This window comes from Allobosea sp. GW822-FHT05A11, from assembly GCF_058800455.1.
Genome location: NZ_JBXAMI010000007.1, coordinates 112930 through 168707, shown reverse-complemented (window position 1 = coordinate 168707; position 55778 = coordinate 112930). Strand labels below are relative to the sequence as shown.

At 66.0% G+C, this 55778-nt stretch carries 53 protein-coding genes and 1 riboswitch (2 of these 54 only partly in view); of the genes, 23 read left to right on the top strand and 30 right to left on the bottom strand.

Going from position 1 to position 55778, the window contains the following annotated elements; translation table 11 throughout:
- Positions 1-577, top strand: the final stretch of a protein-coding gene (locus AC1RLU_RS22800; protein WP_492798404.1) for a serine hydrolase domain-containing protein. It extends 929 nt beyond the left edge of the window; 577 of the gene's 1506 nt are visible here — the last part of the coding sequence; its start codon lies beyond the left edge, outside the window; its stop codon occupies positions 575-577.
- Positions 578-648: 71 nt separating this feature from the next.
- Positions 649-2238: an ABC transporter substrate-binding protein gene (locus AC1RLU_RS22795; protein ID WP_492798403.1), complete on the top strand. Its 1590-nt coding sequence runs from the start codon at positions 649-651 to the stop codon at positions 2236-2238.
- Between the two features lie 4 nt (positions 2239-2242).
- On the opposite strand, the gene AC1RLU_RS22790 is transcribed toward AC1RLU_RS22795, so the two are convergent.
- Positions 2243-3118 carry an aldose 1-epimerase family protein gene (locus AC1RLU_RS22790; protein ID WP_492798402.1) on the bottom strand — a complete coding sequence of 292 codons (876 nt, stop codon included), beginning with the start codon at positions 3116-3118 and terminating at the stop codon, positions 2243-2245.
- Positions 3119-3236: 118 nt separating this feature from the next.
- Here AC1RLU_RS22790 and AC1RLU_RS22785 point away from each other — a divergent pair, with 118 nt between their 5' ends.
- From AC1RLU_RS22785 to dapD, 6 genes are all read left to right on the top strand, one after another.
- A complete protein-coding gene (locus AC1RLU_RS22785; RefSeq protein WP_492798401.1) occupies positions 3237-4223 on the top strand; it encodes a TRAP transporter substrate-binding protein in 987 nt (328 codons plus the stop codon).
- Between the two features lie 23 nt (positions 4224-4246).
- Positions 4247-5026, top strand: coding sequence for a VOC family protein (locus tag AC1RLU_RS22780; RefSeq protein WP_492798400.1), 780 nt, complete (start codon positions 4247-4249; stop codon positions 5024-5026).
- A 158-nt stretch (positions 5027-5184) separates the two neighbouring features.
- The gene (locus tag AC1RLU_RS22775) at positions 5185-5487 is read left to right on the top strand and encodes a hypothetical protein (protein WP_492798399.1); all 303 of its coding nucleotides are present in this window, start codon (positions 5185-5187) and stop codon (positions 5485-5487) included.
- Positions 5477-5794: a hypothetical protein gene (locus AC1RLU_RS22770; RefSeq protein WP_492798398.1), complete on the top strand. Its 318-nt coding sequence runs from the start codon at positions 5477-5479 to the stop codon at positions 5792-5794. Before AC1RLU_RS22775 ends, AC1RLU_RS22770 begins: the two co-directional genes overlap by 11 nt.
- A gap of 52 nt (positions 5795-5846) precedes the next feature.
- Complete coding sequence (gene cobF / locus AC1RLU_RS22765; RefSeq protein ID WP_492798397.1) at positions 5847-6605, top strand: precorrin-6A synthase (deacetylating); 759 nt, start codon at positions 5847-5849, stop codon at positions 6603-6605.
- Positions 6606-6666: 61 nt separating this feature from the next.
- Complete coding sequence (dapD, locus tag AC1RLU_RS22760; protein ID WP_061968887.1) at positions 6667-7509, top strand: 2,3,4,5-tetrahydropyridine-2,6-dicarboxylate N-succinyltransferase; 843 nt, start codon at positions 6667-6669, stop codon at positions 7507-7509.
- Between the two features lie 64 nt (positions 7510-7573).
- Here the strand turns inward: dapD and AC1RLU_RS22755 are convergent, their stop codons facing one another.
- Positions 7574-9067, bottom strand: a complete 1494-nt coding sequence (locus AC1RLU_RS22755; RefSeq protein WP_492798396.1) for an MDR family MFS transporter — start codon at positions 9065-9067, stop codon at positions 7574-7576.
- A 117-nt stretch (positions 9068-9184) separates the two neighbouring features.
- Positions 9185-9631, bottom strand: a complete 447-nt coding sequence (locus tag AC1RLU_RS22750; RefSeq protein WP_492798394.1) for a MarR family winged helix-turn-helix transcriptional regulator — start codon at positions 9629-9631, stop codon at positions 9185-9187.
- A 133-nt stretch (positions 9632-9764) separates the two neighbouring features.
- Here AC1RLU_RS22750 and AC1RLU_RS22745 point away from each other — a divergent pair, with 133 nt between their 5' ends.
- The gene (locus AC1RLU_RS22745; RefSeq protein WP_492798392.1) at positions 9765-10295 is read left to right on the top strand and encodes an isochorismatase family protein; all 531 of its coding nucleotides are present in this window, start codon (positions 9765-9767) and stop codon (positions 10293-10295) included.
- A 9-nt stretch (positions 10296-10304) separates the two neighbouring features.
- Here AC1RLU_RS22745 and AC1RLU_RS22740 read toward each other — a convergent pair whose 3' ends face one another.
- The 5 genes from AC1RLU_RS22740 to AC1RLU_RS22720 all read right to left on the bottom strand — a co-directional run bounded on the left by AC1RLU_RS22740 (position 10305) and on the right by AC1RLU_RS22720 (position 15150).
- The gene (locus AC1RLU_RS22740) at positions 10305-11291 is read right to left on the bottom strand and encodes a branched-chain amino acid ABC transporter permease (RefSeq protein ID WP_091858548.1); all 987 of its coding nucleotides are present in this window, start codon (positions 11289-11291) and stop codon (positions 10305-10307) included.
- Positions 11292-11311: 20 nt separating this feature from the next.
- Positions 11312-12199 carry a branched-chain amino acid ABC transporter permease gene (locus tag AC1RLU_RS22735; protein ID WP_492798391.1) on the bottom strand — a complete coding sequence of 296 codons (888 nt, stop codon included), beginning with the start codon at positions 12197-12199 and terminating at the stop codon, positions 11312-11314.
- Between the two features lie 171 nt (positions 12200-12370).
- Complete coding sequence (locus AC1RLU_RS22730; protein ID WP_492798389.1) at positions 12371-13576, bottom strand: ABC transporter substrate-binding protein; 1206 nt, start codon at positions 13574-13576, stop codon at positions 12371-12373.
- Positions 13577-13652: 76 nt separating this feature from the next.
- The gene (locus AC1RLU_RS22725; RefSeq protein WP_061968873.1) at positions 13653-14393 is read right to left on the bottom strand and encodes an ABC transporter ATP-binding protein; all 741 of its coding nucleotides are present in this window, start codon (positions 14391-14393) and stop codon (positions 13653-13655) included.
- Positions 14380-15150 carry an ABC transporter ATP-binding protein gene (locus tag AC1RLU_RS22720; protein WP_061968871.1) on the bottom strand — a complete coding sequence of 257 codons (771 nt, stop codon included), beginning with the start codon at positions 15148-15150 and terminating at the stop codon, positions 14380-14382. The genes AC1RLU_RS22725 and AC1RLU_RS22720 overlap by 14 nt, the downstream gene beginning before the upstream one ends.
- Positions 15151-15547: 397 nt before the next feature.
- Between AC1RLU_RS22720 and AC1RLU_RS22715 the strand changes: the two genes are divergently transcribed.
- A complete protein-coding gene (locus AC1RLU_RS22715; protein ID WP_492798388.1) occupies positions 15548-17194 on the top strand; it encodes a caspase family protein in 1647 nt (548 codons plus the stop codon).
- Positions 17195-17275: 81 nt separating this feature from the next.
- Here the strand turns inward: AC1RLU_RS22715 and bluB are convergent, their stop codons facing one another.
- From bluB to cbiE, 5 genes are read right to left on the bottom strand one after another with little or no spacing between them, the layout of a single operon-like run.
- Positions 17276-17887 carry a 5,6-dimethylbenzimidazole synthase gene (gene bluB / locus AC1RLU_RS22710; RefSeq protein ID WP_492798387.1) on the bottom strand — a complete coding sequence of 204 codons (612 nt, stop codon included), beginning with the start codon at positions 17885-17887 and terminating at the stop codon, positions 17276-17278.
- Positions 17884-19212, bottom strand: coding sequence for a cobyrinic acid a,c-diamide synthase CobB (locus AC1RLU_RS22705; protein WP_492798386.1), 1329 nt, complete (start codon positions 19210-19212; stop codon positions 17884-17886). The genes bluB and AC1RLU_RS22705 overlap by 4 nt, the downstream gene beginning before the upstream one ends.
- Entirely contained in the window at positions 19209-19973 is a 765-nt protein-coding gene (cobM, locus tag AC1RLU_RS22700) for a precorrin-4 C(11)-methyltransferase (protein ID WP_492798385.1), read from the bottom strand. Before cobM ends, AC1RLU_RS22705 begins: the two co-directional genes overlap by 4 nt.
- The gene (locus tag AC1RLU_RS22695) at positions 19970-20362 is read right to left on the bottom strand and encodes a cobalamin biosynthesis protein (protein WP_492798383.1); all 393 of its coding nucleotides are present in this window, start codon (positions 20360-20362) and stop codon (positions 19970-19972) included. The genes cobM and AC1RLU_RS22695 overlap by 4 nt, the downstream gene beginning before the upstream one ends.
- Positions 20359-21609, bottom strand: coding sequence for a precorrin-6y C5,15-methyltransferase (decarboxylating) subunit CbiE (gene cbiE, locus AC1RLU_RS22690; protein ID WP_492798381.1), 1251 nt, complete (start codon positions 21607-21609; stop codon positions 20359-20361). Before cbiE ends, AC1RLU_RS22695 begins: the two co-directional genes overlap by 4 nt.
- Here cbiE and AC1RLU_RS22685 point away from each other — a divergent pair.
- Positions 21608-22372, top strand: coding sequence for a cobalt-precorrin-6A reductase (locus tag AC1RLU_RS22685; protein ID WP_061968860.1), 765 nt, complete (start codon positions 21608-21610; stop codon positions 22370-22372). The genes cbiE and AC1RLU_RS22685 overlap by 2 nt on opposite strands.
- On the opposite strand, the gene cobJ is transcribed toward AC1RLU_RS22685, so the two are convergent.
- Genes cobJ through AC1RLU_RS22640 form a run of 9 tightly spaced genes read right to left on the bottom strand, consistent with a single transcriptional unit; the run spans position 22315 to position 31595 of the window.
- Positions 22315-23106 (bottom strand): precorrin-3B C(17)-methyltransferase, encoded by a 792-nt coding sequence (cobJ, locus tag AC1RLU_RS22680; RefSeq protein WP_492798379.1) that lies wholly within the window; start codon positions 23104-23106, stop codon positions 22315-22317. The genes AC1RLU_RS22685 and cobJ overlap by 58 nt on opposite strands.
- Positions 23103-23843 (bottom strand): precorrin-2 C(20)-methyltransferase, encoded by a 741-nt coding sequence (locus AC1RLU_RS22675; protein ID WP_492798378.1) that lies wholly within the window; start codon positions 23841-23843, stop codon positions 23103-23105. Before AC1RLU_RS22675 ends, cobJ begins: the two co-directional genes overlap by 4 nt.
- A gap of 3 nt (positions 23844-23846) precedes the next feature.
- Positions 23847-24479: a precorrin-8X methylmutase gene (locus AC1RLU_RS22670; RefSeq protein ID WP_492798376.1), complete on the bottom strand. Its 633-nt coding sequence runs from the start codon at positions 24477-24479 to the stop codon at positions 23847-23849.
- Positions 24476-25762: a precorrin-3B synthase gene (gene cobG / locus AC1RLU_RS22665; RefSeq protein ID WP_492798374.1), complete on the bottom strand. Its 1287-nt coding sequence runs from the start codon at positions 25760-25762 to the stop codon at positions 24476-24478. Before cobG ends, AC1RLU_RS22670 begins: the two co-directional genes overlap by 4 nt.
- On the bottom strand, positions 25759-29196 hold the full coding sequence (gene cobN, locus AC1RLU_RS22660) for a cobaltochelatase subunit CobN (protein WP_492798372.1): 3438 nt from the start codon (positions 29194-29196) through the stop codon (positions 25759-25761). Before cobN ends, cobG begins: the two co-directional genes overlap by 4 nt.
- A gap of 9 nt (positions 29197-29205) precedes the next feature.
- A complete protein-coding gene (gene cobW, locus AC1RLU_RS22655; protein ID WP_492798371.1) occupies positions 29206-30261 on the bottom strand; it encodes a cobalamin biosynthesis protein CobW in 1056 nt (351 codons plus the stop codon).
- A 4-nt stretch (positions 30262-30265) separates the two neighbouring features.
- Positions 30266-30655 (bottom strand): DUF1636 family protein, encoded by a 390-nt coding sequence (locus AC1RLU_RS22650; protein ID WP_061968848.1) that lies wholly within the window; start codon positions 30653-30655, stop codon positions 30266-30268.
- 10 nt (positions 30656-30665) lie between these two features.
- Positions 30666-31406: a CbtA family protein gene (locus AC1RLU_RS22645; protein WP_492798369.1), complete on the bottom strand. Its 741-nt coding sequence runs from the start codon at positions 31404-31406 to the stop codon at positions 30666-30668.
- 12 nt (positions 31407-31418) lie between these two features.
- Positions 31419-31595, bottom strand: coding sequence for a CbtB domain-containing protein (locus AC1RLU_RS22640; RefSeq protein WP_061968845.1), 177 nt, complete (start codon positions 31593-31595; stop codon positions 31419-31421).
- Between the two features lie 37 nt (positions 31596-31632).
- A riboswitch (cobalamin riboswitch) is annotated at positions 31633-31817 on the bottom strand.
- 55 nt (positions 31818-31872) lie between these two features.
- On the opposite strand from AC1RLU_RS22640, the gene cobU reads away from it, so the two are divergent.
- From cobU to AC1RLU_RS22620, 4 genes are all read left to right on the top strand, one after another.
- Positions 31873-32391, top strand: a complete 519-nt coding sequence (cobU, locus tag AC1RLU_RS22635) for a bifunctional adenosylcobinamide kinase/adenosylcobinamide-phosphate guanylyltransferase (protein ID WP_492798595.1) — start codon at positions 31873-31875, stop codon at positions 32389-32391.
- Positions 32391-32999 (top strand): cob(I)yrinic acid a,c-diamide adenosyltransferase, encoded by a 609-nt coding sequence (gene cobO / locus AC1RLU_RS22630; RefSeq protein WP_492798367.1) that lies wholly within the window; start codon positions 32391-32393, stop codon positions 32997-32999. Before cobU ends, cobO begins: the two co-directional genes overlap by 1 nt.
- Positions 33000-33262: 263 nt before the next feature.
- On the top strand, positions 33263-33883 hold the full coding sequence (locus AC1RLU_RS22625) for a TetR/AcrR family transcriptional regulator (protein ID WP_492798365.1): 621 nt from the start codon (positions 33263-33265) through the stop codon (positions 33881-33883).
- Positions 33880-35535: an acyl-CoA dehydrogenase family protein gene (locus tag AC1RLU_RS22620; RefSeq protein WP_492798363.1), complete on the top strand. Its 1656-nt coding sequence runs from the start codon at positions 33880-33882 to the stop codon at positions 35533-35535. The genes AC1RLU_RS22625 and AC1RLU_RS22620 overlap by 4 nt, the downstream gene beginning before the upstream one ends.
- Before the next feature lie 3 nt (positions 35536-35538).
- On the opposite strand, the gene cbiB is transcribed toward AC1RLU_RS22620, so the two are convergent.
- Positions 35539-36516, bottom strand: coding sequence for an adenosylcobinamide-phosphate synthase CbiB (gene cbiB / locus AC1RLU_RS22615; protein ID WP_492798361.1), 978 nt, complete (start codon positions 36514-36516; stop codon positions 35539-35541).
- 17 nt (positions 36517-36533) lie between these two features.
- On the opposite strand from cbiB, the gene cobD reads away from it, so the two are divergent.
- The 3 genes from cobD (at position 36534) to AC1RLU_RS22600 (ending at position 39833) form a co-directional block, all read left to right on the top strand.
- Complete coding sequence (cobD, locus tag AC1RLU_RS22610; protein ID WP_492798594.1) at positions 36534-37529, top strand: threonine-phosphate decarboxylase CobD; 996 nt, start codon at positions 36534-36536, stop codon at positions 37527-37529.
- Positions 37530-37628: 99 nt separating this feature from the next.
- Entirely contained in the window at positions 37629-38600 is a 972-nt protein-coding gene (locus tag AC1RLU_RS22605) for a D-2-hydroxyacid dehydrogenase (protein WP_492798359.1), read from the top strand.
- A gap of 18 nt (positions 38601-38618) precedes the next feature.
- On the top strand, positions 38619-39833 hold the full coding sequence (locus tag AC1RLU_RS22600; protein ID WP_492798357.1) for an MFS transporter: 1215 nt from the start codon (positions 38619-38621) through the stop codon (positions 39831-39833).
- 57 nt (positions 39834-39890) lie between these two features.
- Here AC1RLU_RS22600 and AC1RLU_RS22595 read toward each other — a convergent pair whose 3' ends face one another.
- Together AC1RLU_RS22595 and AC1RLU_RS22590 are read right to left on the bottom strand one after the other, a co-directional pair.
- Positions 39891-40418, bottom strand: coding sequence for a hypothetical protein (locus AC1RLU_RS22595; protein ID WP_492798355.1), 528 nt, complete (start codon positions 40416-40418; stop codon positions 39891-39893).
- 59 nt (positions 40419-40477) lie between these two features.
- Positions 40478-42142, bottom strand: a complete 1665-nt coding sequence (locus AC1RLU_RS22590; RefSeq protein WP_492798354.1) for a GMC family oxidoreductase — start codon at positions 42140-42142, stop codon at positions 40478-40480.
- Positions 42143-42381: 239 nt separating this feature from the next.
- Here AC1RLU_RS22590 and asnB point away from each other — a divergent pair, with 239 nt between their 5' ends.
- The 5 genes from asnB to AC1RLU_RS22565 all read left to right on the top strand — a co-directional run bounded on the left by asnB (position 42382) and on the right by AC1RLU_RS22565 (position 49348).
- Positions 42382-44280: an asparagine synthase (glutamine-hydrolyzing) gene (asnB, locus tag AC1RLU_RS22585; RefSeq protein ID WP_492798352.1), complete on the top strand. Its 1899-nt coding sequence runs from the start codon at positions 42382-42384 to the stop codon at positions 44278-44280.
- Positions 44281-44626: 346 nt separating this feature from the next.
- A complete protein-coding gene (locus AC1RLU_RS22580) occupies positions 44627-45445 on the top strand; it encodes an ABC transporter permease (RefSeq protein ID WP_492798350.1) in 819 nt (272 codons plus the stop codon).
- Entirely contained in the window at positions 45432-46970 is a 1539-nt protein-coding gene (locus AC1RLU_RS22575) for an ABC transporter ATP-binding protein (RefSeq protein WP_492798348.1), read from the top strand. Before AC1RLU_RS22580 ends, AC1RLU_RS22575 begins: the two co-directional genes overlap by 14 nt.
- A gap of 4 nt (positions 46971-46974) precedes the next feature.
- A complete protein-coding gene (locus tag AC1RLU_RS22570; protein WP_492798346.1) occupies positions 46975-47931 on the top strand; it encodes a sulfotransferase domain-containing protein in 957 nt (318 codons plus the stop codon).
- Between the two features lie 142 nt (positions 47932-48073).
- Entirely contained in the window at positions 48074-49348 is a 1275-nt protein-coding gene (locus AC1RLU_RS22565) for a glycosyltransferase (RefSeq protein WP_492798344.1), read from the top strand.
- 95 nt (positions 49349-49443) lie between these two features.
- Here AC1RLU_RS22565 and AC1RLU_RS22560 read toward each other — a convergent pair whose 3' ends face one another.
- From AC1RLU_RS22560 to cysN, 5 genes are all read right to left on the bottom strand, one after another.
- The gene (locus tag AC1RLU_RS22560; protein ID WP_492798342.1) at positions 49444-50622 is read right to left on the bottom strand and encodes an N-acetyl sugar amidotransferase; all 1179 of its coding nucleotides are present in this window, start codon (positions 50620-50622) and stop codon (positions 49444-49446) included.
- A gap of 44 nt (positions 50623-50666) precedes the next feature.
- On the bottom strand, positions 50667-51425 hold the full coding sequence (locus AC1RLU_RS22555; protein WP_492798340.1) for an AglZ/HisF2 family acetamidino modification protein: 759 nt from the start codon (positions 51423-51425) through the stop codon (positions 50667-50669).
- 45 nt (positions 51426-51470) lie between these two features.
- Positions 51471-52079 carry an imidazole glycerol phosphate synthase subunit HisH gene (gene hisH / locus AC1RLU_RS22550; RefSeq protein WP_492798339.1) on the bottom strand — a complete coding sequence of 203 codons (609 nt, stop codon included), beginning with the start codon at positions 52077-52079 and terminating at the stop codon, positions 51471-51473.
- A 68-nt stretch (positions 52080-52147) separates the two neighbouring features.
- A complete protein-coding gene (locus tag AC1RLU_RS22545; protein ID WP_492798338.1) occupies positions 52148-54220 on the bottom strand; it encodes a glycosyltransferase in 2073 nt (690 codons plus the stop codon).
- 147 nt (positions 54221-54367) lie between these two features.
- Positions 54368-55778, bottom strand: the 3' portion of a protein-coding gene (gene cysN, locus AC1RLU_RS22540; protein ID WP_492798336.1) for a sulfate adenylyltransferase subunit CysN. Its footprint extends 458 nt past the window's final position; the window shows 1411 of its 1869 coding nt (coding positions 459-1869); its start codon lies beyond the right edge, outside the window; its stop codon occupies positions 54368-54370.

The following is a 55778-nucleotide window of genomic DNA, read 5'->3' as shown; positions in this document are numbered from 1 at the left end:
GTTGTCGAATCGCGAGGAAGAGGCGCTCTGGCCCGCCCTGACGGTGCTGGCGGCCCTGCTCGAACAGGACGTGCCGACGATCGCAAACGCGCCGGTCGGCCTGTTCGCCAGCGACGAGGGGCCGTTCTGGGCCGAGCTTGCCGCCGATTCGATCAGCTACATGGGTGGTTTCGAGCGTCTGATCACCGATGGCAACGGCGGCCTGCGCAGCCTGCCCGCTTATCTCGACATCCGCCTGAAACAGGACGGCGAGGATCGCCTCACCGGTCTGATCGGCGGCGTGCAGCGTTCGCTCCGGCGCGTGCCGGCTGACATGACGCTCGATGCGCGATTGATCGGACGCTGGCGCGATCCGAATTTCGGCACCGAAATCGAGATCAGGACGGATGGCACGGCCCTGATGCCGTGGCCTTCCGGCGGGACGGTGTCGCGCCTGACGCCGCTGCCGAACGGCCGCGCGCTCGCCGATCTTCTGCACGGACCCTGGCGGTCGCGGCCCTGTCTCTGGCTCGATGCGGAGGGTGACTTGTGGGTCGCCAGCCATCGGGCAAGGATCTTGCAGATGAAACGAGTCTGAAACGCGCCGGCTGAGGCGGCTCCGCTGAGGGGCGGGGCCGTTGGGCCGATGACGAAGGAGGAGAATACCCGATGCAACTGTCCCGTTTCACCGCCGCGCTGCTGCTGTCGGCGGCCGCGCTCCTGCCGCTTCCGGCGGCGGCACAGTCGCAGCCGGCCTCGAACCGCGTTCTGCGTGTCGCGCCCCATGCGGATCTCAAGACGCTCGATCCGGTCGCGGCCTCGATCGTCATCACCCGCATGCATGGGTTGATGATCTACGAAACGCTTTTTGCCTGGGATTCGAACCTTCAGCCGAAGCCGCAGATGGTCGAGAGCTTCGAGACCTCGCCGGACAAGCTGACCTGGACCTTCAAGCTCCGTCCCGGCCTGAAATTCCACGACGGCCAGCCGGTCACGACCAAGGACGTCATCGCCTCGCTCGCCCGCTGGATGAAGCGCGATACCATCGGCGGCAAGCTCGCCGAGTATACTGATGGCATGGAGGCGGTGGATGATGCCACCTTCCGCCTCAAGCTGAAGCGCCCGCTGGCGCTGGTGCCCTTCGCGCTCGGCTCGGCGGTCGGCCAGATTCCGGTGATCATGCGCGAGTCCGACGCCAAGTCCGATCCGATGAAGCCGGTTACCGAGACGATCGGCTCCGGTCCGTTCAAGTTCAACCGCGAGGAATGGCGCAGCGGCTCGAAGGTCGTCTATGACCGCAATCCCGATTACGTGCCGCGCTCCGAGCCGGCCGATGGCCTCGCCGGCGGACGCGTCGTCAAGGTCGACCGCGTCGAATGGCAGATCATGCCGGATGCGGCGACAGCCGCTGCCGCACTCCAGACCGGCGAGATCGATATCTGGGAACAGCCGAGCCAGGACCTGATCCCGGTCATCGCGACCAGCAGTCAGGTCAAGGTCGACCGCTATGCCAACCTCTCCAACCAGGCGATGCTCCGGCCGAACCATCTCCACCCGCCCTTCGACAACCCGAAGGCGCGGCTCGCTTTGGCATATGCCACAGACCAGGCCGATTTCCTCTCGGCCGGCTTCGGCGACGAGGAATGGTGGAAGCGCTGCGCCTCCTATTTCATCTGCGGCGGCCCCAACGGCACGGAAGCGGGCACGGAAGGCTATGCCAAGCCCGATCTCGACAAGGCGCGGGCGCTGCTGAAGGAGAGCGGCTACAAGGGCGAGAAGCTTGTGCTTTCGACCAGTAACGACATCGCTCCGATCGGCCGCATGGCGGAGGTCGCGGCCGCATCGCTCAGGAAGGTCGGCTTCAATATCGATCTGCAAGTCGCCGATTGGGGCACCGTCACCACACGCCAGCAGAACAAGGGCACGTCCGAGCAGGGCGGCTGGAACCTCTTCGTCACGACGGCGTCAGGCGCGACCATGCAGTCGCCGCTGACCAATATCGGCACCAACATGGCCTGCGAGCGCGCCTGGTCAGGCTGGCCCTGCGATGCCGAGGCCGAGAAGCTGCGCGGAGCCTTCATCGATGCGCCCGACGAAGCCGGCCGCAAGCTTGCGTTGGAGGCTCTGCACAAGCGCCTGGCCGAGATGCAGCCCTATCGCGTGCTCGGTCAGTACGACCAGCCCTATGCAAGGCGCACCAATGTCTCCGGCGTGCTGGCGGCGCCGGTCATGCTGTTCTGGAACATCGAGAAGAAGTGACGCGCTAAAGCGTCGCGCGCCAGACGAAATCGCGGCTTTCGCCCGGCATCAGCCTGAGGATGCCGGACTTCTCCGCGATTTCGCCCTGCCAGCCGATCGGGCTCGCCATGCTGAACCAGGGCTCGATGCAGAGGAACGGCGCGCCTGTTGGCTTCGACCAGATGCCGAGGTCCTTGTAGCCCTCCCAGCTCACGGTCAAGGCGCGGCTCTCGCGCCCTGACCCGTCCAATGCCGCGAAGCGCACCGAGCGGTTCACCGTATCGGGGATCACGATCGCATCGTTGACGAAGAGGTTTTCGTCGAGCGGCAGTTCCTTGCCCGTGAAGGGCAAGGGGATCGGTGCGGTCAGCAGGCCGGCCTCGACGCCGAGGCCCTGGCCCGGCTCCGCCTGCGGGAAGGTCAGGCGATGCGCTTCCTTCGCGATGTCCTCGGTCAGCGGCCAGAGAAAGGCCGGATGCGCGCCGACGCCGCAGATCAGCGGCACATCGGCTGGATTGCTCACCCGCGAGGTGACGGTCAGCGTATCATCAGCGACCGCGTAGATCATCTGCAACACGAACCGGAACGGGTAGATCGCCAGCGTCTCCGGGCTCTCCCGCAGCTCCAGCACGGCCCTGTCGGTGCTGCGCTCGACCCAGGTAAACAGGCTGTCGCGGGCGAAACCGTGCTGGGTCAGGCGGTAGGAGCGCCCTTCATGGATGAGCGCATCGTCGGTCAGCCGCCCGACGATCGGGAACAGCACCGGCGCATGGCGCGGCCAGTCCGGCCCGCCATGCCAGAGTGCCGGCCCGTTCGCGTTGGCAAGCGCGATCAGTTCGCCGCCTTGCGCTCGCACAGTCGCGCGCAGCCGGCCGGTGGCAATCTCATGGGTCTCGCTCATCATCGTCTCCGTCGGCGGTTCACTTCCCGATAGCCGATAGGCATCGGCAAAATCCACTGGGGCTTGCGGCGGGGCGCGTTTCGCGCGATCCCGCTGCAAGCGCCGAAGGAGGCACGCCTTGCCGATCACCCGCCGTCAATTCGCCGCCGGTTCGCTCGCTGCGCCCGCCATCCTCAGGGGCGGCCGGGCTTTCGCCGCCGGCCGGCCCATGACCGTGGCGTCGCTGCTCGGCGAGGACAAGCCGGAAACCAGGATCTGGCGGCGCATCGCCGAGGTTCTGGCGCGCACGGCGCCGGGGCGCTTCGACCTGCGGATCGTGCCGAACGCTGCCCTCGGGGGCGAGAGGGAGGTCGCGGAGGGCCTCCGCCTCGGCTCGATCCAGGCGGCGCTCTCGACCGTGTCCTCGCTCTCCGGTTGGGTACCCGCCGGGCAGATCCTGGACCTGCCTTTCCTGTTCCGCGACCGTGCCCATCTCGCGCGCGTGCTGGCCGGGCCGCTCGGAACCCAGCTCAAGACGCTCTACGAGGCGCAGGGCTTTGTCGTGCCGGGCTTCATCAATTACGGCGCCCGCCATCTCCTGGCGAAGGAGCCGCTGACCACGCCGGCTTCGGTCAGGGGCAAGCGCATCCGCGTCATCCAGAGCCCGCTGCATACCGCGCTCTGGTCGGGCTTCGGCGCCTTTCCCACGCCGATCCCGATCCCGGAGACCTATAACGCGCTGAAGACGGGCGTGGTCGATTGCATGGACCTGACCAAATCGGCCTATGTCGGCTTCCGCCTGCACGAGGTCGTGCCGGTGCTGATCGAGACCGGCCATATCTGGGCGAGCGGCGTCGTGATGTTCGCCGCGCCGTTCTGGAAGAGCTTGGCGCCGCAGGATCGCGAGGCGCTGACCGCCGCGGTGACCGAAGGCATCGCCTATTTCGACGAGTTGATGCTGGCCGACGAGGAAGCCTCGATGGCCCGCGCCAAGGCCGAGGGCGGCAAGGTCGTGCCGGCCGAGGATCGCCAGGACTGGCAGGACGGCGCGCGCAAGGTCTGGGAGAACTTCGCGCCGCAGCTCGGTGGTATGTCTGCTATCGAAGCCATCGCGCAGAGCTCCTGACACCAGCATTGGGAACGAGAACCATGCCGCTTTCGATCGACCATATCGTCATCGCCGTTACCGATCTCGACGCGGCGATCCGCGACTATACGGCGCTCGGCTTCACGGTGCTGCCCGGCGGCGAGCATCCGCGTGGTTCGCGCAATGCGCTGGTGGTGTTCGAGGACGGCGCCTATCTCGAGATCATCGCCTTCCCGCGCCCGCTGCCGGAGTATCGCTGGTGGCAGGTGCTGGACCGTGCCGGCCCCGGCCTCGTCGATTATGCCGTGCTGCCGGATGATCTTGATGCCGATCTCGCCCGCGCCCGTGCCGCCGGCATCGTCATGGACGGCCCGCTTGACGGCGGCCGGCTCCAGCCCGACGGCACACGCATCGCCTGGCGCTCGGCTCGCCCGCCCGAGCCCGATATCCCCTTCCTCTGCACCGATGTCACGGCCCGCAGCCTGCGCGTCCCCGAAGGCGCGGCCCGCCGCCATGCCAATGGCATCACCGGGGTCGCCGGCGTCACCGTGGCGGTGCAGGACCTTGCGACCTCGGTCGCGCGCTATCGCGCCCTGCTCGGGCAGGAGCCGGTTGCGCTGGGCGGCGTCCCCGGACTGGGATTCGGGCTCGCGCAGTTCCGCATCGCCCGGCAGACGCTGTCTCTGACAGAGCCGCGCGGCCCGGCCGCTGCCAGCCTCGGTGAGCACCTCGTCCGCCGCGGGCAGGGCGCCTATGCCGTCTCCTTCTACGGTCCCGACGATGCCCGGCTCGACGACGGCCTTGCCCATGGCGCCCGCCTGGAAATCATCCGCGACCTCTAGCCGCTGACGGTGTCACGATGCGGTCACGCTCGCGGGCGAGAGTGGCCCGTTACCTTAAAATAGTTCTATTTATGTAGTAATAACAAGGTCTTGCATTGAATCATCGGCGCGCCTATCTCTCCCTCGCGATCAGTGAATCAACCGACGGAGGGACCGGAATGGGTGGAGTCACCGAGGTCGATGTCGCGGCCGCGATCGGCCGCATTGACGAGATCATCATCCGCGAGATCGTCCGCACCGGTGCGAGCCGGCTGGAGCTGCGCCGGGCGCTCGCGCTCGCCAAGGGGCCGGGCGATCTCGACGCCGACGCGGCGCTGCCGCCGCGCATGCAGCGGCTTGTCGACCTGCTCGCTGTCGCCTTGCCTGAGCAGGGGCCCAAGCTCCCGCAGGGACCCAAGCCCCTGCAAGGACCACAGCGCCGCCGCCATGCCGCCATCAAGGGCATCGAACGTGCAGCCTGATCAGGGCAGTGCCGAATCGCTGGAGACCGCCCGGGCCGAGATCCGGGAGGCGCTCATGACGGCTTTTTGCGCGGCACTGCGCGATACTCGTCTGCCGCCGCTCACCCTGCTCGAGCTCGCGGCGACAGCGGTCGGTTCTGTCTACAGAGAGGTGGCGGATGCTCATTGCGGTGACCAGCCATGCCCTTGCGGCTGGCATCCGCGCCTCCAGGCGGATCTGGAGGCGCTTCAGGCGGCGCTGGCGCTGAGCGTGTCGCCGATTCCGCATGGCGATCTCGTCCACATGCCCGTGCTTGGCCGCGCCTGATCTCGCATTCCGTGCGCGGGCCGTGCTAAGCCGCCGCGAACGGCGGAGCGGCATGCGCAACATCCTCATCATCGGCATCGGGGCCGGCAATCCCGACCACATGACGATCGAGGCGATCGAGGCGCTGAACCGCGCCGATATCCTGTTCATTCCCGACAAGGGCGAGGAGAAGGCCGCCTTGCGCGCCCTGCGCGAGGCGATCTGCGCCCGTTTCATCCGTAAGCCGGACTACCACACGGTTCCTGTCGAAATCCCGCGCCGCGCCGAAGCGGGCAGCGACTATCACGGCGTTGTCGACGATTGGCATGAGCGCATCGCGGCCCGCTACGGCGCCCTGTTCGAATCCGAATTGCGGGAAGGACAGACCGGCGCCCTGCTCGTCTGGGGCGACCCCGCTCTCTACGATTCCACCCTGCGCATCATGGAGCGCGTCGCCGCTTCGGGCCTGCGTCTCGACTGGCAGGTCTATCCCGGCATCAGCAGCGTCCAGGTTCTGGCGGCGCGCCACCGCGTTCCGCTCAACACGATCGGCGCGCCGATCCTGATCACCACCGGGCGCCGGCTCTCGGAAGGCTTCCCGGCCGATCTGGACAGCGTCGTCGTCATGCTCGACGGCGAGCAGACCTTCGGCAAGATCGATCCCGAAGGGCTCGACATCTGGTGGGGCGCCTATCTCGGCACGCCCGATGAAATCCTGCGCGCCGGTCCGCTCACAGAGCTCTCGGCCGAGATCACGGAGGTCAGGGCGCAGGCCCGCGCGCGGCATGGCTGGATCATGGATACCTACCTGCTGCGCCGTCGTTCGGCTTGACGCAGGCGCCCGCATCCGCCATCGCTCGCGCCGATCTTTCTGGAAGCGCCGGAGCCACCTGATGTCCCTCGCCGATCTCAACCAGACCATCGACGCCGCCTGGGAAAACCGGGCCGAGATCGGCGTCCAGACCAAAGGCGCCGTTCGCGAGGCGGTCGAGCAGGCGATCGAGATGCTGGATGCCGGCCAGGCTCGCGTCGCCGAGAAGCAGGGCGCTGATTGGATCGTCCATCAGTGGCTGAAGAAGGCGGTGCTGCTCTCATTCCGCCTGACCGACAACGTCATCATGGCCAATGGCCCGGGCGAGGGCGTGTTCTGGGACAAGGTGCCGTCGAAGTTCGAGGGCTGGGGCGAGAACCGCTTCCGTGCCGCCGGATTCCGCGTCGTGCCGCCGGCCGCTGCGCGCAAGGGCTCCTTCATCGCGTCGGGCGTCGTGCTCATGCCGTCCTTCGTCAATATCGGCGCCTATGTCGATTCCGGCACCATGGTCGACACCTGGGCGACGGTCGGCTCCTGCGCCCAGATCGGCAAGAACGTGCATCTCTCGGGCGGCGTCGGCATCGGCGGCGTGCTCGAGCCGCTGCAGGCCAACCCGACCATCATCGAGGATAACTGCTTCATCGGCGCCCGCTCCGAGGTGGTCGAGGGCGTGATCGTCGGCGAGGGCTCGGTGCTCTCGATGGGCGTCTTCATCTCGGCCTCGACCAAGATCGTCGACCGCGCCACCGGTCAGGTCCATGTCGGCAAGGTGCCGCCCTATTCGGTGGTGGTGCCGGGCTCGCTGCCGGGCAAGCCGTTTCCGGACGGCACGCCGGGCCCGTCGCTGTCCTGCGCCGTCATCGTCAAGACGGTCGACGCACAGACGCGCTCCAAGACCGGCATCAACGAGCTTCTCCGCGACTGAGGCCTCGGTCGCTGGCTGTCATGCCCGGGCTTCTTCCGGGCATGACGGTGCGCGAGCGCTTCTTCTATTCGCCGCCGATCGCCTGGGCGGCCTCGACCGCGCGGCCGCGCAGCGGCAGTTCCTGCATCCGGGCCAGCGACAGCCAGGCGAAGGCGAAGCCGAGGCTCGCGGCGCCGAAGACATAGCGGAACAGCACGACCATGGTGTCGCGGTCGACAGTGCCGAGCTTCAGCGCCTCGGGCGAGAGCTGCGCGCCGACCCCGCCGACGCCGCCGAGCACGATCGCGCCGAACACCGCGACGATCAGCGCCCCGCCGATCTGGCGGAAGAAATTGGCCACCGCCGTCACCGTGCCGAGCTGATGCGCCTGCACGGCATTCTGGATCGACACGGTCGCGACCGGAAGCAGCGTGCCGAAGCCGATGCTGACCACGGCCAGGATGATGCTGAAGGGCAGGATCGGGATCTGGCCGGAGAAGGCTGCGAGAACCGCCGTACCTGTCATCGCGACGAAAAGCCCTGCCAGCGGCGCGCGCTTGTAATGGGTGAGATGCGACATCGCCCGGCCGGAGCTGGTCGCGCCGATGACGGTGCCGCAGGTCAGCGGCAGCAGGCCGAGGCCGGAATGGGTGGCGCTCATCCCCATCACCGTCTCGAAATACAGCGGCAGGTAGATGGTGAGGCCGATGAAGGTGCCCATGCCGAAGCCGGCTGCCACCGTGCCACGCCTGACGACGCCATTGCCGAAGATGTCGAGCGGGATCAGCGGCTCCGCGGCCCGGCGCAGGCGCCAGGCGAACAAGGCCCAGAGCACGAAGGAGGCGCTGACGAGGGCTGCGATCGGGAGCGAACCCCAGGGATAGGCGGTGCCGCCCCAGGACAGGGCGAGCAGCAGCGACACCGTCGCCAGCGTCATCAATATGGCGCCGAGCACGTCGAGCTTGTGGGGGCGCTCGTGGCGCGGCAGCCGTTTCAGTGCCGCGTTCGACATCCAGTAGGCGCCGAGCCCGAGCGGCAGGTTGATCCAGAAGATCACCGACCAATGCAGCTTTTCCGCGAGGAACCCGCCGAGGACGGGGCCGAGCAGCGAGGACGACATGAAGACGCTGGCGAAATAGACCTGATAGCGTCCGCGCTCCTTGGGAGGCACCATGTCGCCGACGATCGTCTGGGCCAGCGCGATCAGGCCGCCGCCGCCGAGCCCCTGCACGAAGCGCGCGATGACCAGCAGCCAGAGCGAGGGCGCCAGCGCGCAGGCGATCGAGCCGATCACGAAGACGACGATGCCGGCGAGCAGCGTCACGCGCCGCCCGTGGATATCGGCGAGCTTGCCGTAGAGCGGCGTGACCGCGGTCGAGGCGAGCAGGTAGATCGTGACGATCCAGGACAGATGCGTCACGTCGTTGAGGTCGCGGCCGATCGTCGGGAGGGCCGTCGCGACGATGGTCTGGTCGAGCGCGGCCAGGAACATCGCCAGCATGACCCCGATCAGGATCGAACGGATATCCGCAGGCGTCAGGGCTGCGGCCGGGGCGGGAGTGTCGAGCCGCTTGTCCATGGCTGTGATCTTGCTTGCGTCTAGGGAATGGCGGGAGGGTAATCGCGGCGGGCGCTATGCGCCAGAGACACGTTGGCGGGGCCGCCCTGCGGCGGAGGCGGGGCAAGCTGCCGTGGTTCAGCCCAGGCTGCGCAAGGTATCGCGCAGGCTCTCCGGCGCGGTCTCGGGCATGGCGGCCTCGATGGCCTCGTGCATCTGCCGCCAGATCGGCATGGCTGAGGCGAGGAGCGTCATGCCGTCAGGTGTCAGGGTCAGCAATCGGCCGCGGCGATCCGCGGGATCGACCGCAATGCTGACGAGCCCGCGCCGTTCCAGCGGTTTCAGCGCGGCGGTGAGGGTTGTGCGGTCCATCGCCAGAAGCTCGGCGACCGGGCCGAACGAGGCCGGAACCGGCCGGTTCAGGGCCATCAGCAGGGAGAACTGGCCGTTCGTCAGCCCGACCGGCCGCAATGCCTCGTCGAAACGGCGCGCCAGCGTCCTTGCCGCGCGCTGCACATGCAGGCACAGGCAATGATCGCGCACATGCAGCGTCGTCGCGAAGGAAACGATCGGTTTGCCGTCCATTTCATCTGCATGTTGACTGCCGTTAGGCAAGTCAAGCGAAGCTCGGTCGCGGCGATTTCACGTTTGTTGACGAAGGCGGCACCTTGCCGCGCTATGAAGCCTCCCCGACGGCACGAAGAGGAAAGGCCGGGCCATGCCGCTGCTCACCGCGAAGAATGCCACGCTGGTGGTCATCGACTTCCAGGCGAAGCTGATGCCGGCGATCCATGACGGTCAAAAAGTGCTGTTGAATGCCGGCCGCCTCGCCGAGGCGGCACGGTTGCTGGGCGTTCCGGCGGTCCTGACCGAGCAGTATCCGCGCGGCCTCGGCGCGACGGTTCCAGCCCTGGCAGAGGTCGGTCCGGCCGTGACCAAGATGAGCTTCGATGCCTGCGGCGAGCCGGCCTTCCTCGAGGCCGTGGCCGGGGATCGCGAACTGGTGGTCTGCGGCTGCGAGGCGCATGTCTGCGTCGGCCAGACGGTATTGACCCTGCTCGAGCATCGCCGCCGCGTCGTCGTGGTGGCCGATGCGATCGGCTCGCGGGTGCCGCAATCGCGGGAGATCGCGATTGCCCGCATGGCGAGCCACGGCGCCGAGATCGTCACCACCGAGATGGTGTTGTTCGAATGGCTGCGAAGCGCAGAGCATCCGCAGTTCCGGCCGGTCTCCAAGCTGATCCGCTGAAGGGACCTCTCAGAGCGGCTTCCTGATCGCCTTCGAGATCACCCCGACGATGCCCTCGCGGAAGAGCAGGACGCAGAGGACGAAGATCACGCCCTGGACGACGGTGACCCAGGCACCGAGGGTGGCGAGGTAGTTCTGCATGGCGACGATGACGATGGCGCCGACGATCGGCCCGAAGACGGTGCCGAGCCCGCCGACCAGCGTCATCAGCACGACTTCGCCGGACATCGTCCAGTAGACGTCGGTGAGCGACGCCAGCTGGAAGACGATCGCCTTGGTCGCGCCGGCGAGGCCTGCGAGCGTCGCCGAGAGCACGAAGACCATCAGCTTGTACTGGCTGGCGCGGTAGCCGAGCGAGATGGCGCGGGGCTCGTTGTCGCGGATCGCCTTGCAGACCTGGCCGAAGGGCGAGTGGATGACCCGGTAGATCAGCAGGAGCCCGCCCATGAAGATTGCCGCGACGAGCCAGTAGAGCACACGGTCGTCGGCGAGGTCGATCAGGCCGAGGAGCTTGCCGCGCGGCACGGCCTGGATGCCGTCCTCGCCGCCGGTGAAGCCCGGCGTCTGCAGCGAGAAGAAGAACACCATCTGCGCCAGCGCCAGCGTGATCATGGCGAAGTAGATGCCCTGGCGCCGGATCGCGAGCGCGCCGAAGACGAGGCCGAGAGCCGCGCCGACCGCGGTGCCGAGCAGGATGGCGAGCTCGGGCGTCAGGCCCCAGTTCTTGGCGGTGTAGGCGCTGACATAGCTCGCCATGCCGAAATAGGCGGCGTGGCCGAAGGAGAGCAGCCCGCCATAGCCGAGCAGCAGGTTGAAGGCGAGCGCGAACAGCGCGAAGCACAAAACCTTCATCACGAAGACGGGATAGGCGACGAAGGGCGCGATCACGAGCGCGACGGCGATGGCGATGAACAGGTTGCGGTGCAGGCGTGCCGCGCCGTCATCGGTCTCGGTGACGATGGCGGCGGGGGCGTCGGTCGAGGCAAGGTCGGTCATGTCTTGAGTCCTTGCTTGCGTCAGGCCGGGCGGCCGAACAGGCCGGCGGGCTTCACCAGGAGCACCAGCACCATGATGACGAAGATCACGGTCGCGGCCCCTTCCGGGTAGAACACCTTGGTCAGGCCCTCGACCAGGCCGAGCGAGAAGCCGGTGACGATGGCGCCCATGATCGAGCCCATGCCGCCGATCACGACGACCGCGAAGACGACGATGATCAGGTCGCCGCCCATATTGGGATTGACCGAGTAGATCGGCGCGGCGAGCACGCCGGCGAAGGCGGCGAGCGCGACGCCGAAGCCATAGGTCAGCGTCACCAAGAGCGGCACGTTGATGCCGAAGGCCTGGGTCAGGGTCGGGTTCTCGGTCGCGGCGCGCAGGTACGCGCCGAGCCGGGTCTTCTCGATCAGGAACCAGGTCGAAAGGCAGACCACGAGCGAGGCGACGATCACCCAGGCGCGGTAGTTCGGCAGGAACATGAAGCCGAGATTCTGGCCGCCGGCGAGCTGCGGCGGGATGGCGTAGGGCAGGCCGGACGAGCCGTACTGGTTGCGGAACAGCCCCTGGATGATCAGCGCCAGGCCGAAGGTCAGGAGCAGGCCGTAGAGATGGTCGAGATGGGCGATCCGCTTGAGCAGCAGCCGCTCGACCGCGATGCCGGTCGCGCCGACGATGATCGGCGCCAGCAGCAGCGCCACCCAGTAGTTGAGGCCGAGATAGTTCAGGCACATCCAGGCGACGAAGGCGCCCATCATGTACTGCGCGCCATGCGTGAAGTTGATGATGTTGAGCAGCCCGAAGATCACCGCCAGCCCGAGGCTGAGGATGGCGTAGAACGAGCCGTTGATCAGCCCGAGAAGGACCTGACCGAACAGCGCCTGCGGCGGAACGCCTAGAAGCTCGAACATGCGGAACTCAGATCAATGTGTGGGGCGGGCTCTCGAACCTCTTCGTCATCCCGGCCAAGCGAATGCAGAGCCGGGATCTATCGTAGAGTTCCGGAGCTCTCCGATGGATCCCGGGTCGACCTGCGGTCGCCCGGGATGACGGCGGAGGGCTTCTGAGCGGCGTTCAGCCGCTCACTTCTTGACGAGCGGGCACTCGCTTTCCGAGAGCGGCCGGAACGCCTGGTCGGCCGGCAGCACCGCGACCTGCTTGTAGTAGTCCCACGGGCCCTTCGACTCGGAGGGCTTCTTCACCTCGAAGAGATACATGTCATGCATCTTGCGGCCATCGGCCCGCACCGAGCCCTTGCCGAACAGCGGGTCGTCGGTCGGCAGTTCCTTCATCTTGGCGACGACGGCGGCGGCATCCTTGCTCTTCGCCGCCTCGACCGCCTTGAGATAGTGCAGCATGCCGGAATAGACGCCGGCCTGGACCATGGTGGGGCGCTTGCCGCCATTCAGCTTGGAGAAGCGATCGGACCAGGCGCGCGTGCCGTCGTTCGTGTCCCAATAGAACGATTCGGTCAGGACAAGGCCCTGCGCGGCCTGGAGCCCGAGGGAGTGCACGTCGGTCAGGAACACGAGCAGGCCCGCGAGCTTCTGCCCGCCCGCGACGATGCCGAACTCGCCCGCCTGTTTGATCGAGTTGATCGTGTCGCCACCGGCATTCGCCAGGCCGATGACCTTGGCCTTCGAAGCCTGCGCCTGCAGCAGGAAGGAGGAGAAGTCGGTGCCGGGGAACGGGGTGCGCACCGCGCCGAGCACCTTGCCGCCCGCCTTGGTGACGACGGCGGCGGTGTCGCGTTCCAGCGCATGGCCGAAGGCATAATCGGCGGTGAGGAAGAACCAGGTGTCGCCGCCGGCCTTGACCATGGCGCCGCCGGTGCCCTGGGCCAGCGCATAGGTGTCGTAGGTCCAGTGGATGGTGTTGGCGTTGCAGGCCTTTCCGGTGAGGTCGGAGGTGGCCGCGCCGGAGTTGATGTGGACCTTGTTCTTCTCCTTGGTGATCTGGCTCACCGCCAGCGCGACCGAGGAGGTCGGCACGTCGAGGATCAGGTCGACACCGTCCTGGTCGTACCACTGCCGGGCGATGGTCGAGCCGACATCCGGCTTGTTCTGGTGGTCGGCCGAGACGATCTCGACCTTGATGCCCTTGTCGGTGGCCTTGAAGTCCTCCACCGCCATGCGCGCGGCGATGACCGAGCCTTCGCCGGAAAGGTCGGCATAGAGGCCGGAACGGTCGTTCAGCACGCCGGCCTTGACCGAGATCTGCTGGGCGAGGGCGGGGCTCGCCATCACCGCCGCGAGCGCGCTCGCGGCCAGAAACATCTTCAGCTTCATTGTCGTTCTCCCTCGTTTGGTTGCCGGCGTTTCGCCGATTTTTTTGACCTCCGGTCCGGGCCTGTCGCCCGGGCCGTCAGACCCCGAGATATCTGTGCAGCTTGTCGATATTGGCGTCGAGTTCGGCATTGGGGATCATGTCGATGACCTTGCCCTGCTCGACGATGTAGTGCCGGTCCGCGACGGTCTGGGCGAAGCGGAAATTCTGCTCGACCAGGATGATGGTGAAGCCGTCCTGCTTCAGTTTCGCGATGGTGCGGCCGATCTGCTCGATGATGACGGGGGCGAGGCCCTCGGTCGGCTCGTCCAACAGGAGCAGATGCGCGCCGGTTCGCAGGATGCGCCCGATCGCCAGCATCTGCTGCTCGCCGCCGGAGAGCTTGGTGCCCTGGCTCTTCAGCCGTTCTTTGATGTTGGGAAACAGCGTGAAGATCGCCTCGAGCGAGAGCCCGCCCGGCCGGACCTGCGGCGGCAGCATCAGGTTCTCCTCGACCGAGAGCGAGGAATAGATGCCGCGTTCCTCCGGCACGAAGCCGATGCCGAGCCTTGCGATCGCGCGCGAGGGCAGCGCGATCGTCTCGGTGCCCTCCAGCACGACCGAGCCCTTGCGCTTGCCGATCACGCCCATGATCGACTTCAGCGTCGTGGTCTTGCCGGCGCCGTTGCGGCCGAGCAGGGTCACCACCTCGCCGGGCGCCACGTCGAAATCGATGCCGTGCAGGACATGGCTCTCGCCATACCAGGCCTCGAGCCCGCTCACCCTCAGCAGCGGGGCGGTGCCGGTCGCGGGCGTCTTCAGTGCCTCAGTGGTGGCCATGGCCGCCTCCCGAGCCGATATAGGCCTCGATCACGCGCGGATCCTTCGAGACGGTGGCGTAGTCGCCCTCCGCCAGCACCTGTCCGCGCGCCAGCACGGTGATCCGGTCCGAGAGCGAGGCGACGACCGAGAGATTGTGCTCGACCATCAGGATGGTGCGGTTCTTCGAGATCTTGCGGATCAGCGCCGCGATGCGCTCGACATCCTCGCGCCCCATGCCGGCCATCGGCTCGTCGAGCAGCAGCATCTCCGGCTCGAGCGCCAGCGTCGTCGCGATCTCGAGCGCGCGCTTGCGGCCATAGGAGAGTTCGCCCGCCGTGAGGCCGAGGAAGGGCGTGAGGCCGACAGCCTCGATCAGGCTCCTCGCCTCGGCGTCGAGTTCGCTCAGCACCCGCTCCGAGCGCCAGAAATCGAAGGAATCGCCGCGCTTGCGCCGCTGCAGGGCGATGCGGACATTGGTCAGCACCGAAAGCTGCGGGAACACCGCCGAGATCTGGAACGAGCGGACGAGGCCGAGCCGGGCGATCTCCGCCGGCTTTTCGCGCGAGATGTCGCGGCCGTTATAGACGATCGAGCCCCGTGTCGGCGCGAGGAACTTCGTCAGCAGGTTGAAGCAAGTCGTCTTGCCGGCGCCATTCGGGCCGATCAGAGCGTGGATAGACCCCCGGCGCACGCTGAGGTCGACGCTGTTCACAGCTGTAAAGCCGGCAAATTCTTTGGTAAGACCTGAAGTCGAAAGAATAGTGTCTTCAGCCATGCCGGTTGTCAGCCCTCATCAGCTTTATCTTTCTTGTTTATGCGGTTCCCCTTGCATGTCATGCTGCACCGCGCTCCGGGCATAAGTCAACGCTCGCTGACGTCAAAGCGGTCTGGGCAGATGCGCTCTCATCCCTTCGTCTTATGCCGCGCGTCTCATGCAATCGGAGGATGTCGCGGCCTTCGCGGCGGCGCGATGCTGGCGGCCGGGCGCACGCTGCGAAGCAGATTTGAACCCGCAGCGCGGTTCGCGCGACGAAGAGAGGTTCCGGTTTACCATCGGAGCGTGTTGCGGTAAAAACGGCGGCTGGCTTTCGTCCATATTACTGCGTTTTTTATTCGTGCGCTGCGCCGACCGTTGCGGGCGGGCAGCCGATTGCCGAATTGGGGAGGTTGTCGTGAGCTTCGCGTCTCTGGTTCCGGGGTTCCGTGCCCGAATGGCTGTCGCCTTTGCGCTGGTGCTCTCAGCGGTGGCGCTGGCCTCGCCTGCTTCCGCGGCCGTGCCCGAGCGGCGGGTCGCGCTCGTCATCGGCAACAGCGCCTATACGGCGGTGCCGCCGCTCGCCAATCCGCAGCGCGATGCCAAGGGCATCTCGGCTGCGCTGAAGCGTCTCGGCTTCGACGTGGTCGAAGGCTACGATCTCAAGATGGACGCGATGACGGGCATCGTGCGCGAATTCGCGCAGAAGCTCGACGGCGCCAAGGCCGGCCTCGTTTATTATGCTGGTCACGGCATCGCCGTCGGCGACGACAACTATCTCATCCCGGTCGACGCCTCGCTGCGTTCGGAAGCCGATCTCGATTTCCGCGCGGTCAATGTCCAGCTCATCCTGCGCCAGATGCAGCGCGACGAGCGCGTCAACATCGTCATCCTCGACGCCTGCCGCGACAATCCCTTCGCCGCCCAGCTCGCCGCGAAGTCGCGCGCCGTCACCCGCGGTCTGACCGCGATCGAGACGCAGTCGGCTTCGGGCATCCTGATCGCCTTCGCGACCGATCCGCGCGCCACGGCGATGGATGGCGAGCGGGATGGCAACAGCCCCTTCACCAGCGCGCTGCTCAAGCATATCGAGACGCCCGAGGTGTCGATCACCACGGTGATGGACCGCGTGCGGGCCGATGTCTGGGAAACCACCAACAAGAAGCAGAAGCCCTGGACCAATTCCTCGATCATCGGCGAGTTCAAGATGAACCCGACGCTGAAGCTCGCCGCGGTCGATCCGGGCGTGGCCGCGACCAAGACCATCGATGCCGCCGTGCCCATGCCGGCGATGCCGGCCGCTCCGTCGCTCGATCGCGCCCAGATCGACATCAAGACCTGGGAAGTCGCCGAGCGCGGCAATTCCGCTGCCGACTATCGCGCCTATCTCGACGCCTTCCCGTCGGGGCAGTTTGCGACCTTCGCCCGCAACCGCCTCGCCAGCCTGGAGACGGCGAAGCCGGCGGCCGGTTTCCTGGCGACGCCGCCCGGCGTCACCGAGGAGGCGTTGAAGCAGGAGATCGGCACGGCGCAGACCGAAACCGCGATGAAGCTCGGAGCCAAGGATCGGCGCGAGGTGCAGACCCGCCTGCGCGTCAGCGGCTTCCAGCCGGGCAAGGCCGCGGCGAATTTCGGCCCGGGCCACCGCAAGGCGATCCAGGCCTGGCAGAAGTCGCGCAGCATTCCGGAGACGGGCTTCCTGACCGCGATGCAGGTGAGCGCGCTTCGCGCCCAGAGCGAGACGGCCTATCAGGCAGTGCTCGCCGAGGAGAAGGCTGCGGCCGAGAAGAAGCGCAAGACGGCGAGCGACGGCCAGCCTGGCGGCAAGGCTACGACGCGCAACCTGAACAGTGACGGCGACGAGATGTATCGTCGCGATCTCGCTCGTGAACGCGGCGAAACCTATCAGGGCGCTGCTCCCCGCCGTGGCACGACCAGCACCGGTTATCAGGGCCGTGTCCGGACGCGTGACGGCGATACGGGCGACAGCGCCGGCGCGGCGGCCTTCGGCTCCATCCTTGGCGGCGCGCTTGGTGGGGTGATCGGCGGCGGCTTCCGCCGCTGAACCACCGGCTCCCGCTTCCACCATCCGGAAGGCCGGCCCCTTGGGCCGGCCTTTTCGTTTTGGGGCGTCATGTGACGACGCTCAACCGCGTTCCCAGCCGGCCCTGACCAGTTCGGGCTCGTCGCATTCCTCCTCCGGCCAGCCGACACAGAGATAGGCGACGAGCTTCCACTCCGGCGCGGTATCGAGCGCTTTGCCGATCTCGCCGGGGTCGAGGATCGAGACCCAGCCGACGCCGAGCCCGTGGATACGCGCCGACAGCCAGAACTGCGTGATCGCCGCGACCACCGAATAATCGAGCATCTCCGGCATGGTGGCCCGGCCGAGGCCATGGCCGCGCTCGGTGCCGTGATCGCAGAACACGGCGAACTGGACGGGTGCTTCCCGCAATCCCTCCAGCTTCAGGCGAGCATAGAGCGCTGCGCGTTCGCCCTCATAGGAGGCGAGCGCATCCGCATTGCAGCGGCTGAAGCTCTCCTGCACGGCCGCGCGTTGTGCTGGCTCCGCGACGGAAAGCCAGCGCCAGGGCTGTGCATGTCCGACGGAAGGAGAAAGCCGTGTCTGGGCAAGCAGCATGTCGATCAGTTCGAGCGGTACCGGATCGCGCGTGAACCGCCGGACATCGCGCCGCCAGCGCAGCAGGTCCTCGAACTGCCGGGCAAAGGCCGCATCGAAGACCGGTGCCTGGCTCACGCCGATTCAGCCGTGGCGATGGCGTGGAAGAACGAGCCGGTCACCAGCCCGCGCCGGCTTCCGGCCGGGGCCGGCGCCGAGCCATGCGGGTCGGTCACCACCGCAAAAGGCAGATTCTCGCCTTGCGCGGCGATGCTCGCATAATGGAATTCATGGCCGGTCAGCGCCGCGCCCGCCGGTCCGAGCGGGCCGTCTGCTTCCAGGACCGCCCGGCGATAGCCGAGATTCATCTTCCGCTTCGCGAAGGAGGTCTCGACCGAAAGCAGGCCGGCCATCTGATGCGCGACACCGTCGGCATCGGTCAGGCTGCGGCCGAGAACCATGTAGCCGCCGCACTCGCCATGCACGGGCCGGGTCTCCGCGAAACCGCGCAAACCAGAGAGGAAACGGTTCGCCGCCGCGATCGTGCCGGCATGGAGCTCGGGATAGCCGCCCGGCAACCAGCAGGCGTCGCAATCCTCAGGTGGCGTCTCGTCCCTGAGCGGCGAGAACGGCACGAGTTCCGCGCCTGCTGCGCGCCAGCCCACCTCGACATGCGGATAGACGAAGGAAAAGGCGGCATCGCGGGCAATCGCGATCCGCCGTCCGGGTATGGGCAAGGGCGGGGACCCGCCGTCGCGCGTTGCCGGAAGCATGGTGGCACCAGAAGCTGCCATGACCGCATCGAGATCGACCGCGTTCGAGACAGCCTCCGCCAGCGCATCGAGCCTTGCATGCAGATCGGCGGTCTCGCCGGCCTGAACCAGCCCGAGATGGCGTTCCGGCAGGATCAGGCTCGCCTCGCGCGGCAAGGCCCCCAGTACCGGCAGCCCGATCCGCTCCATCCCTTGTCGTACCAACCGCTCATGCCGGGCGCTCGCGACCTTGTTCAGGATCACGCCGGCGACGCGGATGCGGGGATCGTAGAGCTTGCAGCCGAGCGCGACCGCCGCGACCGACTGCGCCGCCCCGGACACATCGACGACGAGCACGACCGGCCAGCCGGTCAGGGCTGCGATGTCGGCGCTCGCGCCGGTATGACCTTCCGGCCCCGGCACCGCGTCGAACAGTCCCATCGAGCCCTCGGCGATGACGATGTCGGCGGCCTCGGCCGCTTCACCTGCAATCCGGCGAAGCAGGTCGTCCGTCATGGCATAGCTGTCGAGATTGGCGCTGGGAGCACCCGTGGCGGCTGCATGGAAAGCCGGGTCGATATAGTCAGGCCCGCATTTCAGCCCGCGCACGGTCAAGCCGCGCCGCGTCAGCGCGCGCTGCAACCCGAGCGTGATCGTGGTCTTGCCGGAGCCGGAGCGCGGCGCGGCGATGAGCAACCCGCGCGCGCTCATTGTCCGCCTCGCGGCCGGAAACGGCGGTCGTAATCGATCGAATAGAGCGCGCTCTCGCCAAAATCATCGGCCGCCAGCGCCGGCCCGACGAGGATCAGCGCGGTGCGTTCGAGCGCACTGGCGCGGACTTTTCCGGCGATATCGGCGAGCCTGCCTTGCAGCACGGTCTCATCCGGCCATGTCGCGCGGAACACCACTGCGACCGGGCAATCGGCACCGTAGAACGGCGTCAATTCCGCCACGACCTGTTCGATCACATGAATCGAGAGATGGATCGCAAGCGTCGCGCCGGAGGCGGCGAAGGTTGCGAGCTTCTCTTTGTCCGGCATGGCCGAGGCGCGGCCGGAGGTGCGCGTCAGCACCAGCGATTGCGCGACGCCTGGCAGGGTGAGTTCGCGCTTCAGCACGGCGGCGGCGGCGGCGAAGGCCGGTACGCCCGGCGTCACCGTATAGGGAATGCCTGATCGGTCGAGCCGGCGCATCTGTTCGCCGCAGGCGCTCCAGATCGAGAGATCGCCGGAATGCAGCCGCGCCACGTCCTGCCCGGCGTGATGCGCGGTCTCCATCTCGGCGATGATCGCATCGAGATCGAGCGGGGCGGTATCGACGATGCGTGCGCCGGTCGGGCACCAGTCGAGCATCGCCTTCGGGATCAGCGAGCCCGCGTAGAGGCAGACAGACGAGGCGGCGATCAGGTCGCGTCCGCGCAGGGTGATGAGATCGGGTGCGCCGGGGCCGGCGCCGATGAAATGGATGGTCATGCGGGGCTTCTGGCGAGAGCGCAGGTGACGCGAGCGGTTGCGATGCGCGGTTGCACCAGTTCGCCACCCGGCCCGGCTGCGGCCAGCGCCGCCGCCTCGGCCACCGAGCCGACGCCGTAGAGCGAGGCGATCCGGGTCGAGCGTGTCGCGCAGGCGGCCTCGAAACCTTTCAGCGCCTCGTCGGGAATGGCGACGAGCTCGGCCGCGCGCTCATGGGCGGCGGCGACTATGCCGGCCTCCGCGACGCGGCTGGCGAGCGTGGCGAAGCGCGGGGTCTGCGTGCCGGCAAGCCCGGCGCTCGCCAGGGCCTGGTCGAGACAGGCGAGGATATCCGCGGCCTGCGTGCCGGGCCGGATGCCGATGCCGGCAATGAGGCGGCCGGCGCTCAAGGCTTCTCGACCCGCCATTGCGTCACCGGCATCGCCGGGCGCCAGCCATGCTTGCCGCCAACAGGCGCGAGCCGGTCGATCGAAATGCGGCGCAGCGAACCGCCGTGCTCGGCATGGAGCGCAGCGAGCTTGGCTTCCCCCTCGATCGTCACGACATTGGCGACGAGCCGCCCGCCCGGCTTCAGCGCCGCCCAGGCGGCGTCGAACAGGCCTTCCTCGGTCAGGCCGCCGCCGATGAACACGACATCCGGCGCCTCGCGCCCGACGAAACCGGCAGGAGCCTCACCGACGACCTCAACGGAAAGCCCGCCCAGTTCGAGCTTGTTTCGCCTGATCCGTTCCGCCCGCTCGGGCTTCGCCTCGAAGGCGATCGCCCGGTTGCGCAGATGGCGCTGGCACCATTCGACGGAGACCGAGCCCGAACCGGCGCCGACGTCCCAGAGCAACTCGCCGCCGCGCGGGGCGAGTGCGGAGATCGTGATCGCGCGGATTTCCGACTTGGTGATCTGCCCGTCATGGGCGAACCACTCCTCGTCGAGTCCCGGCGCCAGCGGCAGGATGCGGGAATCGTGGGTGGCAGCGACCTCGACGGCGATCAGGTTGAGCGGCACGATATCGTCGAGCGCGAAGGCGTCGGCGCGACACTCACGGATCCGCTCCTGCGGCCCGCCGAGCGATTCCATCACCGTGATGCGGCTCGCGCCCATGCCGCGCGCGGTCAGGAGTTCGGCGACGGCGCGCGGCGTCGTCTCGTCCCAGGACAGGGCGAGGATGCGCGCCTCGGGCTGGAGATGCGGCACGATCCGGTAGAGCGTGCGGCCATGCAGCGAGACCAGCGCGCATTCCTCCTGCGGCCAGCGCATCCGCGTGCAGGCCATCGAGAAGGAGGAGAGCTGCGGGATGATCCGCATCTCCTCGGCGGGGATCGCGCGGCTGATGCTGTTGCCGATGCCGTAATGGAACGGGTCACTGGTCGCGAGAACGCAGACCTTGCGGCCACGTTCTTTCAGAATCTGCGGGAGCGCATTGCGGAAGGGCTGTGGCCAGGGCCGCAACTCGCCCTGCACGGAGCCGACCAGCGCGATATGCCGCTCGCCACCGAAGACGATCTCGGCCTCGTTCAGCGCGGCAAGCGCCTCGCGGCAAAGGCCGACGGCCCCGTCCTCGCCGAGACCGATCAGCACGAGCCAGGGCGCGGGCGTCTCTCTGCTCGACAGAACATCCGATTCACGCAAAACTGGCGACATGACCGTCCTCATCCTTGGCGGAACGAGCGAAGCTGCTGCGCTTGACCAGCACCTGGCTGATCAGGCTCCCGATATCCGTGCCATTATCTCGCTGGCGGGCCACACCGTCGACCCCCGCCCGACCAATCTGCCGGTTCGCACCGGCGGTTTCGGCGGGGTCGAGGGCCTGAGGCGCTATCTCGTGGACGAGGGCATCGTCGCCGTCGTCGACGCGACCCATCCCTTCGCCGCGATCATGCCTTTCCATGCCGAGCATGCCTGCAAGGCGGAAGGCGTGCCGCTGCTCGCCATCCGGCGCGAATCCTGGAAGCCGCGCGCCGGGGATCGCTGGAAATCCGTGCCCGACATCGAGGCCGCGGCGCAGGCGTTGGGTGACGAGCCGCGGCGCGTCTTCCTCACGGTTGGTCGGCTCGAGCTTCCCGCCTTCGCGGATGCTCCGCAGCATCGCTATCTCGTGCGGGCGATCGAGCCGATCGGCGACCGCTTGCCGGTGCCGCATGTCGACGTCATCCAGCAGCGCGGCCCCTTCGACGCCGATGACGAGGAGGATCTGATGCGCCGCGAGGGCGTCGAGATCCTGGTCAGCAAGAATTCCGGGGGCCCGGCGACGGTCGGCAAGCTCGTGGCGGCGCGCCGGCTCTCCCTGCCGGTGGTGATGGTGGAGCGCCCGCCCAAGCCCGATGTCGAGGCCGTCGACCATATCGATCAGGTCCTGCCCTGGCTGGTGGCGCAAGGGCTCTTCGCCACCGAACGCGGCGTGTAGACGTAAGGTGCGGCGCACTCGCGGGCGATCAGGCGCGTGCTCGAAGCGCCGATCATCACCAGCGTCGCCATGTCGGCCGTGCTCGCGGCTGCAACCGCTTCCGCCAGCGTCAGGATGCGCAGGTTTTCGTCCGGTCGCCCGACTGCCCGGGCGAACAGCACGGGCGTCGCCGCGTCGCGCTGTTGCGCTGCCAGTTCCAAAGCCTTGCCGAGCTGCCAGGGCCGCGCCTTCGAGATCGGGTTGTAGAGGCAGATCACCAGATCGGCGGCGAGCACCGCTTCGAGGCGTGCCGTCACGACCTCCCAGGGCTTGAGATTGTCGGAAAGCGAGATCGCGCAGAAATCCCCGCCGAGCGGAGCCCCCGCCCGCGCCGCTGCGGCGAGCATCGCGGTGATGCCGGGCTCGACCGTGATCGGCAGCGCACGCCATTCCGCCGGTCCGGCCTCCAGCGCCTCGAACACCGCCGCCGCCATCGCGAAAACCCCGGGATCGCCGCCCGAGACCACCGCGACCGTCCGGCCTTCCGCCGCCAGTTGCAGGGCGTGCGAGGCGCGCTCAACCTCGACGCGATTGTCGGAGGCGTGCTTGGTCAATCCAGCCCGCTGGGGCACTCGGTCGACATAGGGGCCGTAGCCGACGATATCGGTCGCGGCATCGAGTGCGGCCTGCGCGGCAGGCGTGATCCACTCAGCCGTGCCGGGTCCCAGTCCGACGATGGTGAGCGCGCCCGTCACAGGCGCCGCCCTTCTCCGGGCACCAGCACCATCGCGAAATAGGGCGCCTCGTCGTCGGTCTTTTCGGCAAGCCGCGCCACGACCTGCCGCGCCATGGTCGCGCGTTCCACATAGATTGCCCGGCCTTCCAGCCCGGCAGCGACAAGCGCGCGGCGGACCTTCGGCAGGTTGCGGCCGAGCTTCATGATCACGGCGGCGTCGGTATCGGCGAGGCGCCGCGTCAGCTCGGCTTCCGGTAGTGTGCCGGGCAGCACGGTCATGACGTCGTCGCCCCAAGTGATCGGCGCGCCGGCCTCGCCCCAGGCGCCGGTCATGCCGGTGACGCCGGGCACCACCTCGGTCGGGAAGCGCTGCGAGAGCCGCCGCCACAGATGCATGAAGGAGCCGTAGAAGAAGGGATCACCGTCGCAGAGCACGGCGAGCGTTCGCCCGGCCTGCATCTCCGCCGCGAGCCGCTCGGCGGCCTCTTCGTAGAAAGCCGCGATCGGCCCGTCATAATCCGGCTCGCCGACGCTGGCTTCGATCGTTACGGGGAAGGCGAGTTCGATCTCGCGGGCCGGATCGGGCGCTATGATTGCATCCGCCGTGCTGCGGGCGTTGCCACGTCGGCCGCGCTTGCAGAAATGCACGAGACGGTCGGCGGTGGTGATGATCTCGTGTGCCCTGACCGTCATCAGGTCCGGCGCCCCGGGCCCGAGCCCGACGCCGTAGAGCAGGGTCCTGTTCGTCCCGCTCATCACCTATTCCTTGTCCTGCGCCAGCGCATTGACGGCGGCTGCCGCCATGGCCGAGCCGCCGCGTCGTCCATGCACCACGACGAAAGGCACGCGCCCGTCCTTGGCCAGTGCCGCCTTGGATTCCGCCGCCCCGACGAAGCCGACGGGGATGCCGATCACGGCGGCGGGCTTCGGCGCTTCGGCATCGAGCATTTCGAGCAGGCGGAACAGCGAGGTCGGGGCATTGCCGATCACCACGACTGCGCCGGCAAGCCGGGGCTTCCAGAGCTCCATCGCGGCGGCGGAGCGCGTCGTGCCCATTTGCGCGGCCAGCGCCGGAACCTGCGGATCATCTAGTGTGCAGAGAATCTCGTTGTTCGCTGGCAGGCGGGTGCGAGTCACACCATTGGCGACCATTTTTGCGTCGCAGAGGATGGGCGCGCCGGTCCTGAGCGCGGCCTGCGCGGCCTCCGCGAAGCCGGCGGACATTTCGACATCCTTGGGCAGGTCGGTCATGCCGCAGGCATGGATCATCCGGACGACGACGCGCTCGGCCGCGCCACTGAAGCGGGCGAGGTCGGCCTCGGCGCGGATGATGGCGAAGGAGCGCTGATAGATCGCCGCGCCGTCCTGGATGTAGTCGTATGCCTTGTTCAACCCTGCGATCCCGTCGTGCGCAGGGCTTTGGCCAGCCGCGCGTGAATGTCTTGTCCGGGCTGCAATCGCGTGAGCAGCGCCGAAAGGTCAAGCGTCGCGACCGGCTTGTCCCGCGTCGTCCCGCCCGGCACGACGTCGTAGTGCCCGCCTCGCCCGACCAAGGTGAGGTCGGCAGCCGCCGGATGGGCGCAAGCCTTGATGCAGCCGGAGACGTGGAGCGTCGCGCCTGCCGCCAGCAGGCCGGCCGCAGCTTCGGCGAATGCGGCCGCATCGACCATGGCCGGTGCCTCGGCGCGCGAGCAGGCGGGGCTGCCGGCGCAGGCCTGCACGGAGAGGCGGGGATCGTCGTCGCGTGTAATCAGGCCGAGATCGTCGGCCAGCGCCAGCAGCGCTTTAGCCTCGGTCCGGCCGAGATCGCGGAAGGCGAGCCCGCGCCAGGGCGAAAGCCGGATATCGGAAACCAAGCCGGCCCCGGCACCGAGCCGGTCCAGTACGGCGGCATCGCAACGGCCGAAGGGCAGGCCGATAAGCGCTGCGAACCGATCTCCTTCGAGCGCGAACAATCCCGCGCGCCGTGGCGGCGGGCGCGATGCGGGGGCGGTGGCTTCAGGCAGCGTGGTCAGGCTCGCCAAGGCTTCGGATGACAGGTCGCGCAGGCGGCGGATCTGATCGGGCGCGGCGTCTCGCAGCGCTGCAAAGTCGCGCAGGATCGCTGCCACGGTTGGCGCGGCTTCTGTGACCGGGATAGGGCCAAGCCAGAGACGATCGGCGAGGCACAAGGCTGCGCTCGTGGCGTCCATCCCAACCAGCCGGATATCACTGGCAAAACCATCGAGGGTCTGTGCGCCGCCATCGTCCACGACGACGCCGAGCTTGGCCGGCAGGCCGGGTACGGTCCGGGCGCGCTGCTCGATCTGTGTGGCCAGTGTGGCGGCGTCGATCAGGCCGTCCGGGTCCCGTCCCGCCAGCGGCGAGACCAGCGTCACGCGGTGGGGGCCGTCGCCCTCATGCTCATCGACGAGCTGCTCTGCCAGCAGGCGCTCGACCAGCACCGGATGGCTCTCGGCCGTCACGCCGCGGATCTGCAGGTTGGCGCGGGCCGAAATCTCGATCAGCCCGTTGCCATGCTCACCCGCCAGCGCCGCGATCCGCCGCAATTGCGCGGGCGTCAGCTTTGCGCCGGGAGGATGCAGCCGCACCAACCAGCCGTCGCCGGTCTCCATCGGCCTGAGCGTGCTCGGGCACCAGCCGCGCCGCAGGGCTTCCTTGGGAAGGGCATTCATTCTGCCGCCTCCCGCGCCAGAAAGGCGCCGACAGAATTCCGCCGGCTGCTCCAGAGCCCGCGCCGCGCCGCTTCCGCCAATCGCGAACGGATCGAGGCAGCAGCCGGCGCATTGGCCGCTTCCAGCGCTGCCCAGACCTGCGGATCGGCGCAATAGGCCTGGAAGACGGCATCGAACAGCCCGTCGGTGACGGCATCCGTGCTCGCCGCGAAGACGAAAAGCGTGTCGACCGCCTCCGCCAGTTCCGCCGCCCCGCGCCAGCCATGGGCGAGCTGGGCGGCGATCCAGTGCGGATGCGTCAGGCGGCCATGGACGATGCGGGCGATGTCCTGCGCCAGCGTGCGCGCCTTCGGCGTTTCCGGGTTCGAGCTGTCGAGACTGTAGAGCACGGGATCGGCGCCGAGCGCCTTCGCCGCTGCCGCAAGTCCGCCGATGACGTCCGCGGCGCTACTGGCTTCGAGGATGTCGCGCCCGGCGGTGTCGCTGACATGGATGAAGGCGTCGGAGGTTTTGATGCGCGCGGCAAAGCTGGGATCGGCCGTGCCGACCCCTTCCGGTCCGCCATAGGCATGATCCGAGGCGGCGAGATAGGCCGCGCCCAGCTCGTCGCGCTGCGCCCAGTCGCCGTCGAGCACGCGGTCCGCCATCGCGGCGCCATAGCGGCCGGGCGCGGCGCCGAAGATGCGGGCGCCATGCTCGCCGCGACGGCGAGCTGTGGCCGGCTCGTTCCAGTCATCCGGCTCGTCCAGCGCGGCCACGGCGCGTGCTGCCTGGTCGAGCAAGGCGATTTGCCCCGGAAACGTATCGCGGAAGGTGCCGGAGATGCGCACGGACACGTCGAGGCGCGGATAGGCGAGCTTCGGCTGCGGGATGATGCTGAAGCCGGTGACGCGGGTCGAGGCGTTGTCCCAGAGCGGCTCGACGCCCATCAGCGCGAGCGCATGCGCGATGTCCTCGCCACCCGAGCGGAGCGTCGGCGAGGCCCAGAGGTCCATGACGACCCGTCTCGGGTAATCGCCATGGTCCTGCAGATGGCGCGAGACCACCGCCTGTGCCGCGAGCAGGCCGAGCCGGGTGGCAGCACGTGTCGGGATCGCCCTGGGGTCGAGCGTCGAGAGATTGCGCCCGGTGGGCAGCACGTCCGGCCGGCCTCGATGCGGTGAGCCGGCGGGGCCGGGCACGACGAAGCGGCCGTCGAGGGCGCGCAGCAGATTTTCACGTTCGTTGCGGGCTGAACCCGGGTCGATCTCGGATTGCCCGAAAATGTGCAGACCGTTGCGGAAGGGCAGTTCGGCGATGTCACAGAGATGCGCGTCGAGCCGCGTCAGTGCCTCGTTCATCTCGGTATCATCAGCAACACCGCAGGAGGCCGCGAGCCCGGCCGCTTCGGCGCGGGAGCGGATTTCGGCTGCGACGATATCCGCGCGGCGCGGATCGAGCACCTGCGCCTGCGAGAATTCCTCGACGAGGTCACGCAGCAGGCCGGTCTCACCCGCGGTTTCCGTTTCAGCCAAAGGCGGCGGCAGGTGGCCGAGCGTGAGAGCCGAAAGACGGCGCTTGGCCGGCGCGGCCTCGCCGGGGTCATCGACGACATAAGGGTAGACCACCGGTAGCCCGCCGACCGCGAGCCGTGGCCAGCATGCGGCGGAAAGCGCGACCGCCTTGCCCGGCAGCCATTCCATCGTGCCATGTGTGCCCAGATGGATCAGGGCATCGATGGCTTCGGATTGGCGGAGCGCGAGATAGAAGGCGAGATAGCCGTGGCCAGGCGGGGCGTCGGGGTCGTGATAGCGCGCCTTGCGGTCGGGCGTGGCGTCGCGTGGCGGCTGCAAGGCGACGGTGAGGTGGCCGTAGCGCACGGCGCGGAAATGGAAGGCGCCATTGCGGCAAGCCGGGTCGGTCTCGGGCTCGTCGTGGCTGGCGGCGAGGGCGTCGCGCGCTGCGGCGGGGATGGTCGCGAGCCAGTCGCGATAGGCCGCAAGCGGGAGGCTCAGGCTTGCAGGGCCTGCGGTGAGCGAGGCCATCAGCAAGGCCCCCTCTGTCAGTCCCTCATCGTCGTCCCGGACAAGCCGCGTCAGCGGCGCCGATCCGGGATCCACGCCGGAACGCCGCTCGGAAAGGTTCAGGCATGGGTCCCGGGTCTCCCGTTGGTCACCCGGGATGACCGGCGAGGGGGTGTTGGTGGACGAGCCAACCTCATACCCCGCGTCCGCCAGCAAGTCCCTGATCGCGATCACGCTTGCGGGCGTGTCGAGACCGACGGCGAAGCCGGCCCGGCCGCCGCGTGCGGGATAATCCGACATCACCAGCGCGAGCCGGCGTTCGGCGACGGGTTTCCGGGCCAGCGCGATCCAGCCATTAGCCAGATCGGCCAGTGCCGCGATGCCGTCGGCATCCGGTACGAGCCGGCGGATGGACAGGCCGGTCGCCGGGTCGGTCTCCTCGGCCTTGAAGGCGACCGGCACGGCGCCGATGCGTCCGTCGAATTCGGGGAGTGCCACCTGCATGGCGAGATCGGCGGCGGAAAGCCCGCGCGGCGAGGCGTCCCAGGCTTCGCGCGGGCTGCCGACCGGCACGGCTTGCAAAATCGGGCAATCGGCGCCGTCGAGGACGAAATCGTCACCTCCACGCGCGGAAAAGGCGGTGGTGGTGACGATCAGAGCCGGCTTGCGTATTGCGATCAGCGCCGCGAGTTCGGCCGTGGCCGACGGGTCTTTCAGGCTGGTCAGCGCGAGCGGGAGGGGGGCGAGATCGCGGGCGGCGAGGGCGGCGGCGACCGCCTCGCCCATGGCGGTATCGCCGGCCGCGACGCCGGAGCGATATTGCAGGACTGGGACGAGCGGCTTGCCGGCGGAAAGGGCGGCGAGCGCCTCGCGCCAGGGCAGGGGCGTGCCGTTGCGGCTGAGCGCGAAGAAGGAGGGCAGCGTGAGCGGAGCGAGGTCCTGAGCGTCGTGCGACGCGGCCAGGTATCGCCCGATCTGCCCGAGCAGCCGCCGCATGTTCGCGGCGCCGCCGCCTGCCTGAAAATAGGCCAGCAGTTCGGCTGCGAAACCCGCCGGCACCGTCGCATGCTCGCCCAGCCGCGGGTCGTCGCGCTCGTCGCCGGGCAGGATCGCGAGCGGAATGCCGCGCTCGCGGCAAGCCGCGCCGAGCTGCTCGATGCCGTAGCGCCAGTAATCGAGCCCGCCGAGGCAACGCACCAGCACGAAGCGGCATTGCGCAACCGTCTTCTCGATCAGGAAATCGACCGAGAGGGGATGCTTCAGGCGTCGGAGCGGCGCGAGCCGCACCGACAGGTTGCCGTCACCTGCCGCCAGCGCCGAGAGGTCGCTGTCGGTGAAGGACAGAACGAGCACATCTCCCGGCGGCAGGGCGAGATCGACGGCGTCCGCGCCGTCGTCGAGCCTGATCTCGCTGGTCGGGAGGAGGTGCATCGGCAGATGTTACGCCCCCGCGAGCGCCGCTTCCACGGCCTTGAGATCGAAGCCCTTGAGCCCGATCACGGTGAGGCGGCCGTCGCGCGGCTCGCTCGCACCCCAGGCCCGGTCGAAATGATGACCGATGCGCCGGCCGACGCCCTGCACGACGAGCCGCATCGGCTTGCCCGGCACGGCGGAAAAACCCTTGAGCCGCAGCACGCCCTCGGCCTCGGCGGCCTTGGCGACGCGCGCCGTCAGCTCTTCCGGCGACAAGCCGGCCGGCAGCGGCAGGGCAACCGAGTCGAAATCGTCATGGTCGTGATCATGCTCGCCCTCACCATGATGCGAAGGGCGCGCGGCGAGGTCGCTTTCGGCGGCAGCGCCGAGGCCGACGATCAGCGCCGGCTCGACCTTGCCATGGGCGGTCTCGACGATCTTGATCGCCTTCGGCAGATGCTCGGCGATCTCGGCCTTGACCCGCGCGCGGCCGGCTTCGTCGACGAGATCGCTCTTGTTGAGCAGGATCAGGTCGGCGCAGAGGATCTGGTCCTCGAACACCTCTTCCAGCGGGTTGTCGTGATCGACCGAGGCGTCGGCCGCCTTCTGCGCCGCGAGCGCCTCCGGATCATCCGCGAACTGGCCCTCGGCCACCGCCGGGCCATCGACCACGGCGATGACGCCGTCGACGGTGACGCGCGAGCGGATGGCCGGCCAGTTGAAGGCGGTGACGAGCGGCTTCGGCAAGGCGAGGCCGGAGGTCTCGATCAGGATGTGCTCGGGCGGGTTCGGCCGGTTCAGGAGCTTTTCCAGCGCCGGCACGAAATCGTCGGCGACGGTGCAGCAGATGCAGCCGTTCGGCAATTCGACCACGTCCTCATCGCTGCAGCCGGCGATGCCGCAGCCCTTGAGGAATTCGCCGTCGAAGCCGAGATCGCCGAATTCGTTGACGAGCACGGCGAGCTTCTTGCCCTGCGCATTCTCCAGGAGATGGCGCACCAGCGTCGTCTTACCGGCGCCGAGGAAGCCGGTGATGATGGTGCAGGGAGTTTTGCCGAGATTGGCGGCCTGCGGAGCGTTCATGATGTCATCCTTGCTGGCGCGCCGGCAGAGGCGGCACGCGTGCGACCACGCCCTTGCGGAAGGACTGCGGCCGCTCTTTCCAGGGAACGATGCCATTGGCGCTGGCGGCATAGGCCTCCGCCGCGCCGACGATTTCGTCGAGATGGGTATCGGTGTCGAGATCGCCGATCAGATAGGTCCATTTGCCATCGGCGCTGAGCGCGATGGTGCAGGGCCGCTTGCAGACGCAGAGGCACTCGACGGGCAGCACGGGGATCGTGCTGCCCTTGGCTTTAAGCTGTGCGGCGAGGCGCTCGGCCAGTGCCAGACCCGGCTGGTCATAGCCTTCCGGGAGGTCGGCGCGGGCGCGGCGGCAGGCCGTGCAGACATGGATCGTGAGGTCACCCTCGGACATTGGTTTGCCTTCAGGCTTCGGCGGCCCGGCGGGTCGCCCGTGGCCAGAGCACGCCGACCATGAAGGCGGTGACGAGCCAGAGTGCGGCCTGGATGCCGAGCGAGAGCGACGCGAAATGGGCGGCGACCTCGGCCGGAACCTTGCTCTCCGGCGCGGCCGGATGCGGCGCGCCGACGACGTGCGGGAGCAGGATCAAGACTACGGCGACGAGCTTCAGCCAGGGCTGATCGAAGCGCAGGAACAGGAACAGCCCGGCCGCAGTGGCGATGGCGGTCCAGAGCCACCAGAGCTGGCGTTGCTCCAGCGCGGCTGAGGCTGCCCCCGGCAGTTCCGGCGCCAGCCCCATCGCCGGCGCGAGCCCCAACGCCAGGAAGCCACAGGCGCCCCAGACGAGCGCGCTGCGCTGGTCGATGCTGTCGCCCGCCGCGATCATGCCCGCGAGCAGCAGCGCCGCGAAGCCGATCGCGGTCGCGATCGTCACCGCACCGGTGAAGAGGGTGCGCTGGAAGCCGTCCTGCGGCTTCCATTCGGCATGGTCGTGGCCGGGGGCGTCGCCGGCCGGGCCGTGCGCGAGGATGATCTTCGCCTCGCCGTCGAAAGCGGCGAGCGTCGGCGCTTTCAGCGCCAGCGCCGCCTCATAGGTCTCGGCCTTGAGGATCAGCGGGGTGGTGGTGACATGCTGCAGGGCGGCGACGATCAAGCCAGCCAGAAGCCCGGCCAGGATGCTGACCGTGAGAACACGCGTGATCATGGATGCTTTCCCTCAGTGGCAGGGAAAGGCGAGGCCGTGACGGGTGTCGTGCGCGGCGTTGTGGACATTGGTCGAGGCCGCGAAGCCGGTCGTGTAGATCAGCGCGACGCCGATCACGAGCGCGGCTGCAACCGCCTTGACGCGTTCCGAAACGCTGAGTGTGGGGGTGGAAACCGAAACGGTGTTCATATGCGTTCTCCGTGGCCGCCCCGCCGGCAGCCGGTTGGATCTCTGCGGGTTGACGGCAGGTCTCCTGGCTCACGGACTTCGCGTCCCTCGCCGCCTTCCCGGAGCGAGCGCTCCAGTGGCCGATGGCGAAGGACATCCGCTTACAGTTGCGGGGGCAGCCGCGGTCTCGCACCGCGTTCCCTTTTCACCTCCTCGCGGAGGCACCGTCAGCGACGATCATTAGCCTTCGCCGTGCCGCTGTGCAATGCAGGATGGTCCTTTGAACCCTGCTTCCACGATGCCGAACGAAATTTCCCACCTCACCCTCGTCCTTGGCGGTGCCCGCTCCGGCAAGAGCCGCCATGCCGAGGCGCTGATCGAGGCCTGTCCAGCGCCCTGGAGCTATATCGCCACCGCCCAAGCTTATGACGACGAGATGCGCGCGCGGATCGCCGAGCATCGCGCCCGCCGCCCGGCCGGCTGGCAGACGGTCGATGCGCCGCTCGACCTAGCCGAGGCGATCGCCGCCCAGCCGGCGGGCCGGCCGGTTCTGGTCGATTGCCTGACGCTCTGGCTGACCAACCTCATCCTTGCGGAGCGCGACACGGCCGCTGCGCGCGAAGTTCTGATCGCCGCTTGCGAGCACGTTTCCGCCCCGCTCGTCCTGGTCGGCAACGAGGTCGGGCTCGGCATCGTGCCGGAGAACGCGCTCGCCCGCCGCTTTCGCGACGAGGCCGGGCGCCTGCATCAGGCGCTTGCGGCGCGGGCGGCCAGCGTGGTCTTCATGGTCGCCGGATTGCCGATGCGAGTGAAATGATGACGGATACCGAGGACGCCGCCCGCCACAAGGCGAAGATGGAGAAGCGCAAGGCGGTACAGGACGCCGAGGTCGCCTCCAAGACGCTCGAGAAGGGGCTGCTGATCGTCAATACCGGCCCCGGCAAGGGCAAATCGACGGCGGCTTTCGGCCTGATCCTGCGGGCGCTCGGCCATGGCTGGCGGATCGGTGTGGTGCAGTTCATCAAGGGTGCCTGGTCGACCGGCGAGCGCAAGGCGCTGGAGGCCTTCGGCGATCAAGTGAGCTGGCACAGCATGGGCGAGGGCTTCACCTGGGAGACGCAGGACAAGGCCCGCGACATCGCCGCCGCCGAGCGCGCCTTCGCCAAGGCGAAGGAGTTGATGGCCGATCCCGACATCAGGCTGCTGGTGCTCGACGAGCTCAACATCGCCCTGCGCTACGACTATCTGCCGCTGGCCGAGGTCGTGACGACGCTGGCGGCCCGCCGGCCGGACCTGCACATCGTCGTCACCGGCCGCAACGCCAAGCCGGAGCTGATCGAGGTAGCCGATCTCGTCACCGAGATGACGCTGGTGAAGCATCATTTTGCTGCCGGCGTGAAGGCGCAGGAGGGCATCGAGTTCTAGGATAGTTGTCTTCGTGCCGGCCGCCGATCCCGTCATTGCGAGCGCAGCGAAGCAATCCAGGGGGCTGGGCCGACCCTCTCACCCAGTCCCCCTGGATTGCTTCGGAGCTCGCGCTCCTCGCAATGACGACGGACTCCTTCCTGGCGGGAAAGGTGCATGACCGTCTTTGCCGCCGGCCCTTCCGGGCGCCCTCATCCCCACTTGACGCCGATCGGGCTTGCCCTCAAATTGAATCTGAATTCAAATTCAATTTGAGGGTACGCATGCCTGAACGGACACCGAAACAACCGCGCAAGGCCGGGAAGCGGGAAGCCATCCTCGCTGCCGCCCGCGGCATCGTCTCGGAGGTCGGTTTCCAGGAAACCTCGATCGCCGCGGTGGCCTCCGCCAGCGGCGTCTCTACCGGCAGCGTCTATTCCTATTTCGCCTCCAAGGCCGAGCTGATGGCCGAGATCGTCGCCGCCGTATCCTCGCGCGAGCTTGCCGTGCTGCGCGAGATCGCCGCGAGCGATTCACCGGTTTCTGAACGCCTGACCGCCGCCGTCGAGGCCTTCGCCCGGCGCGCCTTCGCCAATCGCCGCCTTGCCTGGTCGATGATCGCCGAGCCCGCCGATCCGGCCGTCGATGCGACGCGGCTCGACTACCGGCGCGAGATCGCCGGCATTTTTCGCGCGCTCGTCGTCGAGGGCGAAGGGCAGGGCGCCTTTCGGCCCGTCGATCCCGATGCCGCCGCCGCGATGATCGTCGGCGGCTTCATGGAGGCGCTGATCGGTCCGCTCTCGCCGGACCGTCCGATCACGCCCGAGCGCGGCCGCGAGATCGCTGCGGCTCTCGCCGATCTCTCCCTCGCCGCGTTGATTTCCCGAGAAGGACAGGCCGCATGACCACGCTCGACGCTTACGGCTACGACACGCATGAGGTGCTGAATCAGGCCCCGGCGCTGGCGGACTACGACGCCTTCGCGGCCGATCCGGCGCTCGGGCCGATCCTCGACGCTTTCGGCGCCGGCTGGTTCCGCGAGCAGGCGAGCGTGGTCGGCGGTCATGTCGGCTCGCAAGCGGTGCAGGATCTGGCGCGGCAGGCCAATCGCAACCTGCCGGAGTTGCGCACGCATGACCGCTGGGGCCGGCGCGTCGACCAGATCGAGTTCCATCCCGCCTGGCACGAATTGATGGGGCTCGCGATGCGCGACGAGTTCCATTCGCTGTGCTGGACCAAGCCACGAGCCGGCGCACAGGCGGCGCGGGCGGCGGTTTCCTATCTCTGGAACCAGGGCGAGAACGGCATCTGCTGCCCGCTCGGCATGACCTATTCGGCGATCCCCGTCGTGCAGCGCGATCCCGCGCGCTGGGCCGAGTTCGGTCGTTTGATCACCTCCTCCGATTACGACGGTCGCCCCTTGCCGGCAGCGCAGAAGCGCGGCGGCACGGTCGGCATGGCGATGACCGAGAAGCAGGGCGGCTCGGACCTGCGCCAGACCCAGACGGTGGCGACCCGCAATGCCGACGGCACCTATTCCCTCACCGGCCATAAATGGTTCTTCTCCGTCCCGCATTCCGACGTGTTCCTGACGCTGGCACGCACGGAGGAGGGCGTCTCCTGCTTCGTTGTGCCGGGCTGGCTGCCGGACGGGTCGCGCAATCGCCTGCAGATCCAGCGGCTGAAGGACAAGTGCGGCAACAAGTCGAATGCCTCGTCCGAGGTCGAATTCCGCGGCGTGATCGCCCACCTGATCGGGGAGCCCGGCCACGGCATCCGCGCCGGGCTGGAGATGAACCACTATACGCGGCTCGATTTCGCCGTCGGCTCGGCCGGGCTGATGCGCCATGCGGTGGCGCAAGCCGCGCATCACACCGCCCATCGCCGCGCCTTCCAGAAGGCGCTGATCGACCAGCCGATCATGACGAACGTCATCGCCGACCTCGCCTTGGAGGCCGAGGCCTCCGCCTGGCTCGCCTTCCGCTTCGTTCACGCGCTCGACCGCGAGGGCGACAGCGAGGCCGAGAAGCTGATCGGCCGCATCGGCGCGCCGATCGCCAAATACTGGAACTGCAAGCGCGCTACGCCGGTCGTGGTGGAGGCGCTCGAATGCCATGGCGGCAACGGCTTCATCGAGGACCATCTGATGGCGCGGCTCTATCGCGAGGCGCCGCTCAACGGCATCTGGGAGGGCACGGGCAATGTCGTCTGCCTCGATGTGCTCCGCTCGATCCGCCGCTATCCGGATTGCGTGCCGGCTTTGCTCGACGAGTTGCGCGCCGCGCGTGGCAACGACCCACGCTACGACGCGTTTATCGCCGAACTGGAAACCGACCTCGTCGATGTGCTCCGCCATGAGCATCTGGCGCGGCGCTTCGTCGAGCGCATGGCGCTCGGGCTCTCGGCCTCGCTGCTGATCCGTCACGCGCCGCATGCGGTTGCCGACGCCTATGTCGCTTCGCGATTGGCCGGCGGCTGGTCCGGTCATTTCGGCTCGCTGCCGCTGGGCGCCGATCTGCAGGCGATCGCGCGGCGGGCCGTGCCGGTGCCGAACTGAGCTTCAGAGCAGCGTCAAGGCCGCGAACAGCGCCGCCAGCGCCCAGAGCAGGCCGCAGGAGCGCTTGTAGAGCGCGAGCGCCCGCCTGATATCGGTCGCATTGGCCTCGGCCCGGCCATCGCCCATCCAATGGTCGTCGACGCGGGTCTCGCCATAGACGCGTGGCCCGGCGAGCCTGAGGCCCAGCGCGCCCGCCATCGCGGCTTCAGGCCAGCCGGCATTGGGCGAACCGTGCTTGCCGGCATCGCGCCGCACCGCGCGCCAGGCGCCGCCCGCATCCGCCGCCGGATCGAGCGCCGCCGAAACCATCAGCAGCAGCGCCGTCAGTCGCGATGCCGGCAGGTTGACGAGATCGTCGAGCCGCGCCGCCGCCCAGCCGAAGGCGAGATGGCGCGGCGTGCGGTGGCCAATCATCGAATCGGCCGTGTTGATTGCCTTGTAGGTGGCGATGCCCGGCAAACCGCCAACACCTAGCCAAAAGGCTGGCGCGGTGATGCCGTCCGAGAAATTCTCGGCGAGGCTTTCGATCGCCGCACGCGACACGCCGGCCTCGTCCAGCGTCTGCGGATTGCGCCCGACGATCATCGAGACGGCACGACGCCCGCCTTCCAGCCCCTCCCGCTCCAGCCCCTCGGCGACGCGGGCGACATGCTCGTAGAGGCTCCGCTGCGCGATCAGGGTCGAGGCGACGAGTGCGAGCGGGATCAGGCCGAGCGGCCCGACGGAAAGACACAGCCGCCGGATCAGGGCGGACAGGGCGATAGTGACGGCGAGGAGCAGCGCCAGTGCCAGCACGCCCATGGCCTTGCGCAGGGCGAAGGTGGCGGCCTCCCGGTTCAACTCGCGATCGAGCATTCCGATCAGCCTCCCGATCCAGGTGACGGGATGGCCGATTGCGGCATAGAAGCGCTGGGGATAGCCGAACGCCGCCTCGATGGTCAGCGCGAGCACGAGCAGCGGCAGGCTGGCGGAGAGGTTCATGCAGGAGCGCGGGCAGGATCGTGGCTGAGGACGGTATCTGGCATGGCGGCGATCTCGCCACGGCCCGCGCGCTCTTTCCGGAAGCGCCTGAGCCTTGGGTCGATCTCTCCGCCGGGATCAATCCGATCCCCTATCCGCTTCCGGCGCTGCCGTTAAGCCTCTGGACGCGCCTACCCGGCGCCGATGACGAGGCGGCGTTGATTGCGGCTGCCCGCGAGGCCTATCGCGTTCCGGCTCACGCAGACATCGTGGCGGCGCCCGGGACGCAGATCCTGATCGAATTGCTGCCGCGGCTGGCGCCCTCCGGTCCGGTCGTGATCCTCGGCCCGACCTATGCCGAGCACGGTCATGCCTGGCGCAAGGCGGGGTACGCAGTCAGCGAAACTGCGGCGCCTGCCGAGGCGGCTGTGACCATTGTCGTGGTCAACCCCAATAATCCCGATGGGCGCGTGCTGTCGCAAGCTGAACTGACGAGCCTGGCCGCGCATTGCGCCACCCACAGCGGCCTCCTCGTCGTCGACGAAGCCTTCGCCGATTTCACGCCCGAAACCAGCATCGTCCCCGATCTTCCGGCAGGGGCGATCGTGCTGCGCTCCTTCGGCAAGACCTATGGTCTTGCGGGCCTGCGGCTCGGCTTCGCCATCGGTGCTCCTGAGCCAATGGCAAAGCTCAAGGCGGCGCTCGGTCCCTGGTCGGTTGCCGGCCCGGCGCTCCATGTCGGCGCACAGGCGCTGTCCGATGCCGATTGGCTCGCCGGGACCGGCCGGGAACGGGCGCAGGATGCCGCGCGTCTCGATGCCCTGCTGGCGCCGCATGGGCGCGTCATCGGAGGAACCACCCTGTTCCGCCTCCTCGAAACGCCGAAAGCGGCGGCGCTCTTCGCCCGCCTCGGCCGGCACGGCATCTATGTTCGCCGCTTCCAGAATGCGCCAGATCGCCTGCGTTTCGGCCTGCCGGGCGACGAGCTTTCCTGGTCGCGCCTGCACGCGGCGCTCAGCGTCGATGTTCCCTGAGCATCGCCATCAGCGTGAAGCTTGCATGCGGCCAGTGCGGGGACAGGAGCGGGCGCGCCCGCTAACGTCCATCGAAAAGGAATCGGGGAGAGACAACGCATGGCATTCCTGCCGCCGGAAGGCGAACTGACGATCGGCTTCGCCCATGCCGCCTATCAGCTTCGGGACGAGTTCCTGACGCGCGGCCGCGCCGCGAAAAGCTTCGAGGTCAACAGCCTCGACGATCTGCGCGAGCGGGCGCCGGAAGCCGATGTGCTCGTCGTCTCCGGGCTCTGGCGCAACGACCTGCTGCCGCGATTGCCGAAGCTGCGTTTCATCCAGTCGATCAGCGCCGGCACCGACCAGTTCGACAAACCGGCGATCGGCGCCGCCGGCATCCGCCTCGCCAGCGCCCAGGGCAGTAATGAGCGGGCCGTCGCCGAGCATGCGATGTCGCTGATCCTGGCGCTGACCCGCCAGATCCATTTCGCCCGGGACAACCAGGCGAAGCAGTTCTGGCGCCCGATGATCGGCGACAGGGCGCTGCGCGAGGACGAACTCGGCGGCAAGACGCTGGTTATCGTCGGGCTCGGCCGCATCGGCCTGCGGCTGGCGAAATTGGCGGCGGCCTTCGACATGCGCGTCATCGGCGTGCGCCGCAGCGCCGAGGCGCAACCGCATGTCGAGGCCGTCATCCATCCGAGCAAGCTCGCGGAAGCGGTGGCACAGGCCGATTTCGTCGCGCTGACCTGCCCGCTGACGCCAGAGACGGAGGGGCTGATCGATGCCCGCATCCTCGGCGCGATGAAGCCGAGCGCTTTTCTGATCAATGTCGCGCGCGGCCGCGTCGTCGACGAGATGGCCTTGCTCGACGCGCTCGGCAACAGCGGCATCGCCGGTGCCGGGCTCGACTGTTTCCATGAGGAGCCGCTGCCGCCGGTCTCGCCCTTCTGGCGCATGCCGCAGGTCATCGTTACCCCGCATAGTGCCGGCGAGACCCGCGCCTACGAGGGCAATGTGATCGACCTTCTCCTCGACAATCTGGGTCGCCTCGAACGCGGCGAAGCGAACCTGCGCAACCAGATCGTCTGAGCGGAACGGGTCGCGGCCATGACTTCGCTAAGAGTCTTCCGGCCGGGCGGCCCCTCGCTGATCCCGGCGCTCGGCGTGACGCAGGTCTTCGGCTACGGCACGCTGTTCTATGCCTTCACCGTGCTGGCGCCGCGCATGACCCGCGATTTCGGCTGGGCGCCGGAATGGACCTTCGGCGGTTTCGCGATCGGCCTTTTGCTGGGTGGCGCGGTCGCGCCCGTCACCGGCGGCCTGATCGACCGCTACGGCACGCGGCTGGTGATGACGATCGGCTCCGCGCTGGCCGGCCTCTCGCTCTTCGCCTTGGCCGAGGCGCGCGGCATCGTCAGCTACACGCTTGCGATGGTCGCCCTGCAGGCGGTGACCACCGCTGTGTTCTACGACGCCGCTTTCGCTGCGCTGACGCAGGCGCGCGGCAGCCAGGCGCGCCGCGCCATCAGCCAGCTCACCCTGATCGGCGGCTTCGCCTCGACCCTGTTCTGGCCGCTGACCTCGAGCCTGCTCGGGATGTTCGACTGGCGCGGCGTCTACCGGCTCTACGGCCTCTCGCAGTTCCTGGTCTGCCTGCCCCTGCACCTGTTTTTCCTGCCCGGGCGGGTGAAGCGGCCGGTCGTCGCGCAGGCCGTGGATGCGGCCACGCCAGCCCCGCAGGAGCCGGAGCTGGCTTATCTCCATGACGATGCGCGCCGCCGCGCCTTCCTGCTGCTGGCGCTGGCCTTCTCGCTCCAGGGCTTCGTCGTCTCGGCTATGGCGGTGCATATGCTCGCGCTGCTCCAGGGCTTCGGGCTCAGCGCGGCCGTCGCGGTCGGCATTGGCGCGATGCTCGGGCCGTCGCAGGTCGCAGGTCGCCTTGTCGAGATGCTGTTCGGCCGCGCCGTCTCGCCAGTCACGACGGCCTGGGTCTCAGGCTGTCTGATGCCGCTCGGTCTCGCTCTGCTCCTTGTCGGCGGTTCGCTCCCGGTCGTCGCCGGGCTCTTCGCCATCGCCTTCGGCATCAGCATGGGGCTGAGCTCGATCGTGCGCGGCACCGTGCCGCTCCAGCTCTTCGGCCCCGTCGGTTTCGGTGCGACCATGGGCAAGCTCTCGGCGCCGGGGCTCGTCATCAAGGCGGCGGCGCCGCTCGTCTTCGCCGTCTCGCTGGAGCGCGGCGGCGTCATGCTCTCGACGCTGCTGCTGATCGCCTTCTCGGCGTTCGCCGCCGGCGCGCTTTTCCTGCTGGCGCGCAGCCGCTAGCGCATTTTCGAGCGAAGTGGACACCGGTTCGCGTGAAGAAAATGCGGCAAAAAGGACTTAGGCCAGCATCGTGCGCCACCAGTGGCGCACGGCATCGCGTGTCCGCATCGCCAGGCCATAGGCAGCCGTGGCCCTGACCCGGGCAAGCACGCTGTCGCGCACGCGCACCACCTGTCCCATGATCCAGGCGAACCAGCGATAGCGCAGCAGTTTCTCGCGGCCGGCATGATAGATGCGCTCGACGAAGACGAAGCTCATCAGATGCGCGAAGGCGGTGACCACCAGCCCGGGCCAGAACTGCCCGCGCGCAAACAGCACGAGGCCGAAGAGCTTCAGCGGCTCGGCAATGGCGAAGGGGACCGCCAGCGCCAGCAGGACGAGCAGCGGCGGCAGGGCGGCGACGCTCTCCTCGAGCCGGCGCATGACGCGCAATTCCGCGAGCCGGCGCAGCAGCGGCCGGTAGAGCGGCCGCAAGAGCTCGTCGAGGACGACGAAGACGGTGATGACGGCGCGCAGGACCGCGAGCAAGCCACGTGTGAGCGGGCCACGCTCCGGTGCTGATGGGGGCGGAAGATCTTCGGTCATCGCAACCGATTCATAGGCCGGGATTTGCGGCAATTCCATGCCGCCCGGCGCGACAACCCCTACCGGCGTGCGTCTTCCTTGAGCATCGCTACGCCCTTCTCGGCGATCATCATCGTCGGATTGGCGGTGTTGCCGGATGTGATCGCCGGCATCACCGAAGCGTCGATGACGCGCAGGCCCGAAACACCGCGCACGCGCAGCCGCTCGTCGAGAACTGCGCCCGGATCATCGTTGCTGCCCATCCGCGCCGTGCCGACCGGATGGAAGATCGTTGTCCCGAGCTTAGCGGCGGCGTCGAGCAAGGCGTCGTCCGACTGGACCGCTTCACCCGGCATGTATTCCTCGGGCCGGAAGCGGGCGAGCGGCGTCTGCGCCACAATGCGGCGCGTCAGCTTCATCGCGTCGACCGCGACCTGCCGGTCCTCCTCGGTGTCGAAATAGTTCGGCGAGATCACCGGAGCATCGCGTGGATCGGCCGAGCGCAGATGCACGCTGCCGCGGCTGGTCGGCCTGAGATTGCAGACGCTGGCCGTGAAGGCGTCGAACGGGTGGAGCCCTGAACCCCAGCTGTCGAGCGAGAGCGGCTGGAAATGATATTGCAGGTTCGCCGTCGCGTATTGCGGCGAAGACTTCGCGAAGGCGCCGACCTGCGACGGGGCCATGGTGAGCGGGCCGGTGCGCAAAGCCGCCCATTCCAGTGCCATCAGCGGCCGGCGCCAGAGCCTGGCATAATCGCTGTTCAGCGTCTTGACGCCTTGGACCTTGTAGACCGGCCGGATCTGGAGATGGTCCTGCAGGTTCTCGCCGACGCCGGGTGCATCGACCAGCGTCTCGATGCCGAGGTTCTGCAATCGCGCGCCGCCGCCGATGCCGGAGCGTTCGAGCAGGAGCGGAGAGGCGACGGCGCCGGCGCAGAGCACGACCTCGCCATTGACCTCGACCCGGAGCTTCTCCTCGCTCGCCGTGCCCAGCCCATGGGTGAATTCGACCGCCTTGGCCCGGCCGCCCTCGAAGACGATGCGCTCGACATGGACACGGGTCTCAAGTCGGAGGTTATGGCGCTCCTTCTGCTCGAGTAGCGGCTTCAGGAAGGCGCGATAGGCGCTGAGCCGCCGTCCGCGCCGCTGGTTCACCTGGAAATAGGAGGAGCCTTCATTGTCGCCGGTGTTGAAATCCGGGATCTTGACGATGCCGGCGGCTTCGGCCGCGTCGCGGATGGCATCGAGGATCGCCCAGCGCACGCGCGGATGCTCGACGCGCCATTCCCCGCCGGCCTTGTGCAGCCCGCCGGGCGGCGGCGCGATATGGTCTTCATGCGCAAGGAAATAGGGCAGCACGTCGTCCCAGCCCCAGCCGGCGAGGCCGCGCTGGCGCCAGCCGTCGTAATCGGCGGCCTGGCCACGCATATAGACCATGGCGTTGATCGCGGAGGAGCCGCCGACCACCTTGCCGCGCGGATAGGCCAGCGCCCGCCCGCCGAGGCCGGCCTGCGGCTCGGTCTGGAACAGCCAGTCGGCGCGGGGATTGCCGATCGCGAAGAGATAGCCGACCGGGATGTGGAACCAGATCCAGTCGTCCAGGCCGCCGGCTTCGAGCACCAGGGTCTTGGTCTCCGGATCGGCCGCCAGTCGGTTGGCGACGACGCAGCCGGCGGAACCCGCCCCGATCACGACATGGTCGAAGCTGCCGATCAGGCGGCGGTCGGAGGAGGCGGGGTCGGGCATGGCGGTTCCCGTCAAATGGCGGATAGCGATCCGTCCGAACTGGTACTGTGGCATAGGCGCGGGATCGATTGGCCGCAATGCGACGAAGTTCCAAACCGGCTCGTGCCTTTTTAGGTGCGGCGGTCGTCCGTGCGTACATTGTCGCACTCTCGACCGATGGAATTCTGATCACTATAAGCCACGCGGGGCGCTCCGGCCGTACGTTTGGCGGGGCCGATCCGCTTTGATGAGGCTACGGGATGTGCGGCATTTTTGGGTCGATCGGCTTCGAGCCCGACCCGCAACGGATCGATATTGTCGCGCATCGCGGTCCCGATGGTCGCGGCTGGGAGGTCTATGCCAGTCCGAAAGGCCCGGTGGCGCTCGGCCACCGCAGGCTCGCCATCATCGATGTTTCGGATGCCGGCCTGCAGCCGATGGGTGATGCTTCGGGCCGATATCAGCTCGTCTTCAACGGCGAGATCTACAACTATATCGAGCTGCGCGAGGAGATGCGGGCCAAGGGTGAGGTCTTCGTCTCGGAATCGGATTCCGAGGTGCTGCTTCGCGCCTATATGCTCTGGGGCGAGGATATGTTGCCGCGGCTGCGCGGCATGTTCGCCTTCCTGATCTGGGACGATCGCGACAAGAAGCTCTTCGCCGCTCGGGACCGCTACGGCATCAAGCCGCTCTATATCGTGACGAATCCGCGCGGCGTGGCTTTCGGCTCCGAGATCAAGCAGCTACTGGGCCTGCCCGGCGTTTCAGGTCGCATGAATGTCGCCCGAGTTCATGATTTCCTGGCCTCCGGCATCTCCGACCACACCGCTGAGACCATGTTCGAGGGCGTGTTCCAGCTACGTGGCGGCGAGAGCGTCACCGTCGATGCGAGCAGCGACGTTGCCCTCCAGGTGCAACCGCGCCGCTGGTATCCGGCCGTGGTCGGCGAGGTTTCTCTATCCGGAGATGAGGCAGCGGCTCGTTTCCGCGATCTTCTGACGGAGTCGGTCCGCCTGCATCTACGTTCGGACGTGCCGGTCGGTTCGTGCCTGTCGGGCGGGCTCGATTCATCCGCTATCGTCAGCCTGATGGCCCAGATGATGGACTCCGGCGCCGGCGGGTCGAGGGTTAACACTATCTCGGCCTGCTATGCCGAGAAGAGCGTCGACGAGAAGCCCTTCATGGATGCGGTCGTCGCTCATGCGCATACCGAACCGCATTTCATCTTCCCGCAACCGGAGGACGTATTCCAACGCGCCGCCGACATCACCTGGCACCAGGACGAGCCTTTCGGCTCCTCCTCGATCTTCGCACAATGGTGCGTCTTCGAGGAGGCGAGGCGTGTTGGCGTCAAAGTGATGCTGGATGGACAGGGCGCCGACGAGCAGCTCGCCGGATATCACACGGCTTTCGCCTATCGCATTGCCGGGATGCTGCGGGGCGGCAAGATCGATGCCGCGATCGCGACTGTGTTGGCGCGCAAGCGTGAGCTAGGGGCGCCGATGCTGGGGCAGCTGTTCATGGCGGCGCTGGCTCTAGCGCCTGAGCCTGTAACCGTCCGCTTGCGCAACGCTTATCATCAGATCAAGCAGGGTGGTTGGCTCGATACCGAGGTCATCCGGTCGAAGGGGAACCGGCTGACCGCCGCGCAGGAGGCACGGATCCGGGCCGGTCTAGAGCCGATGGTCGACATTCGCTCGCTTTGTCTCGGGCTGACCTATGCCACGAACCTTCCCATGCTCCTGCATTGGGAAGACCGCAATTCCATGGCGCATTCGATCGAGGCGCGCGTGCCGTTCCTGGACCATCCGCTGGTCGAGTTTTCGCTTGCGCTCGGCAACTGCCACAAGATCGAGGGTGCAAGTACAAAGACAGTATTGCGGCAGGCAATGAAGGGCATCATGCCTGATATCGTGATCGATCGACGTGACAAGCTCGGTTTTGCCACGCCCGAGCAGGCCTGGTTCCGCGGCCCGCTCAAGCGGCAGGCAATGGACGGTATTGAAAAGACACTGTCGCTGTACCCAACTTTGCTCAATGCTCAAGCTGTTCGCCGGAATGCCGCCCGGATGCTGGATGGCCACACGCCATTGGATTTCTCGCTGTGGAGAATCGTCAATCTCGGCATCTGGGGGCAGCGGTTTGGCGTAGGAGTCTGACTTGCGTCCTTCGCCATGGGTATTTCTCCCCCGAAGGCGACAGCAGGCCGGCAGCTACGACGAACTTATCGACTCAACCGGTTCTTGTCAGGTTGCATTTTGCGGATCGCCAGCCCCGCCACGCAGGTGGCGGGCACCCACGTCGTACCGCGTGGCAAGAAGGCCGGGGCCCCCCAATTGGCTGTCTTGATGCTAATAAATTATTATATTTCAATGGGATATCTGTTCTCGGCCTCGCTGACCGATCTTTTATTGCGATGCTCCCACCCAACGTGTAGGTATGCACGCAATCTCACGCTGCCTCCAATGGGCGTTTGCGCCTTTTGCGCTACAGAGTTCTAGTTACATGCCCTCCTCGTCAGACATGGCCGCTTTTTTTGTCGCTCCTTTTCATGCGATATGGCGCCATCGGATCATTCTTTGGCGGACCTCGCTCGCGGAGATTCGGAATCTCTACGCAGGGTCGTTTCTGGGAACCGCATGGGCTGTTGTCGGGCAGCTTCTCATGCTGGGTATTTACGCATTAACCTATGTCGTGATTTTGAGGATTCGTCCGAGCGATATCACGACCTACGAGTATATTCTCTACGTATTTTGCGGGTTGACATCGTTCATGCCCTTCTCTGGCGCGCTCACGGGCGGAACTTTGTCGCTGGTTTCAAACCGAAATGTATTGCTGAATACTGTTTTTCCGGCCGAATTGATTCCTTTGCGCAGTGTAATCGTGGCGAGCATCGGGATGCCGGTCGGTGTAATAATACTTATTATTAGCGATGCTGTTCTGGGAAGTTTAACTTGGACAACACTGCTTATTCCATTGGTAATGATTCTTCAGTTGATGTTTGTGACAGGGCTGGTTTGGGTGCTGTCTCTTTTGGCTCTGGTATTTAGAGATATACAGCACATTATTTACTACGGCATAATGATGTTGATGGTCATTACGCCAATTGCGTATACGCCGTCGATGATTCCGCCCGGGCTCGGAATCCTGATTTACATGAATCCGTTGTCATATTTCGTTATTTGTTTCCAATATTTGATCGTTCTGAACATGATCCCGCCGCTAGCTCTCGTTGCTGCGATGGTTTTTCTAAGCATCTCGGTGTTTGTCCTCGGGTACGCTGTTTGTCGTCGGGCCAAGGCTTCGTTCTATGATTATGCATGACAGCGGAGCCCCGCCGGAAGTCGTCGAGGGCAAGAACGATGTTGCGATCGCTTTCGAGGCCGTGTCCAAAAGCTATCGCTTGTATCATCGCCCCCATTATCGCCTGTTGGACCAGCTCGGGCTTCTCTCTTGGTTCAAGCCAAAAAACGAACAGCCATACCATCTGTTCCATGCCTTGAAGGATGTCACATTCACTCTCCGGCATGGCGAGCGCATCGGTCTGATCGGGCGGAATGGGGCAGGCAAGACGACGCTGCTCAAGCTTATTACGGATAACTATCAGCCTTCCAGCGGGAAGGTGTTGGTGAACGGCACGATCCAGGCGCTCATGCAGCTGGGTATCGGATTTCATCCCGAATTCTCCGGATACGAGAATATCAAGGCCGCACTGTCGTATAACGGCTTGACCGGAGTGGACCTCAAGGCTGCTCTTGAGGACGTGGTTGATTTTGTCGAGCTGGGAGAGTTTCTCCACCAGCCGATGAAGACATACTCGTTGGGCATGAACGCGCGTGTGCAGTTTGCTGCGGCGACCGCGATTCGCCCGGATATCGTCCTGATCGATGAAATCCTTGGCGCCGGCGATTCATATTTTGCCGCCAAAAGTGCCATGAGAATGGACAAGCTGGCTAAATCCGGAAGCACCGTCGTTCTGGTCTCCCACTCCTGGCAGCAAATTCAGCAGTACTGTCAGCGCGTCATATGGCTGCGGGATGGCCGAATCTTCATGGACGGCCTGCCTCATGAAGTGCTTGCCGCCTACGAGGTTCATATCGCAGAGGAGACGGCCAAAAGTCGCCTGCCCGCGCGAACAGAGGCCAGTGAAGGCCGAGGTGATGCCGGCTCGACCACCGAGCAGGCTGAAAGCGCGGAGGCCGAGGGCGCTGCCGACGAGTCGCAGCCCCTGCCCGAAGCCAGTGAAGGTATGGATTACGCGAATGTGGCTTGGGTCGCAGATCGTATCCGGGAACACGAGGGCGTTACTGCTACGGAGGAGTTTCAGGACCGCCTCAGTGACGGACATCGTGTCTTTCGCATTCCCGGCGTGGCCGGACTGCGCTTTGCTTATGTATCGGTGATCTCGGAAGGGCGGCGGGTCCTTTCGCTCCGAACCGGTGCGCAGGCCATGATCGAGTTCGATATTCGAGCTGACCGAGCCGATGATTTCGTCTGCTCATACTGGATTCATTTCTTTGGGCTCGATGGACGGCGCGTGTGCCGCATCGAGAGCGTGCCGGATAAGTTTTCTGCCAAAAGAGGCGATCTGCGCCGGGTACGTGTTGATCTGACGCCGCTTCTCATCGGAGCGGGGGAGTACCTGTTGTCTTTCAGCGTATTCGATCTGTCGGAGTCTGGGTCGGCGGCCGACACGTTGAATTCCAGGTTTGAGATGCTCGCTAGGAGCTATCAGCTGAAGATCGTACAGGAAAATGACTCTGACCCTCCTATCATTCATTACCCTGGGCTATGGACGATGGGCGATGATCGTTCAAAGATTGCTTCTGTGATCAGAAGTGGAGTTTAGTTCAATGACGGAGGCTTCAAGCGGCCGCGTGCGTGGCTTGGTCAATGTTGCGCATAAGTTCTTCGGGGCTTATAAGACCCACGAACTTCTGCAGGGAATGTCCGACCGTTCTACGGATGAACTGCGGCAGCTATCTTCAGTCGGCGAGCGCTTGCTGTCCATCGCAGAAGCCCGCGCCGCCGAAAAAGCAAGCGGAGTGATAAAGCTGAAGAGCCCTTTGTTCCGGGCTCCTTCATCGCTGGATTTGTATCCGCCCCAGCATAATGTATTCGATTTTCAAGATGGAAAGTTTGTTATTTTCGGCCTCCAGAAAGCTGGTAATACTTGGCTTCTGGCATTGCTTTCGGATATATTTGAGCTTCCTCCATATTTCAATGTGCACGACCAGCGGCAGCGCGAAGGCCGCGGTGTCGTTAGCACTCATGACCCCTTGAGCGTGACAATTGCTGCTCGCTCGGATTTCGTTCATGGGGTTTGCTTGATTCGCGACCTGCGTGATATCGTTGTTTCCTATTTTCACTATATGCAGACGGACAGTTTCCAAAGCGATGTTCCGTCTGCAAAATATGGTGACATCGAAACCTTTTACTACGACTGGTTTCTGGCTAGAATGGTTCCGGCGCATTCTTACCATACATACTGGGACGATTACGCATCACATGGTGTTCCGGTACTCCGGTATGAACGATTGGTCGCGGATCCTCGCAAGGAACTCGTCCGCCTATTCGAGCGCTGGGGCCAACCCTTCGACGCCGCGCGCGTTGCGAGCGCGATCGAGCGCAACAGCTTCGAGAAGCTGAAGGAGAAGGGCCGCATGATCGGGGATACCGCGATCGGGTCCAGCCATTTTAGACGCGGCAAAGCTGGAAGCTATAAGGATGAGCTACCGAAAGCGATTCTGGATGATATCAATCGACGTTTCGGTGCGGTGCTGCTTCGCTGGGGATATCCCATCGAGTGAGACGTTTTTAGGGGGCGCTTCTGAAGGAGTGGGAACGTCGCGTGGCCTAGGGCGCCCCGATCATAAGCCGCAGTACCTGCCACTAGACCGCGAGCGATCTGAAGCTGATCGTGCGAACCCTTTCTACCGAAGCTGAGGTGTTATGGTCGCGAGCCTCACGCAGGGAGAGCTGACGTCGGGCCGCTGTGTCTGGATCATCTCCTATACTCCCGTCTCGGACGAGCCGCGATTGCTGCGGCAGGCTTGGAGCTACCGCAAATGGGGCTGGAATGTCGTCATCGCGGGTTATGAGGGGGCCTCTGAACGGCCAGCGGACTGGCATTATCTGCGCCTAGATGATTCTTGGTCACGCACGCCTCGTGCAGGCCGCGTCGCGTTGCGAGGCCAGCGTCTGCTCGGCCGCGTCCTCTACCGTGACTTCCGCGGCGTTCCCGCACTGGCGCAGTGGGGCGCGCGTCTCGCTTGCGATGCTCAACCGCATTGGCGCCGGCATCGCCGGGAGATATTACAGGCTGCTCGGGCCAACCCGCGGCTGAGGCCGGATCTCGTGATCGCGCATGATCCGCCGACTTGCGCGGCCGCTCAGTTTTTGGCCGATTGGGCGCAGGCGCCATGGATGATCGACGCGCACGAATATGGTCGCGGCCAATATGCGCATGATCCAGACTGGCTGGCGGATCGGCGCTGGCAGGCGATAGCCCTACAGGACTACTATTTCCGCCGTGCCAATGCCGTGTCGACCGTGTGTGACGGCATCGCGCAGCTGCTCGACGTCGAGGAGGTGATGCAGCGGCCGGCGACGGTGATCCGCTCGGTCCCATTCGCGCAGCCGCAACCATTCCGGCCCTGCGGCGACCGCATCGTCGTCCTCTATCACGGAATACTTTCGGGCGATCGCGGGCTCGAAGAGGTTGTCCGCTCCCTGCCAATGTGGCGGCCCGAATTCTCTCTCTTGATCCGCGGCGGTGGCGAAGCTTCGGTAGTCGAGCGCTTGTGGGGGATCGCCGCGGAGTTGGGAGTTGCCGAGAGGCTCAAGATCGAGCCGCCTGTCCCGTTCAATCGGATCGTTCCGGCAGCCAATTGCGCCGATATCGGCTATTTCGTACAGGGCGATTTCTCGCCGCAGAAGCGGTTCACGCTGCCGAACAAGTTCTTCGAGTATGTGATGGCGGGCCTGTGCTTGAGTGTGGCTGACCTGCCGGAGATGGCGGCGCTGGTCCGCAGGTACGGTTTGGGCTCGCTGGTGCCTAGCACCGATCCGGTGGTCATAGCGACCGCGATCAACGCCCTCACGCGGCCCCGGATCGATGCGGCCAAGCATGCGGCGATCTTGGCAGCGAGCGAGCTAACCTGGGAGCACGAGCAGGAGCGGTTGCTTGCGCTGACTGAGACGCTGTTGCACGAAGGCCGCCGCTAAGACGAGCCCTCGCAGCGGCAATCCTCGTCCACCGGGGCGGCTCGCGGTTACTTGATATTCTAGATGGTGGCGGCCAGGCTGGGCTGCCGTCCGGCCTAGCGGTTGGAGAGAAGGCGGCCGATCCGGTTGCGGGCGCCGCGGAACAGCGCTTCGCCCTTGTAATAGAGCCTGGCTTTATCTTGGTTGTGCTTGTAGTCGAGATAGTGCTTCGGCGGGGCATGGACGAGTTCATCCAGCTCTTCGACCGTGATGCCGAGCTTCTTAGCGACGAAGGATTTATCTTCGGCGATCTCGTTCTCGGTGTAGAGCGGCTTCTCGAGTTCCGTCAGCGCCTCGGAACGGGTTATCTCACCAGCCACGACAAGGCTGGCCAGATGGGCTTTGCGCTTGTCGTAACCGAATTTCACCGGAAGATAATAGGCTTGGAAGAACCGCGTCCAGCGCGACTCGTAATGCTTGCCTCCGTAGTAGCGCCAGCCATAGTTTTTTTCGAGATAATCAATTGCCTCGGTCTTGTTATAATGAATAAGATTCAGCGGGCGAAGAACCGTCATGTCTTTGATGTTGTTGTAGTAGAAGTGAAATTGGTAGAAATTGACCAGCGGGAATGTGTTCAGCTTCGCCTCGCCGAAACGCGAATGAATGTCGTCGACCTGGCGGATATCCATCGGGTCGTAGCCCCAGGACACCGGCAGCACGCTCTCGGTCGCATAGTTCGAGCCGCTGATGACGTATTTGATGCCGTTCTTGACCGCGAAATTGTAGAGCGCCGCAAAGAAGGCATGATCTTGCGGTGAATCTTGGTTGGCTACATGCGAACGCAGGAAGGCCAGCTGGAGATCCCGCATTTCTTCCCAGTCGACCACATGTGTCACGAGGTCGAGCCCAGTCTTGCTTATTATCTGCTCGATGTTTTTGACGGCGAGTTCGGAGTTCCAGCCGCCATCGACGTGGACCGCGAGCGGACGAAGGCCCCATTCCTTGACTTTGCAGGCGAGATAGGAGCTGTCGACACCGCCGCTGAGGCCGATGATAGAGTCGTAAGGCTTGCCTTTTCCGAACTCCTGCACCTCCTTGACCATCTTCTCGAGCAGCGGTTTGCCGCGCTCGTCCGGAAACCAGTAATGTTTCAGCTGGTTTTCGAAGTAATGGCAGTGGTTGCAGACGCCGTCCGCATCGAACATGATTTCATGGTCGGTGGTGTCCATGCAGCATCGTGTGCAAATCTGATACGGCCGCTCATGCTGATAGGCAACGCTCTTATAGGGGATCATTCTGGGAACTCCGAACGGGTAGCAGATGGTGTCTCCGGCCTCTGCTATGGCAAGCGCTGCTTCAGATCGCGGCGCTCAGGGTAGTTGATCAGCACAGCGCGATGGACGCCCTTGTAGACGAACATGCTGCCGGCGGCGACCGCCGAGGCACCGCCCTGCGCGACGCCGGCGGCAAGGTCGTCGAGCGATCCAGCGCCGCCGCAGGCGATGACCGGGATCGAGCAGCGCGACGAGACTGCTTTGACCAGGGCGGTATCGTAGCCGCCCATGACGCCATCGCGGTCTATGGCATTGACCAGGATCTCGCCAACGCCGAGGCGCTCGAAATTGGCGATCTGATCAGGCAGCGATACCGAGCGCTTCTTGCCACCGGAATGGGTATATAGCTCATAACGTCCAAGCAGGGTCTTCTTGACGTCGAGGCAGCCGACCACGGCCTGCGCACCATAGACGCGAGAGGCCTCGGCAAGGACGCTAGGGTGGTCGAAGGCCGCAGTGTTGAAGATCACCTTCTCGAAGCCGAGCGAGAGGATTCGCTGGACCTGTTCGAAGGTCGTGATACCGCCGCCATAGGCCATCGGCATGAAGGCCTCGCCGGCGATCTGCTCCAGCATATTGAAATCGGGACCGCGGCCGGCGGGCGTGGCAGAGATGTCGATGAAGGCGAGCTCGTCGACTTCCTTTTCATTGAAAATGCGCACGCTGTTGATGGGGTCGCCGATATAGCGTGGGTCCTTGAACTTCACGGTCTTGTAGAGACCGCTGTTGCGCAGCAGCAGAACGGGAATTACGCGCGTCTTCATCGAGGTTCCTGACGGACTGGTCTGGAGGCCGGGGAAAGCAGGGGCTTACGAGTTGGCGAAGGCCTTCAGCACGGCCAACCCGTGACGCAGCGATTTCTCGGGGTGGAACTGGACGCCGGTGATATTCTCGTGATTGACGACGCAGGCATAGGGGAAGCCATACTCCGCGACCGCTAATACACGCTCCTGGTCGGCGACGTCGAAGTAATAGGAATGGACGAAATAGAAACGGCTTTCCTCGTCCAGCTCCGCAAAGAGCGGTGACGGCCGGCGCGGTAAGATCGTGTTCCACCCCATATTGGGCACACGCAGGTCGGGTTGGACGGGAAAGCGGCGGCAGACCATATCGATCCAGCCTAGCCCCTGCGCGCCGTCGGCCTCTTCGCTGGAGTGCCCTAGCAGCTGCGCGCCGACGCAGATTCCTAGGATCGGCCGCTTGGCCTCAAGCGCGAACCACTGCAGCGTGTCATAGAACGCGGCTGCCCGTAGCTCAGTCGCGCAATGGCCGAAATTGCCGACGCCCGGCAGGATAAGCTTGTCTGCGTCGCGGATTTCTGCCGGATCGGAGGAAAGGCGGACATCAGCGCCGGCCTTGCGCAACATGCGCTCGACTGACTGCAGGTTTCCTACGCCGTAGTTGGCGATCACGATCATCGGTCGACCCTTTGCTGCCCTACAGCCTTATAAAACAATGACGTGAAACACCATGCTTCCGCGCGGGCCTATCGCGCGACGCCGCGATAGGCTTGCAGCAGCTGTGTCCGCTCCGCCTCCCAGTTCAACTCCTGGCTGGCAGCGATGGAGGCGCGCTTGAAGGCATCGATCCCCTCACGGTCAAAATGGTTGATCGCAGCGGCGATGCCCTCGGGCGAGTGCTGCTTGATCAGATAGCCATTGTGGTAGTGGTTCACAACTCTGCCAACTTCAGTCAAATCCGTTATGCAAACGGCTAATCCTGCCATAATGTACTCGAAGATCTTGTTTGGAAGAGCGAATTGAATCTGCGGTGAATATGACGTGTAGCTGAAGAAGCCGATATCCGATTCATTGGCCTTCTCGACGATCTTCTCGAACGAGACGGGAGGAACGATCGATACACGGTCTTGCAGGCCAAGCTCTTCGATCTGTTGGTGCAGCGCGGCAACATAGTCCGGATGCCCCGACCCGCGCAGCAACAGCCTGAACTCTGGTCGCCAAAGCGGGACGGATGCGATTGCGATATGGATGTCGCGCGGCTTGGAGAGATCGCCATGGTAAAGAACGGTGATCTGTTCCGGGGTCTTCTTGAACGGCTGGGTATTCTTGAAGGGAACGTTCCGGATGACGATCGGGGGAGTCTTCAGCGGGGTTTCCTTGGCGAGCAGATCGGCGATGCCCTTGCAGACCACGGTCGTGACATCGCTATGGCGCAGATAGGCGTCCTGTATGGCGATGATGGTCGGGCGTTGCCATTTGACCCATTCGGGATCGTTCGAATACTGCTCGCGGGCGTACTCATGCACATCGATCGAGAAAGCCGCGCCGTAATGCTTGGCAATCGCATAGCCGATGTCGCTGGTGTGGTAGTCGTGCGCTATCACGAGGTCGGCGCGCAGCTCGGGATGGGCCTTCGCGAGATGGAGCAATGTCAGGCGGATATGCAGCCAGAGCGGCGTGGATGCATGTGCGACATGGGCAAGCAAACGCGTCAGTGGCGTGTGGTCACCGTACCGTAATGCCAGCCTCGCCCAGCGACCTGAGCGCACCAGGATTTGCGTGAGGGCACCGGAGAAAGGATAGGATTGCGGCAGCCTGACGAAAGTCCATTCTGGCGGCCGTGGCGAATGGCCGTCGAACCCGCATACAATCACCTGCCAGCCATCAGAGAGCAGGGCTTCGCATTGGCGCAGCACGCGAGGTTCGTTCGAAACGCCGGTATACGAGATGATCCACGCGCGCTTGCCGTTCGTGACGGCGCTGGTGGCAGTCGGCTCGACCAACTCGGGTTGAAGAACTGTGTCCTCTTCCTTTCTGGAGTCGTACAGCAAGCCGCGCAAGCCGGCCCGGTTGCTCAGGAGGAGTACGCCGACGGGAAGAGTTATTCCGCATGTGAGGATCAGTGCTGCCGACGCAAACGCTAGCCAGACCGGCACGGCCTGGACCGTTCCCGCAATGAACAGGCCCGTGATCCAAACGATGTGGGCGGCTGCGACGATGAAGACCAGCGAGGCGTTTCGCCAGAGCCTGCCCGCAGACGCGCCGAAACGCCGGAAGAAGAGGCCGTAGACGAGCGCCAGAGAAAACGCGTAACCGGCGATCGCCAGTGCGCGATCTGGGCCGATTGGTGTCGCGATGCAGACCATGGTGAAGGCCAGAACGATGCCAAGTGTTTCCATCGGCCGGCGGGCGCGCAGAAACCAGGCCCCGAGCAAAAGGGCGCCGGTCGTTGCCACAAGCACGACGACGAAAAGGCGCGTCACGATTACGATCCCGCCAGCCGCATAAACCACGGCGAGCCATAGCGCTGCGGCGAGAAACGCGATCAAAGCTGAATTGATGGCCGCTTGTCGGGGACTGCCGTTGATGACCCGTTGCAGTCGGCCCGGCACACCTAGGTAGATTGCGAACAGCGAGAGCTGGAAGGTGAGGGCGAGTATAGCGTCAGCCCGTAGATCCTCGGTCAGGGAGGTTCCGGCCTCTATGGAAGCAGCTTCCCTGAGCCAGTGCAGCAGGACGGGGGTAATGGCGAGCGTCATCACATAGGCGATCAAGCCCAGCGCGGCCAGGAGGATGAGGGTGGAGATTCGAGTCGCCATGGCTGTCGCCCGTTGAGTCAGTGAGAGCGTGGTGAACGGCCGCAATCGCTTGCGCAAGGGCTATGTCGCAGGGATGACAAGCCCTCACGCTCTGTCCCGGAAAATGCGCTCGGAAACAGTCTCTTGCCGTTCGGCAGCAGCGCCATGTCAGCGCATTAACCCATGATCGGAAAGATAGCTCATGATCTGTTCGGCGATTGCATCGACTGTATTCGTGACGGTGTCTAGTCGGATCTCGGGAGCCTCCGGCGCTTCATAGGGGCTGTCCAGGCCGGTGAAATTGGCAAGCTGGCCCGACTGTGCCTTCGCATAGAGGCCCTTGGGATCGCGGGTAATGCAGGTCTCCAGCGGCGTGTCGACGAAGATTTCGACGAACTCGTCCGCGTCGAGCAATTCGCGAACCATCCGCCGTTCGGCTCTGAATGGGGAGATGAACGAGCAGAGCACGATAAGACCGGCATCGACGAACAGGCGGGCGACCTCGCCGATGCGACGGATGTTCTCGACACGGTCCTGCGTAGTGAAGCCGAGATCCTTGTTGAGGCCGTGCCGGAGATTGTCGCCGTCGAGCATGTAGGTATGGCGACCGGCTGCGTAGAGTCGCTTTTCCAGAGCCTTGGCGATCGTCGATTTGCCTGAGCCGGACAGTCCGGTGAACCAAAGCACGATCGGCTTCTGCCCGAGCGAGGCGGCGTGTGCCGCCTTGTCGATAGCGAGTTCCTCGCGCCGGATGTTCATGGCGCGGCGCAACGGGAAGTCGATCATTCCAGCGCCGACGGTGGCGAGGCTGAAGCGATCGACGATGATGAATGAGCCCATCGTACGGTTCTGCGCATAGGGATCGAACGCAATCGCGCGGGCGCTCGCCAGTGTGCACATGCCGATGTCGTTAAGCTCAAGATGAGTCGCCGCCAGATGGCTCAAGCTGTTGACGTCGACGCGATGCTTGATCGCCATGACACTAACCGGCGTCCACTGCGTGCCGGTGCGCATCAGGTAGGAGCGGCTCGGGAGAAGGGGTTCATCGCCCATCCAGACGATGTGAGCCGCGAACTGGTCCGCCACATGCGCCGGCTCCTCCGCGGACATCAGCACGTCGCCACGCGCAATGTCGATCTCGCGGTCGAGCACGATCGTCACGGCCTCTTCGGCGACCGCTTCGGATTGGTCCCCGTCGGCGGTGACGATCCGCGCCACGATGGCGCTGGTGCCCGAAGGAGCGACGGCGATGCGATCGCCGGTCGCGATCCGGCCGGCGGCTACGGTGCCAGAGAAGCCGCGGAAATCGGCATCGGGGCGGTTGACCCATTGCACCGGGAAGCGAAACGCTGGCCCGGTTACCGCCTCGACGTCGGTTTCGGCCTCCTCGAGACAGGCTAGCAAGGTCTGGCCTTGGAACCAGGGCATCCGGGCCGAGCGCTGCGTGACATTGTCGCCATGGCGCGCCGAGAGCGGTATGGCAGTGATCGTCTCAAAAGACAGTGTCGCGGCAAAGGCGCGGTAGTCGTCCACGATCGCGGCGAAGCGATGCGGATCGAAGTCGATCAGGTCCATCTTG

Excerpts from the sequence above, each read along its gene's own strand:
- AC1RLU_RS22795 (WP_492798403.1), top strand. The coding sequence starts at position 649 with ATGCAACTGTCCCGTTTCACCGCCGCGCTGCTGCTGTCGGCGGCCGCG.
- AC1RLU_RS22790 (WP_492798402.1), bottom strand. The coding sequence starts at position 3,118 with ATGAGCGAGACCCATGAGATTGCCACCGGCCGGCTGCGCGCGACTGTG.
- AC1RLU_RS22780 (WP_492798400.1), top strand. The coding sequence starts at position 4,247 with ATGCCGCTTTCGATCGACCATATCGTCATCGCCGTTACCGATCTCGAC.
- AC1RLU_RS22775 (WP_492798399.1), top strand. The coding sequence starts at position 5,185 with ATGGGTGGAGTCACCGAGGTCGATGTCGCGGCCGCGATCGGCCGCATT.
- cobF (WP_492798397.1), top strand. The coding sequence starts at position 5,847 with ATGCGCAACATCCTCATCATCGGCATCGGGGCCGGCAATCCCGACCAC.
- dapD (WP_061968887.1), top strand. The coding sequence starts at position 6,667 with ATGTCCCTCGCCGATCTCAACCAGACCATCGACGCCGCCTGGGAAAAC.
- AC1RLU_RS22755 (WP_492798396.1), bottom strand. The coding sequence starts at position 9,067 with ATGGACAAGCGGCTCGACACTCCCGCCCCGGCCGCAGCCCTGACGCCT.
- AC1RLU_RS22750 (WP_492798394.1), bottom strand. The coding sequence starts at position 9,631 with ATGGACGGCAAACCGATCGTTTCCTTCGCGACGACGCTGCATGTGCGC.
- AC1RLU_RS22745 (WP_492798392.1), top strand. The coding sequence starts at position 9,765 with ATGCCGCTGCTCACCGCGAAGAATGCCACGCTGGTGGTCATCGACTTC.
- AC1RLU_RS22740 (WP_091858548.1), bottom strand. The coding sequence starts at position 11,291 with ATGACCGACCTTGCCTCGACCGACGCCCCCGCCGCCATCGTCACCGAG.
- AC1RLU_RS22735 (WP_492798391.1), bottom strand. The coding sequence starts at position 12,199 with ATGTTCGAGCTTCTAGGCGTTCCGCCGCAGGCGCTGTTCGGTCAGGTC.
- AC1RLU_RS22730 (WP_492798389.1), bottom strand. The coding sequence starts at position 13,576 with ATGAAGCTGAAGATGTTTCTGGCCGCGAGCGCGCTCGCGGCGGTGATG.
- AC1RLU_RS22725 (WP_061968873.1), bottom strand. The coding sequence starts at position 14,393 with ATGGCCACCACTGAGGCACTGAAGACGCCCGCGACCGGCACCGCCCCG.
- AC1RLU_RS22720 (WP_061968871.1), bottom strand. The coding sequence starts at position 15,150 with ATGGCTGAAGACACTATTCTTTCGACTTCAGGTCTTACCAAAGAATTT.
- AC1RLU_RS22705 (WP_492798386.1), bottom strand. The coding sequence starts at position 19,212 with ATGAGCGCGCGCGGGTTGCTCATCGCCGCGCCGCGCTCCGGCTCCGGC.
- cobM (WP_492798385.1), bottom strand. The coding sequence starts at position 19,973 with ATGACCATCCATTTCATCGGCGCCGGCCCCGGCGCACCCGATCTCATC.
- AC1RLU_RS22685 (WP_061968860.1), top strand. The coding sequence starts at position 21,608 with ATGACCGTCCTCATCCTTGGCGGAACGAGCGAAGCTGCTGCGCTTGAC.
- cbiE (WP_492798381.1), bottom strand. The coding sequence starts at position 21,609 with ATGTCGCCAGTTTTGCGTGAATCGGATGTTCTGTCGAGCAGAGAGACG.
- AC1RLU_RS22675 (WP_492798378.1), bottom strand. The coding sequence starts at position 23,843 with ATGAGCGGGACGAACAGGACCCTGCTCTACGGCGTCGGGCTCGGGCCC.
- cobG (WP_492798374.1), bottom strand. The coding sequence starts at position 25,762 with ATGAATGCCCTTCCCAAGGAAGCCCTGCGGCGCGGCTGGTGCCCGAGC.
- cobN (WP_492798372.1), bottom strand. The coding sequence starts at position 29,196 with ATGCACCTCCTCCCGACCAGCGAGATCAGGCTCGACGACGGCGCGGAC.
- cobW (WP_492798371.1), bottom strand. The coding sequence starts at position 30,261 with ATGAACGCTCCGCAGGCCGCCAATCTCGGCAAAACTCCCTGCACCATC.
- AC1RLU_RS22650 (WP_061968848.1), bottom strand. The coding sequence starts at position 30,655 with ATGTCCGAGGGTGACCTCACGATCCATGTCTGCACGGCCTGCCGCCGC.
- AC1RLU_RS22645 (WP_492798369.1), bottom strand. The coding sequence starts at position 31,406 with ATGATCACGCGTGTTCTCACGGTCAGCATCCTGGCCGGGCTTCTGGCT.
- AC1RLU_RS22640 (WP_061968845.1), bottom strand. The coding sequence starts at position 31,595 with ATGAACACCGTTTCGGTTTCCACCCCCACACTCAGCGTTTCGGAACGC.
- cobU (WP_492798595.1), top strand. The coding sequence starts at position 31,873 with ATGCCGAACGAAATTTCCCACCTCACCCTCGTCCTTGGCGGTGCCCGC.
- cobO (WP_492798367.1), top strand. The coding sequence starts at position 32,391 with ATGACGGATACCGAGGACGCCGCCCGCCACAAGGCGAAGATGGAGAAG.
- AC1RLU_RS22625 (WP_492798365.1), top strand. The coding sequence starts at position 33,263 with ATGCCTGAACGGACACCGAAACAACCGCGCAAGGCCGGGAAGCGGGAA.
- AC1RLU_RS22620 (WP_492798363.1), top strand. The coding sequence starts at position 33,880 with ATGACCACGCTCGACGCTTACGGCTACGACACGCATGAGGTGCTGAAT.
- cbiB (WP_492798361.1), bottom strand. The coding sequence starts at position 36,516 with ATGAACCTCTCCGCCAGCCTGCCGCTGCTCGTGCTCGCGCTGACCATC.
- AC1RLU_RS22605 (WP_492798359.1), top strand. The coding sequence starts at position 37,629 with ATGGCATTCCTGCCGCCGGAAGGCGAACTGACGATCGGCTTCGCCCAT.
- AC1RLU_RS22600 (WP_492798357.1), top strand. The coding sequence starts at position 38,619 with ATGACTTCGCTAAGAGTCTTCCGGCCGGGCGGCCCCTCGCTGATCCCG.
- AC1RLU_RS22595 (WP_492798355.1), bottom strand. The coding sequence starts at position 40,418 with ATGACCGAAGATCTTCCGCCCCCATCAGCACCGGAGCGTGGCCCGCTC.
- AC1RLU_RS22590 (WP_492798354.1), bottom strand. The coding sequence starts at position 42,142 with ATGCCCGACCCCGCCTCCTCCGACCGCCGCCTGATCGGCAGCTTCGAC.
- asnB (WP_492798352.1), top strand. The coding sequence starts at position 42,382 with ATGTGCGGCATTTTTGGGTCGATCGGCTTCGAGCCCGACCCGCAACGG.
- AC1RLU_RS22580 (WP_492798350.1), top strand. The coding sequence starts at position 44,627 with ATGCCCTCCTCGTCAGACATGGCCGCTTTTTTTGTCGCTCCTTTTCAT.
- AC1RLU_RS22575 (WP_492798348.1), top strand. The coding sequence starts at position 45,432 with ATGATTATGCATGACAGCGGAGCCCCGCCGGAAGTCGTCGAGGGCAAG.
- AC1RLU_RS22570 (WP_492798346.1), top strand. The coding sequence starts at position 46,975 with ATGACGGAGGCTTCAAGCGGCCGCGTGCGTGGCTTGGTCAATGTTGCG.
- AC1RLU_RS22565 (WP_492798344.1), top strand. The coding sequence starts at position 48,074 with ATGGTCGCGAGCCTCACGCAGGGAGAGCTGACGTCGGGCCGCTGTGTC.
- AC1RLU_RS22560 (WP_492798342.1), bottom strand. The coding sequence starts at position 50,622 with ATGATCCCCTATAAGAGCGTTGCCTATCAGCATGAGCGGCCGTATCAG.
- AC1RLU_RS22555 (WP_492798340.1), bottom strand. The coding sequence starts at position 51,425 with ATGAAGACGCGCGTAATTCCCGTTCTGCTGCTGCGCAACAGCGGTCTC.
- hisH (WP_492798339.1), bottom strand. The coding sequence starts at position 52,079 with ATGATCGTGATCGCCAACTACGGCGTAGGAAACCTGCAGTCAGTCGAG.
- AC1RLU_RS22545 (WP_492798338.1), bottom strand. The coding sequence starts at position 54,220 with ATGGCGACTCGAATCTCCACCCTCATCCTCCTGGCCGCGCTGGGCTTG.